Origin of the sequence: Microbacterium hominis NBRC 15708, assembly GCF_001592125.1 — a bacterium.
GTDB lineage: Bacteria > Actinomycetota > Actinomycetes > Actinomycetales > Microbacteriaceae > Microbacterium > Microbacterium hominis.
In genome coordinates, this window is sequence record NZ_BCWI01000008.1 from 55,728 (window position 1) to 113,398 (window position 57,671).

At 71.6% G+C, this 57,671-nt stretch carries 51 protein-coding genes (2 of these 51 cut by a window edge); 44 read left to right on the plus strand and 7 right to left on the minus strand.

Going from position 1 to position 57,671, the window contains the following annotated elements; genetic code table 11:
* From dapA to dapF, 14 genes are all read left to right on the plus strand, one after another.
* Positions 1-581: the 3' portion of a 4-hydroxy-tetrahydrodipicolinate synthase gene (dapA, locus tag MHO01S_RS08195; RefSeq protein WP_060959476.1), read on the plus strand. 397 nt of this gene lie to the left of the window's left edge; the window shows 581 of its 978 coding nt (coding positions 398-978); its start codon lies off the left edge, out of view; it ends in the stop codon at positions 579-581.
* Positions 582-628: 47 nt separating this feature from the next.
* Complete coding sequence (locus MHO01S_RS08200; RefSeq protein ID WP_060959477.1) at positions 629-2,305, plus strand: ribonuclease J; 1,677 nt, start codon at positions 629-631, stop codon at positions 2,303-2,305.
* A 31-nt stretch (positions 2,306-2,336) separates the two neighbouring features.
* The gene (locus MHO01S_RS08205; RefSeq protein ID WP_060959478.1) at positions 2,337-2,831 is read left to right on the plus strand and encodes a GNAT family N-acetyltransferase; all 495 of its coding nucleotides are present in this window, start codon (positions 2,337-2,339) and stop codon (positions 2,829-2,831) included.
* Between the two features lie 108 nt (positions 2,832-2,939).
* Entirely contained in the window at positions 2,940-5,624 is a 2,685-nt protein-coding gene (locus tag MHO01S_RS08210) for an FtsK/SpoIIIE family DNA translocase (protein WP_061782134.1), read from the plus strand.
* A gap of 38 nt (positions 5,625-5,662) precedes the next feature.
* Positions 5,663-6,253, plus strand: coding sequence for a CDP-diacylglycerol--glycerol-3-phosphate 3-phosphatidyltransferase (pgsA, locus tag MHO01S_RS08215; protein ID WP_060959480.1), 591 nt, complete (start codon positions 5,663-5,665; stop codon positions 6,251-6,253).
* Positions 6,250-6,807: a CinA family protein gene (locus tag MHO01S_RS08220; protein WP_060959481.1), complete on the plus strand. Its 558-nt coding sequence runs from the start codon at positions 6,250-6,252 to the stop codon at positions 6,805-6,807. Before pgsA ends, MHO01S_RS08220 begins: the two co-directional genes overlap by 4 nt.
* Before the next feature lie 182 nt (positions 6,808-6,989).
* Entirely contained in the window at positions 6,990-7,310 is a 321-nt protein-coding gene (locus tag MHO01S_RS08225; RefSeq protein ID WP_060959482.1) for a helix-turn-helix domain-containing protein, read from the plus strand.
* Position 7,311: 1 nt separating this feature from the next.
* A complete protein-coding gene (locus tag MHO01S_RS08230) occupies positions 7,312-7,536 on the plus strand; it encodes a DUF3046 domain-containing protein (RefSeq protein WP_060959483.1) in 225 nt (74 codons plus the stop codon).
* Between the two features lie 269 nt (positions 7,537-7,805).
* Positions 7,806-8,861 carry a recombinase RecA gene (recA, locus tag MHO01S_RS08235; RefSeq protein WP_060959484.1) on the plus strand — a complete coding sequence of 352 codons (1,056 nt, stop codon included), beginning with the start codon at positions 7,806-7,808 and terminating at the stop codon, positions 8,859-8,861.
* Complete coding sequence (locus MHO01S_RS08240; protein WP_061782135.1) at positions 8,861-9,610, plus strand: regulatory protein RecX; 750 nt, start codon at positions 8,861-8,863, stop codon at positions 9,608-9,610. Before recA ends, MHO01S_RS08240 begins: the two co-directional genes overlap by 1 nt.
* 74 nt (positions 9,611-9,684) lie before the next feature.
* Positions 9,685-11,235, plus strand: coding sequence for a tRNA (N6-isopentenyl adenosine(37)-C2)-methylthiotransferase MiaB (gene miaB, locus MHO01S_RS08245; RefSeq protein ID WP_060959486.1), 1,551 nt, complete (start codon positions 9,685-9,687; stop codon positions 11,233-11,235).
* The gene (gene miaA / locus MHO01S_RS08250; protein ID WP_060959487.1) at positions 11,232-12,146 is read left to right on the plus strand and encodes a tRNA (adenosine(37)-N6)-dimethylallyltransferase MiaA; all 915 of its coding nucleotides are present in this window, start codon (positions 11,232-11,234) and stop codon (positions 12,144-12,146) included. Before miaB ends, miaA begins: the two co-directional genes overlap by 4 nt.
* Positions 12,143-12,568 (plus strand): GNAT family acetyltransferase, encoded by a 426-nt coding sequence (locus tag MHO01S_RS08255; protein WP_060959488.1) that lies wholly within the window; start codon positions 12,143-12,145, stop codon positions 12,566-12,568. Before miaA ends, MHO01S_RS08255 begins: the two co-directional genes overlap by 4 nt.
* Before the next feature lie 56 nt (positions 12,569-12,624).
* On the plus strand, positions 12,625-13,488 hold the full coding sequence (gene dapF, locus MHO01S_RS08260) for a diaminopimelate epimerase (RefSeq protein ID WP_060959489.1): 864 nt from the start codon (positions 12,625-12,627) through the stop codon (positions 13,486-13,488).
* Positions 13,489-13,524: 36 nt separating this feature from the next.
* Here the strand turns inward: dapF and MHO01S_RS08265 are convergent, their stop codons facing one another.
* Positions 13,525-14,166, minus strand: a complete 642-nt coding sequence (locus MHO01S_RS08265) for a class I SAM-dependent methyltransferase (protein WP_060959490.1) — start codon at positions 14,164-14,166, stop codon at positions 13,525-13,527.
* Positions 14,167-14,235: 69 nt separating this feature from the next.
* Here MHO01S_RS08265 and hflX point away from each other — a divergent pair, with 69 nt between their 5' ends.
* The gene (hflX, locus tag MHO01S_RS08270) at positions 14,236-15,759 is read left to right on the plus strand and encodes a GTPase HflX (RefSeq protein WP_060959491.1); all 1,524 of its coding nucleotides are present in this window, start codon (positions 14,236-14,238) and stop codon (positions 15,757-15,759) included.
* Positions 15,760-15,961: 202 nt separating this feature from the next.
* Here hflX and MHO01S_RS08275 read toward each other — a convergent pair whose 3' ends face one another.
* A complete protein-coding gene (locus tag MHO01S_RS08275; RefSeq protein WP_061782136.1) occupies positions 15,962-17,872 on the minus strand; it encodes a S9 family peptidase in 1,911 nt (636 codons plus the stop codon).
* Positions 17,873-18,185: 313 nt separating this feature from the next.
* On the opposite strand from MHO01S_RS08275, the gene MHO01S_RS08280 reads away from it, so the two are divergent.
* Positions 18,186-19,106 (plus strand): methylenetetrahydrofolate reductase, encoded by a 921-nt coding sequence (locus tag MHO01S_RS08280; RefSeq protein WP_255266075.1) that lies wholly within the window; start codon positions 18,186-18,188, stop codon positions 19,104-19,106.
* Positions 19,103-21,424 carry a 5-methyltetrahydropteroyltriglutamate--homocysteine S-methyltransferase gene (gene metE / locus MHO01S_RS08285; protein WP_061782137.1) on the plus strand — a complete coding sequence of 774 codons (2,322 nt, stop codon included), beginning with the start codon at positions 19,103-19,105 and terminating at the stop codon, positions 21,422-21,424. The genes MHO01S_RS08280 and metE overlap by 4 nt, the downstream gene beginning before the upstream one ends.
* Positions 21,425-21,467: 43 nt before the next feature.
* On the opposite strand, the gene MHO01S_RS08290 is transcribed toward metE, so the two are convergent.
* Together MHO01S_RS08290 and MHO01S_RS08295 are read right to left on the minus strand one after the other, a co-directional pair.
* Positions 21,468-24,368 (minus strand): TIM-barrel domain-containing protein, encoded by a 2,901-nt coding sequence (locus MHO01S_RS08290; protein WP_082734138.1) that lies wholly within the window; start codon positions 24,366-24,368, stop codon positions 21,468-21,470.
* A 22-nt stretch (positions 24,369-24,390) separates the two neighbouring features.
* Entirely contained in the window at positions 24,391-27,726 is a 3,336-nt protein-coding gene (locus MHO01S_RS08295) for a TIM-barrel domain-containing protein (RefSeq protein ID WP_060959493.1), read from the minus strand.
* 181 nt (positions 27,727-27,907) lie between these two features.
* Here MHO01S_RS08295 and MHO01S_RS08300 point away from each other — a divergent pair, with 181 nt between their 5' ends.
* From MHO01S_RS08300 to MHO01S_RS08325, 6 genes are all read left to right on the plus strand, one after another.
* The gene (locus MHO01S_RS08300; RefSeq protein WP_061782138.1) at positions 27,908-29,137 is read left to right on the plus strand and encodes an ROK family transcriptional regulator; all 1,230 of its coding nucleotides are present in this window, start codon (positions 27,908-27,910) and stop codon (positions 29,135-29,137) included.
* A complete protein-coding gene (locus tag MHO01S_RS08305; RefSeq protein WP_082734139.1) occupies positions 29,134-30,081 on the plus strand; it encodes a carbohydrate ABC transporter permease in 948 nt (315 codons plus the stop codon). Before MHO01S_RS08300 ends, MHO01S_RS08305 begins: the two co-directional genes overlap by 4 nt.
* Positions 30,074-30,889: a carbohydrate ABC transporter permease gene (locus MHO01S_RS08310; RefSeq protein ID WP_060959495.1), complete on the plus strand. Its 816-nt coding sequence runs from the start codon at positions 30,074-30,076 to the stop codon at positions 30,887-30,889. The genes MHO01S_RS08305 and MHO01S_RS08310 overlap by 8 nt, the downstream gene beginning before the upstream one ends.
* Before the next feature lie 47 nt (positions 30,890-30,936).
* The gene (locus MHO01S_RS08315; RefSeq protein ID WP_060959496.1) at positions 30,937-32,181 is read left to right on the plus strand and encodes an ABC transporter substrate-binding protein; all 1,245 of its coding nucleotides are present in this window, start codon (positions 30,937-30,939) and stop codon (positions 32,179-32,181) included.
* A gap of 63 nt (positions 32,182-32,244) precedes the next feature.
* A complete protein-coding gene (locus MHO01S_RS08320; protein ID WP_061782139.1) occupies positions 32,245-33,369 on the plus strand; it encodes a glycoside hydrolase family 15 protein in 1,125 nt (374 codons plus the stop codon).
* Positions 33,366-35,630: a glycoside hydrolase family 31 protein gene (locus tag MHO01S_RS08325; protein ID WP_061782140.1), complete on the plus strand. Its 2,265-nt coding sequence runs from the start codon at positions 33,366-33,368 to the stop codon at positions 35,628-35,630. The genes MHO01S_RS08320 and MHO01S_RS08325 overlap by 4 nt, the downstream gene beginning before the upstream one ends.
* A gap of 9 nt (positions 35,631-35,639) precedes the next feature.
* On the opposite strand, the gene MHO01S_RS08330 is transcribed toward MHO01S_RS08325, so the two are convergent.
* Positions 35,640-36,656: a hypothetical protein gene (locus MHO01S_RS08330; RefSeq protein WP_061782141.1), complete on the minus strand. Its 1,017-nt coding sequence runs from the start codon at positions 36,654-36,656 to the stop codon at positions 35,640-35,642.
* A gap of 2 nt (positions 36,657-36,658) precedes the next feature.
* A complete protein-coding gene (lexA, locus tag MHO01S_RS08335; protein ID WP_060959500.1) occupies positions 36,659-37,324 on the minus strand; it encodes a transcriptional repressor LexA in 666 nt (221 codons plus the stop codon).
* A 276-nt stretch (positions 37,325-37,600) separates the two neighbouring features.
* Between lexA and MHO01S_RS08340 the strand changes: the two genes are divergently transcribed.
* From MHO01S_RS08340 to MHO01S_RS08365, 6 genes are all read left to right on the plus strand, one after another.
* Entirely contained in the window at positions 37,601-38,008 is a 408-nt protein-coding gene (locus tag MHO01S_RS08340; protein WP_082734141.1) for a LysM peptidoglycan-binding domain-containing protein, read from the plus strand.
* 57 nt (positions 38,009-38,065) lie between these two features.
* On the plus strand, positions 38,066-39,172 hold the full coding sequence (locus tag MHO01S_RS08345) for a histidinol-phosphate transaminase (protein WP_060959501.1): 1,107 nt from the start codon (positions 38,066-38,068) through the stop codon (positions 39,170-39,172).
* 54 nt (positions 39,173-39,226) lie between these two features.
* Positions 39,227-39,838: an imidazoleglycerol-phosphate dehydratase HisB gene (gene hisB, locus MHO01S_RS08350; RefSeq protein ID WP_060959502.1), complete on the plus strand. Its 612-nt coding sequence runs from the start codon at positions 39,227-39,229 to the stop codon at positions 39,836-39,838.
* Positions 39,835-40,503 (plus strand): imidazole glycerol phosphate synthase subunit HisH, encoded by a 669-nt coding sequence (hisH, locus tag MHO01S_RS08355; RefSeq protein ID WP_060959503.1) that lies wholly within the window; start codon positions 39,835-39,837, stop codon positions 40,501-40,503. Before hisB ends, hisH begins: the two co-directional genes overlap by 4 nt.
* Positions 40,504-40,564: 61 nt before the next feature.
* Positions 40,565-41,311: a bifunctional 1-(5-phosphoribosyl)-5-((5-phosphoribosylamino)methylideneamino)imidazole-4-carboxamide isomerase/phosphoribosylanthranilate isomerase PriA gene (priA, locus tag MHO01S_RS08360; RefSeq protein WP_060959504.1), complete on the plus strand. Its 747-nt coding sequence runs from the start codon at positions 40,565-40,567 to the stop codon at positions 41,309-41,311.
* The gene (locus MHO01S_RS08365; RefSeq protein WP_060959505.1) at positions 41,295-42,092 is read left to right on the plus strand and encodes an SseB family protein; all 798 of its coding nucleotides are present in this window, start codon (positions 41,295-41,297) and stop codon (positions 42,090-42,092) included. The genes priA and MHO01S_RS08365 overlap by 17 nt, the downstream gene beginning before the upstream one ends.
* A gap of 12 nt (positions 42,093-42,104) precedes the next feature.
* On the opposite strand, the gene MHO01S_RS08370 is transcribed toward MHO01S_RS08365, so the two are convergent.
* Complete coding sequence (locus MHO01S_RS08370) at positions 42,105-42,503, minus strand: DUF1844 domain-containing protein (protein ID WP_060959506.1); 399 nt, start codon at positions 42,501-42,503, stop codon at positions 42,105-42,107.
* Between the two features lie 233 nt (positions 42,504-42,736).
* Here MHO01S_RS08370 and infC point away from each other — a divergent pair, with 233 nt between their 5' ends.
* The 15 genes from infC to argJ form a co-directional block, all read left to right on the plus strand.
* The gene (gene infC / locus MHO01S_RS08375) at positions 42,737-43,402 is read left to right on the plus strand and encodes a translation initiation factor IF-3 (protein WP_082734142.1); all 666 of its coding nucleotides are present in this window, start codon (positions 42,737-42,739) and stop codon (positions 43,400-43,402) included.
* 76 nt (positions 43,403-43,478) lie between these two features.
* Positions 43,479-43,673, plus strand: coding sequence for a 50S ribosomal protein L35 (gene rpmI / locus MHO01S_RS08380; protein WP_005048908.1), 195 nt, complete (start codon positions 43,479-43,481; stop codon positions 43,671-43,673).
* A gap of 30 nt (positions 43,674-43,703) precedes the next feature.
* Positions 43,704-44,084 carry a 50S ribosomal protein L20 gene (gene rplT, locus MHO01S_RS08385; protein WP_060959507.1) on the plus strand — a complete coding sequence of 127 codons (381 nt, stop codon included), beginning with the start codon at positions 43,704-43,706 and terminating at the stop codon, positions 44,082-44,084.
* A gap of 74 nt (positions 44,085-44,158) precedes the next feature.
* Positions 44,159-44,959 (plus strand): TrmH family RNA methyltransferase, encoded by an 801-nt coding sequence (locus tag MHO01S_RS08390; protein WP_061782142.1) that lies wholly within the window; start codon positions 44,159-44,161, stop codon positions 44,957-44,959.
* Between the two features lie 88 nt (positions 44,960-45,047).
* Positions 45,048-45,836: an amino acid ABC transporter ATP-binding protein gene (locus tag MHO01S_RS08395; RefSeq protein WP_060959509.1), complete on the plus strand. Its 789-nt coding sequence runs from the start codon at positions 45,048-45,050 to the stop codon at positions 45,834-45,836.
* A gap of 64 nt (positions 45,837-45,900) precedes the next feature.
* A complete protein-coding gene (locus MHO01S_RS08400) occupies positions 45,901-46,815 on the plus strand; it encodes a glutamate ABC transporter substrate-binding protein (RefSeq protein ID WP_060959510.1) in 915 nt (304 codons plus the stop codon).
* Between the two features lie 72 nt (positions 46,816-46,887).
* Entirely contained in the window at positions 46,888-47,535 is a 648-nt protein-coding gene (locus tag MHO01S_RS08405; RefSeq protein ID WP_060959511.1) for an amino acid ABC transporter permease, read from the plus strand.
* Complete coding sequence (locus MHO01S_RS08410) at positions 47,532-48,461, plus strand: amino acid ABC transporter permease (RefSeq protein ID WP_061782143.1); 930 nt, start codon at positions 47,532-47,534, stop codon at positions 48,459-48,461. Before MHO01S_RS08405 ends, MHO01S_RS08410 begins: the two co-directional genes overlap by 4 nt.
* 63 nt (positions 48,462-48,524) lie before the next feature.
* On the plus strand, positions 48,525-49,577 hold the full coding sequence (gene pheS / locus MHO01S_RS08415; protein WP_060959513.1) for a phenylalanine--tRNA ligase subunit alpha: 1,053 nt from the start codon (positions 48,525-48,527) through the stop codon (positions 49,575-49,577).
* Positions 49,577-52,141 carry a phenylalanine--tRNA ligase subunit beta gene (pheT, locus tag MHO01S_RS08420; protein WP_061782144.1) on the plus strand — a complete coding sequence of 855 codons (2,565 nt, stop codon included), beginning with the start codon at positions 49,577-49,579 and terminating at the stop codon, positions 52,139-52,141. The genes pheS and pheT overlap by 1 nt, the downstream gene beginning before the upstream one ends.
* Before the next feature lie 224 nt (positions 52,142-52,365).
* Positions 52,366-53,136, plus strand: a complete 771-nt coding sequence (locus MHO01S_RS08425) for an ABC transporter ATP-binding protein (protein WP_060959514.1) — start codon at positions 52,366-52,368, stop codon at positions 53,134-53,136.
* Entirely contained in the window at positions 53,118-54,701 is a 1,584-nt protein-coding gene (locus MHO01S_RS08430) for a hypothetical protein (protein WP_061782145.1), read from the plus strand. The genes MHO01S_RS08425 and MHO01S_RS08430 overlap by 19 nt, the downstream gene beginning before the upstream one ends.
* Complete coding sequence (locus tag MHO01S_RS08435; RefSeq protein ID WP_061782146.1) at positions 54,698-55,681, plus strand: NAD-dependent epimerase/dehydratase family protein; 984 nt, start codon at positions 54,698-54,700, stop codon at positions 55,679-55,681. Before MHO01S_RS08430 ends, MHO01S_RS08435 begins: the two co-directional genes overlap by 4 nt.
* A 217-nt stretch (positions 55,682-55,898) precedes the next feature.
* On the plus strand, positions 55,899-56,954 hold the full coding sequence (gene argC, locus MHO01S_RS08440) for an N-acetyl-gamma-glutamyl-phosphate reductase (RefSeq protein WP_060959517.1): 1,056 nt from the start codon (positions 55,899-55,901) through the stop codon (positions 56,952-56,954).
* A protein-coding gene (gene argJ / locus MHO01S_RS08445; RefSeq protein WP_060959518.1) for a bifunctional glutamate N-acetyltransferase/amino-acid acetyltransferase ArgJ crosses the window boundary here: on the plus strand, positions 56,951-57,671 show its 5' portion. It continues 437 nt past the right edge of the window; the window shows 721 of its 1,158 coding nt (coding positions 1-721); it begins with the start codon at positions 56,951-56,953; the stop codon falls past the right edge of the window. Before argC ends, argJ begins: the two co-directional genes overlap by 4 nt.

The window sequence follows — 57,671 nt, forward strand, 5'->3', positions numbered from 1 at the left end:
ACCTCCCGGTCATCCTCTACGACATCCCCGGCCGCACCGGGGTGCCGATCAAGTACGAGACCATCCTGCGGCTGGCCAACCATCCGAACATCCTCGCCGTGAAGGACGCCAAGGGCGACTTCAGCGAGGTGAGCCGGGTGCTCAACCAGACCGATCTCATGTACTTCTCCGGCGACGACGCCAATGTGCTCCCGCACCTGTCGATCGGCGCGGCGGGTCTGATCGGCGTGACGGCGAACATCACCGCGACGCCCTACCGCGTCATCGTGGACGCCGTGAACCGCGGCGACCTGGCCACCGCCACGGCCGCCCACCAGCAGCTCGAACCGCTCGTCCGCGCCGTCATGACCCACGTCCCCGGCACGGTGAGCGCGAAGTACATCCTGCACGGCCTGGGCCGCATCTCCAGCCCGCGCGTGCGTCTGCCGCTCGTCGGCCCCGAAGAGTGGGAGGCCGCCCTCATCGAGGACGAGCTCGCGCTCGTCACGGGCGTCGACGGTGCAGACTTCTCCAACTTCCGACCCGACCGCAACGCCGCCGCCGGCGGCGCGCTCCCCAAGGTCCACGGCACCACCCGCTGAGCGACCGCGATACCGGTGGATGCCGCGGCATCCACGAAAGGCAGACGATGCCCACGACGTTCTCCGAGCCCCCCGCGCTCGCCCCTCAGACCCTCCGCGTGATCCCGCTCGGCGGGCTCGGCGAGATCGGTCGCAACATGACGGTCTTCGAGTACGAGGGCAAGCTCCTCGTGGTCGACTGCGGGGTGCTCTTCCCCGAGGAGCACCAGCCCGGGGTCGACCTCATCCTCCCCGACTTCGAGCCCATCAAGGACCGGCTCGACGACGTCGTGGGCGTCGTGCTCACGCACGGCCACGAGGACCACATCGGCGCGGTGCCCTACCTGCTGCGCCTGAAGAGCGACATCCCCCTCATCGGCTCGAAGCTGACCCTCGCGCTCGTGGAGGCGAAGCTCAAGGAGCATCGCATCAAGGCGTACACCCTCACGGTCGAGGAGGGGCAGGAGGAGCAGGTCGGCCCGTTCGATCTCGAGTTCGTCGCGGTCAACCACTCGATCCCCGACGCGCTCGCCGTCGCGATCCACACGGATGCCGGCACGGTGCTCGCCACGGGCGACTTCAAGATGGACCAGCTGCCGCTGGACGGCCGCCTCACCGACCTCCGCGCCTTCGCCAGCCTCGGCGAGGACGGCGTGGACCTGTTCCTCGTCGACTCGACCAACGCCGACGTCCCCGGCTTCACGCCGCTCGAGCGCGACATCGGCCCGGTGCTCGACCAGGTCATCGCCAAGGCTCCCCGTCGCGTCATCGTCGCGAGCTTCTCCAGTCACGTCCACCGTGTGCAGCAGGTCATCGACGCGGCCGCCGCCAACGGGCGCCGGCTCGCGTTCCTCGGCCGCTCGATGGTGCGCAACATGACCATCGCCGAGGACCTCGGCTATCTGCACGTGCCCGACGGCGTGCTCATCGACTACAAGAAGGCGCAGGACCTGCCGGACGACAAGATCGTCTACATGTCGACGGGGTCGCAGGGCGAGCCGATGGCCGTGCTCAGCCGCATGGCCAACCTCGACCACGCGATCGAGCCCGGTCCGGGCGACACCGTGATCCTCGCCTCGAGCCTCATCCCGGGCAACGAGAACGCCGTGTACCGCGTGATCGACGGCCTCACCAAGCTCGGCGCGAACGTCGTGCACAAGGGCAACGCCAAGGTGCACGTGTCGGGTCACGCCGCCGCCGGCGAGCTGCTCTACTGCTACAACATCCTGCAGCCGCGCAACGTCATGCCGGTGCACGGCGAGTACCGGCACCTCATCGCGAACGCGAAGCTCGCGCAGGACACCGGCATCCCCGCGGAGAACACGATCATCGCGGAGAACGGCACGGTGGTCGACCTCAAGGGCGGCGTCGCCCGCGTCGTCGGCCAGCTCGACCTCGGCTTCGTCTACGTCGACGGCTCGACCGTCGGCGAGATCACGGATGCAGACCTGAAGGACCGCCGCATCCTCGGCGAGGAGGGCTTCATCTCGGTCATCGTCGTCGTGGACGCCGCGACCGGACGGATCATCACGGGCCCCGAGATCCACGCCCGCGGCTTCGCCGAGGACGACAGCGTCTTCGACGACGTCAAGCCGAAGATCGCCGCCGCGCTCACGGAGGCGGCGCAGTCGGGCGTGCGGGACGCCCACGCGCTGTCGCAGGTCGTGCGCCGCACGATCGGCCGCTGGGTCAACCAGCGTCTGCGCCGGCGGCCGATGATCGTGCCGCTCGTCATCGAGGCCTGAGCGGTCGCGGCGGGGCGCTAGCATCGGCTCCATGCCCGTCAGCTTCCGTGTGCGCCCTGCGACGCAGGCCGATGGCGCGTTCCTCGGCGACATGGTCGTCGAGGCGGCGAACTGGCGGCAGGGCGGAGCGCGTCCGCGGCACGAGGTGCTGACGCATCCGGACCACACCCGCTACATCTCGGGCTGGATGCGGCCCGGCGATGCCGGCTTCATCGCCGTCGACGCGCAGGACGATCCGCTCGGAGCGGCCTGGTACCGGATGCTGCCGCGCACCGACCCCGGCTTCGGCTACATCGGCACGGGCGTGCCCGAGCTCATCATCGGCGTGCGTCCGATCTGGCGAGCCCACGGCGTCGGCCGGGCCCTGCTCCAGCGGCTCTGCGAGCACGCCCGGGCGCAGGGCTACGGCCGGATCAGCCTGTCGGTCGAGCGGGGCAACTACGCCCAGTCGCTCTACCGCAGCGAGGGCTTCGCCGTCACGCAGGCCGGCCACGGTCGCGACACGATGGTCAAGCGCCTGCGCTGATCCCCGGCGGGGCCGGCGAGGCCGGCGCGATCCGGAAGGCGGCGCCGGATGCGGGCTCGGGCCGCGTCAATCCGGCGATCCGGGGTCCCCGCGGCCTACCGTGGAGTAATGGCACGATCCACGAGCACGCCCACGAACGCCCGCGCGTCCGCGAAGGGCTCCTCGTCGCGTGCCCGCAAGCCCGCGCCGGCACCCAAGAAGTACGTCGACGAGGAGGAGCACCCGCCCGTCGCCGTGCGCGCGTGGCTCGGCGTCGCCCATGCCGTCGGCGGAATGTTCCGGGCGTTCGGCCAGGAGACGCTCGAGAAGGACCAGCGTCGCGACGGCTTCCCGTTCCTGCTCGTGCTGCTGGCGACGGCCGGTGCCGTGGTCGAGTGGTTCCTCATCGGGACCGACGTCGGCGCGACCATCAGCGCGTTCACCGTCGGCGCGCTCATCGGGCGCGTCGCGTTCATCATGCCCGTGCTGCTGATGCTGCTGGCCGGGTGGCTCTTCCGGCATCCGCCGTCGGTGCACGACAACGGCCGCATCGGCATCGGGTTCGGCCTGTTCGTCCTGGCGATCGCGGGTTTCTGCCACGTCGCCGGGGGGCGTCCGCAGCCGCGCGAGGGACTTCCCGCGCTCAGCACCGCGGGCGGCCTGTTCGGGTGGACCGTGGGCGAGCCGCTCACGCTGCTGACGGAGATCGGCGCCTATCTGGTGCTCGCCGTCGTCACCTTCTTCAGCGTGCTCATCATCACCAAGACTCCGCCGAACCGGATCGGGCGGCGTCTCGGCGACCTGTACGCGTGGATGTTCGGCGCGGAACGGCCGGAGCCGGCACCCGCGGGCGAGACCGCGCCGACCGTCGCCTTCGCCGAGGGCGAGGACGCCGCGCAGAAGGAGCTGCCCTGGTGGCGCCGCAACAAGTCGGGACGTGAGGAGGACGTCGACGGTCATCTGGGCTCCGACGACCTGACGGCCCTTCTGGACACCACCGGCGACGGCGGCTTCGAGCAGGCGGTCGCGGTGCCGCCCGTCCCGCCGCTGCCCCTTGCCGACGCGCCCACCGAGATCATCGACCCCTCGGTGATCGCGAACGCGAAGAAGGCCGCCCGCCGTGCCGACACCGGCATCCGGGAGGACAGCGGCGAGATCATCCTCGACGACGGCACGCTTCCCGGCATCTCCGCCCTCGGCGACGACCACGACGGTCGCCCGCCGCAGGCGCCCTACGTGCTGCCCTCGGTGGCGGCGTTGGCGCAGGGAACGCCGCCGAAGGCGCGTTCCGAGGCGAACGACCGCGTCGTCGCGGCGATCATGGGCGTGTTCGAGCAGTTCGGCGTGGACGCCCGCGTCACGGGCTTCTCGCGCGGACCGACGGTCACCCAGTACGAGATCTCCCTCGGCCCGGGCGTCAAGGTCGAGCGCATCACGGCGCTGACCAACAACATCGCCTACGCCGTCGCCTCCAACGAGGTCCGCATCCTCGCGCCCATCCCGGGCAAGAGCGCGATCGGCGTGGAGATCCCCAACACCGACCGTGAGATCGTCACCCTCGGCGACGTGCTGCGCTCCCCGGCCTCCACGGGCCAGACCCATCCGATGACGATCGGCGTCGGCAAGGACGTCGGCGGCGGGTACGTCGTCGCGAACCTCGCGAAGATGCCCCACCTGCTCGTGGCCGGCTCCACCGGCTCGGGCAAGTCGAGCTTCGTGAACTCGATGATCACGAGCCTCCTCATGCGCGCCAAGCCCTCCGAGGTGCGGATGGTGCTGATCGACCCCAAGCGCGTCGAGCTCACGAGCTACGCCGGGGTGCCGCACCTCATCACGCCCATCATTACGAACCCCAAGAAGGCCGCCGAGGCGCTCCAGTGGGTCGTGAAGGAGATGGACATGCGCTACGACGACCTCGCGTCGTTCGGCTTCCGTCACATCGACGACTTCAACCGGGCCGTGGTCGCGGGCGAGATCAACCTCCCCGTCGGCAGCGAGCGCGTGCTCAAGCCCTACCCCTACCTGCTGGTCGTCGTCGACGAGCTCGCCGACCTCATGATGGTGGCCCCTCGCGACGTCGAGGACTCGATCGTGCGCATCACCCAGCTCGCTCGCGCGAGCGGCATCCACCTCGTGCTCGCCACGCAGCGCCCCTCGGTGGACGTCGTGACCGGTCTCATCAAGGCGAACGTCCCGTCGCGGCTCGCGTTCGCCGTCACGAGCGTCACGGACTCCCGCGTCATCCTCGACCAGCCCGGCGCCGACCGCCTGATCGGCCAGGGCGACGGCCTGTTCCTCCCGATGGGCGCCTCGAAGGCCATCCGCGTGCAGGGGGCGTGGGTCGCCGAGAGCGAGATCGAGAAGGTCGTCACCCACGTCAAGAACCAGGCGCGACCCGACTATCGCGCCGACGTGCAGGCGGTCGCCGAGAAGAAGGAGATCGACGCCGACATCGGGGACGACCTCGACCTGCTGCTGGCGGCCGCCGAGCAGATCATCTCGACGCAGTTCGGGTCGACGTCGATGCTGCAGCGCAAGCTCCGCGTCGGCTTCGCCAAGGCCGGACGACTGATGGACCTCCTGGAGTCCCGCGAGATCGTCGGCCCCTCGGAGGGCTCGAAGGCCCGCGACGTCCTCGTCACACCGGACCAGCTCCCCGAGGTGCTCGCGCGCCTCCGCGGCGACGATCCGCCGGCGGCGGCGTCGGCCGACCCGTACGGTCCGGATGCCGTGACCTCGCAGTTCGAGGGCCTCGAGGTCGTGGACGGCGACGAGGGCTCCGAGGATGCCTGGGGTCTGACCGGCCGCGACTGAGCGCGGCGACGCGACGAGCCCGCGGGTAGGCTCGGCTCGTGGCGATTCCCCGGCAGCTCCCGAACGCGATCACGATCGTGCGCATCCTGTGCGCACCGGTCTTCCTCTGGATGCTCCTCGCCGACCAGGGCGCCGACGGGGCCCTGCGCTGGTGGGCGGGCGCGCTGTTCATCGTGGCCATCGCGACCGACGGCATCGACGGCTACCTCGCCCGCCGGTACGAGATCGTCACCGACCTCGGCAAGCTCCTCGACCCCATCGCCGACAAGGCGCTCACCGGCTGCGCGTTCGTCGGCCTCTCCCTCCTGGGCGAGCTGCCCTGGTGGGTCACGATCCTCGTGCTGGTGCGCGAGGTGGGCATCACGGTGCATCGCCTCGTCGTCGCGAGCGACCACGTCGTGGCCGCCGCGTGGATGGGCAAGCTCAAGACGGTGGCCCAGGCCGTCGCGCTCTCGCTCGCGCTGCTGCCGCTGTGGACCCTCGTCGGGGACGGGATCCACGTCGTCAACACGATCGCCATGGTCATCGCGGTCGTCCTCACCGTCGCGAGCGGTCTCGACTACGTCGTGACCGAGGTGCGCGGCGCGCGCGCGTCGCGGGCGGCCGGATCCGGGGAGCCCCGGCGATGACCGCGTCGCCCACCCCCGCGTCCGGCGAGACCGGCCTCGCCGACGACCTCGAGAGCACCCTCGTCTCGGTCGGTCGCCGCACCGACCCCGAACGCCTCGTGGCCCGGTTGGCGGAGCTGGGCTGGACCATCGCCGCCGCGGAGTCGCTCACGGGCGGTCTCGTCGCCGCCTCCATCGTCTCGGTGTCGGGGGCGTCGCGGGTCTTCCGCGGCGCGGTGGTCGCCTACGCGACCGACGTCAAGGCGAGCCTGCTCGGGGTGGAGCAGCACCTCCTCGACGCGCACGGGCCCGTCCACCCGCGGGTCGCGAGCCAGATGGCCGAGGGGGCCCGCCGCGCCCTCGGACGCGACGGTGTTCCGGCCGATGTCGGCATCGCGACCACCGGCATCGCCGGCCCGGTCTCGTCCGACGGCCAGCCGGTGGGCACCGTGCACATCGCCGTCGCGACGCCCCTGGGCTCGCGGGTGGAGTCGGTGCAGCTCGACGGCGACCGGGACGGCATCCGTGCCGAGACCGCGGCGCGCGCCATCCGACTGGTGCTCGACGCGCTCTGACGCGCCCGCCCGCGCGCGGGCGATGTCGCGGGGAATACCGTTCGTGTCGCGCCGGTTACGTCTGAGCGATTCCCAACCATTACCCAGCACGTGAGGGCTATCGTGGCCAGCAAGTCGGGTACTGTTGTCCACCCGGGTACCGAAACCGGCGAGGGAACACGAGTAGAGGAGGGGGCCCGAACATGATCCTGGTTCGTCAGGAGATCGGCGAAGTCCTGCGCGACTTCCGTCTGCAGAAGGGGCGCACCCTCCGTCAGGTCGCCGGGCGCGCGAGCGTCGCCCTGGGCTACCTCAGCGAGGTCGAGCGCGGTCAGAAGGAGGCGTCGAGCGAGATCCTCGCCGCCGTCGCCGAGGCCCTCGACGTCCCGATCTCGACCATCATGCGCGAGGTGGGCGACCGCCTGTCCGTCCTCGAAGGCCTGCAGGTCTTCCCCGACGTCGTCCCCGACGATCTGGCCGCCCTCGACGGCGGTCTGGTCCAGCCCGAGCTCTCGCTGCGCTGACGTGCGGCGCAGTGAGTTCGCGCGCGCGGTCGCGGACGAATTCGGTCCCCGCGGATCGAGCCTCGTCGCCGATCTCGCCCTGTCCGGCGTCGGTCATCGCACCGCGGCGCAGGCGCTGGCCGACGGGGTGGATCCGCGGGAGATCTGGCTCGCGCTGTGCGTGGAGACCGACGTGCCTCTCGCGCGCCGACACGGCGTGGGCATGATGGAGCCCCGTCGGCGCTGACGGTGTGCGCGGCGCCACGGCGTGTCGCGATCTCGAAACTCTGTTCGAGGAGCGTAGGCTCCTGCACATGAGGTAGAGCGAGATGTTTGTCCACATCCGTGGGCGTGCCCCCGACCGATGTCGGAGGCGCTCCCTAGCGTGGACATCGTCATCACGACACCTCCGCCTTGTCGCAGCGTCCCTCCCGTCGGGTGGGAGCGCGACAGCCTACAGGCGACGGAATCCCCGACGCGGCCGAGCCGCCGACGGCAGAGCACAAGGAGCACGTCATGCCCTCACCCGCCGACCGCGAGAAGGCCCTCGAATCGGCCCTCGCCCAGATCGACCGGCAGTTCGGAAAGGGCTCGGTCATGCGACTGGGCAGCGACGAGCGCGCCCCCGTCGAGGTCATCCCGACCGGATCCATCGCGCTGGACGTCGCCCTCGGCGTCGGGGGTCTGCCGCGCGGCCGCATCATCGAGATCTACGGTCCCGAGTCGTCGGGTAAGACGACCCTGACGCTGCACGCGATCGCCAACGTGCAGCGCGCGGGCGGCATCGCCGCCTTCATCGACGCGGAGCACGCGCTCGACCCCGACTACGCCCAGAAGCTGGGCGTCGACATCGACCAGCTCCTCGTCTCGCAGCCCGACACGGGGGAGCAGGCCCTGGAGATCGCCGACATGCTGGTGCGCTCGGGCGCGATCGACCTCGTCGTGATCGACTCGGTCGCCGCGCTGGTGCCCAAGGCCGAGATCGAGGGCGAGATGGGAGACTCGCACGTGGGTCTGCAGGCGCGACTGATGTCGCAGGCGCTGCGCAAGCTCACCGGTGGGCTCAACCAGACCAACACCACGATGATCTTCATCAACCAGCTGCGCGAGAAGATCGGCGTGTTCTTCGGCTCGCCGGAGACCACCGCCGGTGGTAAGGCGTTGAAGTTCTACGCGTCGGTGCGCCTCGACATCCGTCGTATCGAGACCCTCAAGGACGGAACCGAGGCGGTCGGAAACCGTACGCGCGTGAAGGTCGTCAAGAACAAGATGGCTCCGCCCTTCAAGCAGGCCGAGTTCGACATCCTGTATGGCATCGGCATCTCGCGCGAGGGCTCCCTCATCGACTTCGGTGTGGAGCACGCGCTGGTGAAGAAGTCCGGTGCCTGGTACACCTACGACGGCGAGCAGCTGGGGCAGGGCAAGGAGAACGCGCGCAACTTCCTGCTGAAGAACCCCGACATCGCCGCCGAGATCGAGACCAAGATCAAGCAGAAGCTCGGCATCGGACAGCCGCGCGGCGCCGCCGAGACGGTGCCCGCCGACGATCTGGCTGCGCGCCGCCCGGCCTGATGAGCGGTGCGCGCGACGGGGGCGAGCGCGATGGCCTCGCCCCCGTGATCCCGCTGTTCGGCGGAGCACATCACGCCCGGCGCGACGACGGGGCCGCGGAGGACGCGACTGCGGAGGACAGGACTGTCGGGGACGCGGACCGCGGGGGAGTGACCCCGTTCCGCGACGCCCCGTCGACGACGTGGCACACGACGTGGACGGACGAGCAGGACAGCCCGGAGGCGAACGCCTGGGATGCCGACACGGCGACTCGTGCGGAGGACGCCGAGGCTGCGCTCGTCAAGCGGCTACGGACGCGGTCGCTGTCGGAGCGGGAGGCGAGGGCCTTCCTCCGCGAGCGCGACCTCGCAGACGACGCGATCGAGCACGTGCTGGCGCGGATGCGCGGCCTCGGCTATCTCGACGACGCGGCGCTCGCGGAGCAGCTCGTCCACAGTGGCGTCGAGCGGAAGGGTCAGGGTCGGGTCATGCTCGCGCAGGCGCTGGCCAAGCGCGGCATCCCTCGTGATGTGGTCGACGAGGCCCTCGGGGCGTTGCCGGACGACGAGGCCGAACGCGCGCTCGACTTCGCGCGCCAGAAGGCGCGATCGCTGCGCGACCTCGATCGCGACACGGCGCTGCGGCGACTGTCCGGCCAGCTTGCGCGGCGCGGTTACGGCGCGACGGCGCTGTCGGCCGCCCGGCAGGCGCTCGACGAGCTCGGCCGGCCCGTACGGCGACCGCCCGCGGGTACCGTCCGCTTCGACTGAGCGGGCCCGCCGCCCGCCGCGCCCGCAGTCGCACCGGAGTCCGACGCGTCGTCGGATCGTAGAATGAAGGCACCATGACCTCTCCGTCCGCCGCCCCCACGCTGATCGCGCCGTCGCTCGCCGCCGTCGCCGCCGACGGCCGCACCCGCACCTACGAGGTGCGCACCTTCGGCTGCCAGATGAACGTCCACGACTCCGAGCGGCTGTCGGGTTCGCTCGAGAGCGCGGGATACGTGCGTGCGGATGCGGGGACCGAGGCCGACGTCGTCGTCATCAACACGTGCGCCGTGCGCGACAACGCCGCGGGCAAGCTGTACGGCACGCTCGGACACCTCAAGAGTCGTAAAGACCGCCACGAGGGCATGCAGATCGCGGTCGGCGGCTGCATGGCGCAGATGGACAAGGATGCCGTCCTCGAGAAGGCGCCCTGGGTCGACGTCGTCTTCGGCACCCACAACATGGGATCGCTTCCGCGCCTGCTGGAGCGCGCACGGCACAACGGCGACGCCGAGCTCGAGATCCTCGAGGCCCTCGAGGTGTTCCCCTCCACGCTGCCCACCAAGCGCGACGCCGTCCACAGCGGCTGGGTGTCGATCTCCGTGGGCTGCAACAACACGTGCACGTTCTGCATCGTGCCGAGCCTGCGCGGCAAGGAGAAGGACCGCCGCCCCGGCGACATCCTGAACGAGATCCGGCTCCTCGTCGACGACGGCGCGATCGAGGTCACGCTCCTCGGTCAGAACGTGAACAGCTACGGGGTCGAGTTCGGCGACCGCCAGGCGTTCGGCAAGCTGCTGCGCGCCGCCGGTCAGATCCCCGGCCTGGAACGCATCCGTTTCACGAGCCCGCATCCGGCGGCGTTCACCGACGACGTGATCGACGCGATGGCCGAGACGCCGCAGGTGATGCCCCAGCTGCACATGCCGCTGCAGTCCGGCTCCGACCGGATCCTGCGCGCGATGCGGCGCTCTTATCGCAGCGACCGCTTCGTCGGCATCCTGGACCGGGTCCGCGAGCGGATCCCGCACGCGGCGATCTCCACCGACATCATCGTCGGCTTCCCCGGCGAGACCGACGAGGACTTCGAGGACACGATGCGTGTCGTCGAGCAGGCCCGTTTCGCGAGCGCGTTCACGTTCCAGTACTCCGTCCGCGAGGGCACGCCCGCCGCCACGATGCCCGACCAGATCCCCAAGGCCGTCGTCCAGGAGCGCTACGAGCGCCTGGTGGCCCTGCAGGAGCGCATCAGCCTGGAGGAGAACCAGGCCCAGATCGGACGCGAGCTCCAGGTGCTCGTCTCGACGGGCGAAGGGAAGAAGGACGCCGAGACGCGCCGCCTGACCGGCCGCGCGGAGGACAACCACCTCGTGCACTTCGAGCTGCCCGACGGCTCCGCGGTGCCCCGCCCGGGCGACGTCGTCACCGTGACCGTCACCCACGCCGCTCCCTTCCACCTGCTCGCCGACAGCACCGACGGCGCCCCGCTGCAGATCCGCCGCACACGCGCCGGCGATGCGTGGGACCGGACGCAGGCGGAGTCCTGCGGCGTTCCCGCTCCCGCGGGCGTGGAGGGCGGTGCGCCGCGCGCGGTGTCGCTGGGCCTTCCCACGCTGCGCCTCGGGTGACCGGGCGCCTCTGGGCCGTCGTCGGAGCCACCGGCACCGGCAAGACGGACCTGTCGCTGCGCCTCGCCGAGGCGCTGGGCGCCCGCGGACGCGCGGCGGAGATCGTCAACGCCGATGCCATGCAGCTCTACCGCGGGATGGACATCGGGACTGCCAAGCTGCCGGTCGCCGAGCGTCGCGGCATCCCGCACCACCTCTTCGACGTGCTGGAGGTGACCGACGAGGCCGCGGTCGCGGCCTACCAGGATGCCGCGCGCACCGCGATCTCCGACATCTTCTCCCGCGATGCCGACGCCATCCTCGTCGGCGGCTCGGGGCTGTACGTGTCGAGCGTCGTCTACGACTTCCGCTTCCCGCCGCACGACGACGCGGTGCGCGAGCGGCTCGAACAGGACCTCGCCCAGGACGGCCCCGGCGCCCTGCTCGCACGCCTCCGCCTCCTCGATCCGAGGACGGCCGAGCGCATCGACGCCCGCAACGGGCGTCGGATCGTCCGTGCGCTCGAGATCGCTCTGCAGGGCGACCGCGGGCACGGCGCGGCACTGCCCGCGGAACCGGTGCGGTGGCATGAGCCTACGATGCTCGTCGGCGTCGAGCTCGACCGTGCGCAGCTCGTCGCGCGCCTCGACGAGCGCGTGGAGCGCATGTGGCGCGAGGGGATGTTGGCCGAGGTCGAGGCGCTCCGCGCGCGAGGCCTCGAGCGCGGGGTCACGGCGAGCCGTGCCATCGGGTACGCTCAGGCCGTCGACCAGCTCGCCGGACGCATCGACCAGGCGGAGGCGATCGCGCAGACCCAGGCGTTGACGCGGCGCTACGCGCGGCGACAGGTGTCGTGGTTCCGTCGGTACCCCGGCATCCACTGGGTCGCGCCCGACGCGGACGCCGCCGCGCTGGCAGACTCGATGGCGTGACCGCCGTCGAGATCCGCCCCTTCGCCACCGCCGATACGGACGCCGTCGTCGCGCTCTGGCGAGAGGCGGGGCTGACGCGGCCCTGGAACGACCCGTACCGGGACATCGCCCGCAAGCTCACCGTGCAGCCCGAGCTGTTCCTCGTCGCCCACGATCGGGGCGACCTCGTGGGCACCGTCATGGCCGGCTACGACGGGCATCGCGGGTGGCTGTACTACCTGGCGACGGCCGCGGAGCGTCGCGGCGAGGGGATCGCGCGCCGCCTCGTGGAGACGGCGGAGGAGGGCCTGCGCGCCCTCGGATGCCCGAAGGTGGAGCTGATGGTGCGTCCGGAGAACACCGCGGTCCACGACTTCTACGCCCGCCTCGGGTACGAGCCGTTCGATGTCTGGATGACCGGCAAGCGGCTGATCGCCGACTGACGCGTGCCCGCCGTCCACCCCGCCGGTGCACAGCGCGCGGCCCGTAGACTGGCCGGGTGGCAGAGCCGATCGCATTCACCAAGGGTCACGGCACGGGCAACGACTTCGTGATCGTCCCGGACGACGACGGTGCCCTCGACCTGTCGGCCGACCAGATCGCCGCGCTCTGCGACCGCCGCTTCGGCATCGGCGGCGACGGCATCCTGCGCGTCGTCCGCAGCGCCCGCCTCCGCGAGGGTGAGGCGACGGCGGATGCCGAGTGGTTCATGGACTACCGCAACGCCGACGGATCGGCCGCGGAGATGTGCGGCAACGGCACCCGCGTGTTCGCGAAGTACCTCGTCGACACCGGCCGCGCGAACATCGATGACGCGCCGCTGCGCATCGGCACCCGCGCGGGCGTGAAGACCCTCACTCGCAGCGACCTCGGCTTCGAGGTCGACCTCGGCGTGTTCCGGGTCGACGGCGATGTCGTGGTGAAGGCGAGGGGCCTCGACGTCGCCCGGCCCGGACAGGGCGTCGACGTCGGCAACCCGCACGTGGTCGTTGCGCTCTCCAGCTCCGCGGAGCTCGACGGACTCGACCTCACGGTGCAGCCGCAGCTGCACCCCGACCCGGTCGAGGGCGCCAACGTCGAGTTCGTGGTCCCGGCCGATCCGCTCGTGCAGAACGGCGTCGGAACGATCCGGATGCGTGTGTTCGAGCGGGGCGTCGGGGAGACCCTGTCGTGCGGCACCGGTGTCGCCGCCGCCGCGCTGGCGGTCCGGCACTGGGCGGGGGCCGCGGCGCCGGACCGGTGGAGCGTGGAGGTGCCCGGCGGCACGCTCGGTGTACGCATCGTCGCCGAGGCCGACGGAGAGCACGTCCTGCTGTCCGGACCGGCGGCGCTCGTCTACTCGGGCGAGGTCCGTCTCGCCTGAGGCCGGCGCGCCGCCCGCGCCGGCGCCAGGGGCACGTCAGGGAAGCTCGATGGCTCCCGTGCGCACGGCGCCGTGCCGGCGCACCTTCAGCACCCGGAATCCTCGCCCGGTCGCGGCCCGTGTCACGGAGTAGCCGTCGTCGAAGGTGGCCGCGAGCCAGCGCTGCAGAGAATCCGAGCCGAGGTTGCGCTGCACGACGAGCCAGGCGTCGCTGCGCTCGTCGAGCCGCGGAAGCCAGCGCTCCAGAAGGCCGTGCAACTCGTTCTTGCCGACCCGGATCGGGGGATTCGACCGGATGCCGCGGAAGCGGACGTCCTCCGGAACATCGTCTGGGCGTGCGGCGTTGACGTTGTCAAGTCCCCACTCCGCGGCGTTGCGGCGGACGAGATCGAGGGCCCGGTCGTTCACGTCGACCGCCCACACGGTGGCGTGGGGAGACTGGACGGCGAGGCTCAACGCGATCGGCCCCCACCCGCAGCCGAGGTCGAGCAGATGTCCTCCCGGCGGAGGCGGTGGCGTGTTCGCCAGGAGCACGGCCGTCCCGCCATCGACGTGGTCGGGGCTGAACACCCCGCCCGCGGTCGTGACCTCGCCAGAGCGTCCGGCGAGGGACACACGGATGCGGCGGAGGTTCTCGGCGCTGGACGGGGAGGCGCTGAAGTAGTGGTCACTCCCCATCCTGCGAGCGTACCGGAGCCACCCGCCCCCGCGGGAGGCTAGACTGCAAGGCTGACCTGGAAGGAATCCATGACCCACACCACCGAGACCACCGACGCGCACGGCGACGAGACGCCGATCGACCCGGTGGATCGCGTGCTGGCCCACGCCGAGGGGCGTTCGAGCGCGCGCGTCTTCGGGACCGCCCAGGCGCTGCAGGACTCCGCGACCGTCGCCTATGGCGACACCGACGGCGACCAGTGGGACCGTGAGGAACGCGCGGCGCTGCGCCGCGTGCCCGGGCTGTCGACCGAGCTCGAGGACGTCACCGAGGTCGAGTACCGCCAGCTGCGGCTGGAGAACGTCGTGCTCGTGGGCGTGTACCCCCAGGGATCGCACGAGGATGCCGAGAACTCCCTTCGCGAGCTCGCGGCGCTCGCCGAGACCGCGGGAGCCGTCGTGCTCGACGGCGTGCTGCAGCGTCGCCCGCACCCCGACCCCGCCACCTACATCGGCCGCGGCAAGGCCGCGGAGCTGCGCGACCTGGTGGCGGCCGTGGGCGCCGACACCGTCATCGCCGACACCGAGCTGGCCCCCAGCCAGCGCCGTGCGCTGGAGGACGTGGTGAAGGTGAAGGTCATCGACCGCACCACCGTCATCCTCGACATCTTCAGCCAGCACGCGAAGAGCCGCGAGGGCAAGGCCCAGGTCGAGCTCGCCCAGCTCGAGTACCTGCTGCCGCGCCTGCGCGGCTGGGGCGAATCGATGAGCCGTCAGGCCGGTGGCCAGGTGGGCGCCGGTGGCGCCGGCATGGGCTCGCGCGGTCCGGGTGAGACGAAGATCGAGCTCGATCGCCGCCGCATCCGCACCAAGATGGCCCAGCTGCGCAAGCAGCTGCGCGACTTCGCACCCGCCCGCGAGGCCAAGCGCAGCGAGCGCAAGCGCAACACGATCCCCTCGGTGGCCATCGCCGGCTACACCAACGCCGGCAAGTCCAGCCTGCTCAACCGGCTGACCAGCGCCGGCGTGCTCGTGGAGAACGCGCTGTTCGCGACCCTGGATGCCACGGTGCGCCGGGCCGAGGCGGCCGACGGCCGCGTGTACACGCTGACCGACACCGTCGGGTTCGTGCGGAACCTCCCGCACCAGCTCGTCGAGGCGTTCCGCTCGACCCTGGAGGAGGTGGGCGACGCCGACGTGCTCGTGCACGTCGTCGACGGCTCGCACCCCGATCCCGCCGCGCAGCTCGCGACCGTGCGCGACGTGATGGGCGACGTCGGGGCGCGCTCCACGCGCGAGATCGTCGTGTTCAACAAGGCGGACCTCGTCGACGAGGACACCCGGCTCGTGCTGCGAGGTCTCGAGCCGGGCGCGCTGTTCGTGTCGTCGCGGACGGGCGAGGGCATCGACCAGCTCCGTGCCGTCGTCGAGGAGGCGCTGCCGCTTCCGGCCGTCGAGGTGCGTGCGCTCGTGCCGTACGACCGCGGCGACCTGATCAACGCCGTGCACGAGTCGGGGCACATCGTCTCGACGTCGCACGAGGAGGACGGCACGGCCGTGCACGCGCACGTCTCGGAGCGTCTCGCCGCGGAGCTCGCGCCCTACGCCGTCTGACGGTCGGGCGTTTCGACTCGCTGCGCTCGCTCGACGACCGGTGGCGGCGGTGGGGCGTTTCGACTCGCTGCGCTCGCTCAACGACCGGTGGTGACGGTCGGGCGTTTCGACTCGCTGCGCTCGCTCGACGACCGGGCGGGGCGGTGGGGGACGGGCCCGGTCGTTGAGCGACGAGCGCAGCGAGGAGTCGAAACGCCCGCACTCACGCGAGCGTGATCGGCGGCACCCCCGGGGTCTCGAAGCCGAACACCTGCCCGAGGAACGCGAGCTCGCTCTCCAACGCGTGCACGACCGACTCCGCGCGCCGGAAGCCGTGCCCTTCGCCCTCGTACAGGACGTACGCGTGGGGGACCCGCCGCGCGGCGAGGGCATCGCGGATCGCCTCGGCCTGCGACGGCGGCACGACCGCGTCCTCCGCGCCCTGCAGCAGGAGGACGGGTACCGCGAAGCCCGCGATGTGCGTCAGGGGCGACCGTTCGACGTACAGGTCCTCGGCCTCCGGCAGCGGGCCGATGAGGCCGTCGAGATAACGGGACTCGAAGTCGTGGGTGTCCGCCGCGAGGGCGCGCGCGTCGCCGACGCCGTAGCGCGAGATGCCCGCGGCGAAGACGTCGGTGCGGGCGAGCGCGGCCAGTACCGTCCACCCGCCGGCCGACCCGCCCTTGATCGCCAGCCGGTGCGGGTCCGCCGCGCCGGACGCGGCGAGACCGGATGCCGCGGCCGCGACATCCTGCACGTCCACGACGCCCCACTGGCCGCGCAGGCGCTGCCGGTACGCCCCGCCGTAGCCGGTGGAGCCGCCGTAGTTGACCTCGAGCACCCCGATGCCGCGACTCGTGAAGAACAGCGTCTTGCCGTCGGCGACGCCGCCCTCGTGGCCGGTCGGGCCGCCGTGGACGAGCACGAGGTACGGCGGACGCTCACCGGCGGGGCCCGCGGCGTGCGGGTTCGTCGGCGGATGGACGAACGCGTGCACGGGCCCGGTCGGTCCCTCCACCGTGAGCGGCCGCGTCGGCGGCATCCACGAGCCCAGCTCGTCGCCGGGGATCTGCGCCGGCGCCCCGACGACGCGCATCACATGCGCCGCGTCGGGACCGTCGGTGAGGTCGACGAGCCAGATCCCGCTGACTCCCGGGGCCATCCCCGACACGAGCGCCCGACGACCGGCGACGGCCTCGACGGCCAGCGACGCGGTGGCGGGGACGTCGACGGCGGTCGCGGTGCCGGCGGCATCCACCGCCACGAGCTCATCGGCACCCTCGGTCCGCACGGCGAGCAGCCCACCGTCGTCGAGCAGCCCGTACCAGCGGCTGCCGAGAGACCACAGCGGCCCACCCGTGTCGGCGTCCGCGGGGGCGAGTGCGGTACGCGGCAGATCCGCATCGAGCCGCACCCGCCACGGGTTCCAGTGCCCGCTCGCATCGTCGAGGTAGACGAGGTCGTCCTCGTCGGCCCATTCGGGCTGCAGCGCCGCGGAGGCGCCGTCGGTCACGTCCGTCCACTCGACGACGGCGCCGTCGTCGATCCGCCCGACGCGCAGGACCGTGCGGTCCCAGGGCATGTCCGGATGGTTCCAGGCGACCCAGGCGAGGCGATCGCCGCGCGGCGAGAGCACCGGCTGCGCGACGAAGTCGCTGCCGGCGACGAGGTCGCGCGCGCCGGAGCCGTCCCGCTCGATCCGCACGATCGCCCGATCGCGCCCGCCGCGCTCGCGGATGCCGAGGAGCACTCCCGCACTGACGCGCAGACCGCCGTAGCGGACGTCGGGCTCCGCCGTGAGGGGGCGCGGCTCGTGACCGGGCTCGATCACCCAGACCTGCTGATCGCTGCGCTCGACGAAGAACAGACGGCCCTCGTCATCGGCCGCCCATGACCCGCCGCCGTACTCGTGCACGCCCGAGCGCGCGTTCCACGGCGCCGGCAGCACGGTGTGCACCTCGCCCTGCGCGTCGCGGCGGAAGACGGCCGTGCGACCGGCCTCCTCGGGGACGGACTGCCCCCACCACACCTCGTCGCCGACGACGGCGGCGCCGTCGATGCGCGGGGAGGCGGCGGAGGCCCACGCGGCGGTCAGCGGGGAGGGCCAGGATCCGTAGGGGCGTGCGTCGACCATACGTCCCACGCTACGCCGCGGGGCGACGGCATCCTCCCCGCCCGGAGTGAAACGTGTCGTCACACAACACCGGATGCCGCCGTCGTGGCCCTACAGTGGTGCCATCGACGCCCGCGCCAGCGGGCCGCCCGGTTCGCCCGGGCAGGAGCGACAGCCGAGCCCGGCACCCGCCCGCGAGAACCGCACCTTCGTGCGCCCCGCGGCCGACCGGCTGAACGACCCTGACCCGAGAGCGAACCGAGCCATGATGTCTCACGAGCCCCGCGCCACCGCGCCGATCGTCGACGACGTGTCCCCGAGGTCCGCTCGGACGGTGCCCTTCTCCTTCGAGATCTATCCGCCCCGGACGGCCGAGGGGCTCCCGGCCCTCCACGAGACGATCCGTGTGCTCGCCGCCACCGGGCCGCGCTTCATCTCCGTCACGTTCGGGGCCGGCGGATCGACCACCGACCGCTCGCTCGCCGTCCTCACCCACATCCTCCGCGAGACGCCCGTGCCCCCGGTGGCCCACCTCACGTGCGTCGGCAGCAGCTACGCGGAGGCCGCCACCGTGATCCGGGAGTTCCTCGACGCCGGCATCACCCGCTTCCTGGCCCTGCGCGGCGACCCTCCCGCGGGGGTCGCGGAGGACGAGGTCGCGCTCGGCGACCTCGAGTCGGCGGCGCAGCTCGTGCAGCTGATCGACCGGGTGCAGGCGGAGCGCTCGCCGTATCGCGAGCAGGAGATCCCCGGCGTTCCCGGGGCCGCGCAGGTCGCCGCCGGGGAGCGGGTCGAGATCGCCGTCGCGGCCTTCCCGAACGGCCACCCGCGCTCGCGCCACCGCTTCGAGGACATCGATGCGCTCCTGGCCAAGCAGGCGGCGGGAGCGACCTCGGCGATCACGCAGCTCTTCTTCCGCTCCGCCGACTACCTCGACTTCGTCTCGCGCGCCCGCGCCGCCGGCGTCGTCATCCCGATCCTGCCCGGCATCATGCCGATCACCTCGCCCGCACGCCTGCGCCGCGTCCTGGAGCTCACCGGCGACCCCCGGCCCGACGACCTCGCGGTCGCCCTGGAGGCCGCGACGGATGCCGCCGCGCAGCGCGCGGTGGGCATCGCCCACGCCGCGGACCTCGCCCGCGCCGTGCTCGACGGCGGAGCGCCCGGCATCCACCTCTACGCCTTCAACAACCACGACACCGTCCTGGCCGTGCTCCGCGCCGCCGGGCTCATCCCTGAGGAGACGACCCCATGACCACGTCCTTCCCCGCCGGCACGATCCTCGGTTACCCGCGCATCGGCCGCCGCCGCGAGCTCAAGCGCGCCGTCGAGCGCCACTGGGCCGGTGTGCTCGACGAGGCCGGCCTCGAGACCGAGGCGGCGGCCCTCCGCCGCGCGACGCGCGCGCGGCTCCTCGACCTCGGCCTCGGCCGCGACGACTCGTCCATCCCCGAGACCTTCTCCTACTACGACCAGGTGCTCGACGCGGCGACCGCCGTCGGCGCCCTCCCGGCGCGCTTCGACGCGCTCCGGGGCGAGGACGGCGCCGTGCCGCTCGCGGCCTACTTCGCCGCCGCGCGCGGCGACGGTCATCGTCAGCCGCTCGAGATGACGAAGTGGTTCGACACGAACTACCACTACCTCGTTCCCGAGATCGCTCCCGAGACCCGCTTCGCGCTCTCGCACGACCGGTTCGCCCGGCAGGTCGCGGAGGCCGCCGCGGACGGCGTGACCGTGCGCCCCGTGGTGGTCGGTCCGGTGACCCTCCTCGCCCTGGCGAAGCCCGCCGACGGCGCGCCCGCGGGCTTCTCCCCGCTCGACCGCCTCGAGGATCTCCTTCCGGTCTACGCGTCGCTGCTGCAGTCGCTGCGGGAGGCCGGCGCGTCGTGGGTGCAGCTGGATGAGCCGGCGCTCGTCAGCGAGAGTCTGGGAATCGACGCCGACCGGCTCGCCGCCGCGGCGGAGCGCGCGTACGCGGTGCTGGGAGCCGTCGCGGACCGTCCGGCGATCCTCGTGGCGGCGCCCTACGGGCCGCTGACGGCCGACGCGTGGAGCGTGCTGGCCGCGGCGCCCGTCGAGGCCCTCGCGATCGATCTGCACCGCGCCGCCGAGGCGCCCGCCTCGCATCCCGGCCTCGCCGGCAAGACGATCGTGGGCGGTGTCGTCGACGGTCGCAACGTGTGGCGCGGCGACCTGACCGCCGCCGCGGACCGGCTGGAGCGGCTCCGTGCGGTCGGCGCGGCCGCGGTCGCCGTCGGCACCTCGACGTCGCTGCAGCACGTGCCGCACGACGTCGCCGACGAGCCGGCGCTCGACCCGCGTCTCGCGGCGTGGCTCGCGTTCGCGGATCAGAAGGTCTCCCAGGTCGCGACCCTCGCGCGCGGTCTCGTCGCCGGGCGCGCCGCGATCGCCGACGAGCTCGCGGCGGCCGACGCCGCCCTCGCCGACCGTCGGTCGGCGCCCGGGGTGGCCGACGGCGACGTGCGCGCGCGTCTGGAGGGGCTGGACGCCGCGGCATCCGACCGCGCGCCGTTCGCCCGGCGATCCGCCGCGCAGACGGCGCTCGGTCTGCCCACGCTGCCGACGACGACGATCGGCTCGTTCCCGCAGACCGCGGACATCCGCCGGGCGCGCGCGGCCCACACGCGCGGTGAGCTGTCGGCAGCGGAGTACGAGGAGTTCCTGCGCGCCGAGATCGATCGCGTCATCGACCTGCAGGAGGACCTCGGCCTCGACGTCCTCGTGCACGGGGAGGCCGAGCGCAACGACATGGTGCAGTACTTCGCCGAGCACCTCGACGGCTTCGCGGTCACCCAGAACGGCTGGGTGCAGTCGTACGGCTCGCGCGCCACCCGCCCCTCGATCCTGTGGGGCGACGTGTCGCGTCCCGCGCCCATGACGGTCGGGTGGTCGACGTATGCGCAGTCCCGGTCGGAGAAGTACGTCAAGGGGATGCTGACCGGACCCGTCACGATCCTCGCGTGGTCCTTCGTCCGCGACGACCAGCCGCTCGCCGCGACGGCCGACCAGGTCGCCCTGGCGCTGCGCGACGAGATCGCCGACCTCGAGGCCGCCGGCATCCGCATCATCCAGGTGGACGAACCCGCCCTCCGGGAGCTCCTGCCGCTGCGGCGGGCCGACCAGCCCGCCTACCTCGACTGGTCGGTGCGCTCGTTCCGCCTCGCGACGGCGGGGGCGGCCGACGCCACCCAGATCCACACCCACCTCTGCTACTCCGAGTTCGGTGTCGTGATCGACGCGATCGCCGCGCTGGATGCCGACGTCACCTCGATCGAGGCGGCGCGCAGCCGCGGTGAGGTCATCGACGACATCGCGGCGTCGGGCTTCTCGCACGGCGTCGGGCCGGGCGTGTACGACATCCACTCCCCGCGCGTGCCGAGCGTCGACGAGATCGAGGAACTGCTGCAGCGCGCCGCGGACGAGCTTCCGCTGCACCAGGTCTGGGTCAACCCCGACTGCGGGCTGAAGACGCGCGGCTACGAGGAGACCGTGGCGGCGCTGCAGAACCTCGTCACGGCCACCGCGCGCGTGCGGGAGCGCGTCGGCGCGTAGCCCGCGTCGACCCGGTCCCCGCGCGCGGACCGGGTCCGCACGGCTAGAACGCGCCCGTCGTGATCCCGGCCGATCCCGACGGGGGAGTGTTCAGTACGTTGTTGCCGCCGGGCTCCCACGCGTCGGCCGTGTTCGGATTGCCCGCTTCCTGCCGCTTGATGCACTTCCACTCGATCGCGCTGGACGGCGGGAGGTTCTCGATCACACCGGTCCAGGTCGGGTACGCGCTCGGGTTCAGCTTGATCGCGCTCGCGGGCGACCAGTTGCCCAGCTGCGGGATGTTCCCCACGACGTAGACCGACTGGCCGAACGTCGTCGTCGCGAACTCGCACGCGAAGGTCGCCCACACCGGGTCTTCGCCCAGGGTGAAGGCGAAGGCCTTCGCGGTGCCGACCGCGCTGCTGGCGGCCTTCGCGATGACCGTGTTGCCACCGGCGTTGTACCACCCGCTGGCGGCGGCGTCGAAGGCGGCCTTGTTCGCGTGCTCGGTGAGCGCGCTGCCGTTGAGGGTCACCGAGGCGGCCTGCGTGTCGTCGGTGACGAGCTTGACGATCGTCGGCCGCGTTGACGGGGCGCCGGCGTACGTGCCGGATGCCGCGCCCACGGTGACGGTGGCCACGCCGCCGGACGTCGACTGGCTGATCGGCGTCGTGCGCACCGCACCGCTCTGGTACGCGGTGCTCGTGCCGTCGTCCTCGTACAGGGTGAAGCTGGTCGCGGTGTCGTCGGCGTAGACGGTCGTGATCTGCTCGTCGTGCACGGTCGAGTCCGAGCGCAGGCCCGTGATGTCCTTCGTCTCGGCATCGACGAAGGCCTGCGGGATGATCGCTCCCGCGCGGGCGTAGGCGGGCAGCGTGAACACGCCATTGCGCCACAGGGGCACGTCCGTGATCCACTGACCCGTGCTGGCGATGCGCTCGTTCGTGTGGATGTCGATCCAGTCGCCGGCGGGCAGGTACACGTCGCGCTCGCGCTCGCCCGACCCGGCCACGATGGCGACCATGAGGTCGCGGCCCAGCATCTTCTGGTGGCCCATCTCGCGGACGTTGTCGTCGTTCTGGTAGTAGTACACGAGCGGCGGAGCCACCGGTTCGCCGTACCGGTTCGCGCGGTGGGCGAGCGAGTACGTGTAGGGCGCGTTCTCGTAGCGGCGCACCAGGTTCGCGCGGTTGCTGTCGACGTCGCCGATCGCGTCGGGCGTGGTCTCCAGGCAGTTGCAGAGGTTCTCGGTGTGCGGGCGCAGCGGCGTGTCGAACCAGGCGCTGTCGGCGAACCACTGCGTGTACAGCTCGTCGGCATCCGCGTCGAGCATCTCGCGGCGGAACCCGCCGACATCCGAGCCGTAATAGTCGATGCCCGACATCGACATGTGCAGCTGCGTGTTCTGCTGCGACGCGAGGGCCTTCATCGTGGAACCGATGTCGGCCGACCACATGGCCGTCCCGAAACGCTGGATGCCGCCGGCCGCGGCGCGCGAGAGCAGGAACGGGCGGGCGTCCTCGTCGTTGCGCTCGTAGCCGTCGGCGATGCTCTGCGCCCACAGGAGGTTGTAGGCGTTGTGGTAATCGGCGTGCGCGTGCTTGCCGGGGAGGATCCCGGCCGTCCAGTCGTTCGCGTCGTACATCTCCGGCTCGCCGAGGTCGAGCCAGTGCCCCATCACGCCCTCGTCCACGAGGTGCTGGCGCTGCTCGTCGTGCCACGCGGCACCGGCGGCGGGCTGCGTCCAGTCGATCATCCCGCCCTTGCCCCACCACGGGTTGCCGGTGAGGTAGGCCGGGGAGCAGGTCGAGCATCCGGAGCGCACGAGGTAGCCGTCGGCGGCCATGTCGGCGTGCTCGGGCAGGTTCTTGCCGACGTACGACTCCTCGATCGGGATGATGCCGACGCCGTCGGCCTTCAGCGCGGCGATCTTCGACGCCGGGTTCGGGAAGCTCGACGTGTCCCAGTCGAGGGTGCCCATGCGGGTGTCGTCGGAGTCGGCGGTCACGCCCCCGAACCACTGCACGTCGAGCATGGCGCCGTCCACGGGGAAGTCGGCGGCACGGAGCCCGGAGATGGTGTCGTCGAGCTCGGACCAGTCGTCGTAGCCGAACTCCGAGACCCACAGTCCGAACGCCTTCTTCGGGGGCACGGGCGGGGTGCCGGTGAGCTGCATGTAGTCCTCGCGAAGGTCGGGCAGGTCCGGCCCCGCCATGAGATACCACCGCAGCTGGTCGCCCCACGTGCGCATCGTCCACGGGTCGCCGGTCAGGTTCCACTCCTGCTTGTACAGCTGGTCGACGAACAGGCCGTAGTTGGCGTTGGCGTCGCCCACGGCGAACAGCACCGGGATCTGCGTGTTGCCGACCGGGCCGTTCTCCGCGTCGTAGACCATCGCGTTGCCGTAGGTGCCGCCGGGGGAGCGGACGCGCCCCACCCAGTCGCCGTCGGCGCTGGCTCCCGTGAAGAACTGCTGCCCGAGGCCGTAGGCGTTCTCCATCGACGACTTCGTGATGTTCAGGCCCTTCCACGCCTGCGTGAGATCGACCGGGCAGGTCGTCTGGAGGACGAGCTCCGGCGTCCGGGTGATGTCGGTCGCCGTCACGCACAGCGTCGACGTGTCGACGTCGAGTCGCAGCCCCGCGGTCTGGATCGTGCCGCCGCTGCGCGTGTAGGTCTCCGGGCCGGGGTAGTCGGTCTTCGCGATCTGCGGCGTCGTGAACAGCGCCGTCGACGTCCCGGGCGACGTGCCGCCGCCGGCGACCTCGAAGTGCACGAGGTCGTCGTCGAGCACCTCGACCACGAGGTAGCTCGATCCGGAGGTGAACTCGGCCCGCTGCACGCCGAGCGGTGCAGCCTGGGCGGGCGCGGCATCCGCCCAGCCCCCGAGGGCGGTCAGGGAGGCCGCCGCGATCGACGCGATGGCGAGGGTGGCGACGCGGCGCCGCAGGGTCAGAGCGATCATGGTTCTCTCCGCGGGATCCGGCTCAGCGTGCGAGCACGAGGTTGTCGAGGTTGATGCCGCCGGCGCTGCCGCTGTCGTACTCGATGCGCACGGTGTGGCGGCCGGGAGTGAGACTCGCGCCGATCGAGGCGATGCCCCAGCTGTCCCAGGAGCCGGTCGAGGGCAGGGTCAGCGTGCCGACGGACGTTCCGTCGACGCGGACGGTGCGCACGGCCGAGGTCGCCGCGCCGTTGCCGTAGCGCACGCGCAGCTGGTGGGTCGCGTTCGCGTCGGCCCACACGTCGAACTGCACGGCGTCGCCGCTCGTGGCGAACCCGTCCACGAAGCCCGTGCCGGTGTAGCCGGGGTGATCCGTGTTCGTGCCCACGCCCGTCTGCGCGGCGAACTCGGCCTCGTACGCGGCTTTGTCGACGCCGGCCAGCGCGATCGTGCGCGCGGACGTGCTCGCTGCGACCTTGATGGAGGTCAGCTGCTGCACGGCATCCCAGAACCAGCCGGTGCTCGCGGCGGCCAGCGCCGCCACCGACCCGACCTCGGTGAGCGCCGACCCGCCGACCGCCACCGCGGTGGGCTTCGTGCCCGACACCTGGTAGGTCGCGGCGGTGGTCAGCGCCGGAGCCGAGATCGACACGGTGCGCGCCACGCGGTCGGAGGTGACCGCGATGGCGCGGTGGGCGTCCGCCGCGTCCTCGAAGTAGTCGTACGTGCTGGAGGCCGACGGGTAGATCCGGAACACCAGGTTGTCGTACGCCTCGACGTCGTTTCCGATCGTGCCGCCCAGCTCGAAGGCGTCGTTGAGGTTGAGGGGGATGACCGCGCCGGCCCGTGCGTACACCGGGATGCTGTCGGTGGCGGCGTAGTACGGCTTCACGCCGTCGCCGAGCGCGCGGCCGCCGTTCCAGAAGTCGTACCACTCGCCGGCGGGCAGGTAGACGTCCTTCACGGTCTGGCCCTGCGTCGTGATCGGGGCGACGAGCAGCTGCGAGCCGAACAGATACTGCTGGTCGTAGGTCGCGGCGGTCGCGTCGCCCGGGAAGGCGAGACTCATGGCCCGCATCATCGGCACGCCCGTCGAGGCGCTGTCGTCGGCCTCGGTGTACAGGTAGGGGACGAGGTTCATGCGGACGTTCGCGAACTTCGCGAAGGTGGGGACCACACTCGTGTCGCCGGTGCGCGCCTGTACGTTCCAGGGAGTGCGGGCCTCGGACGGCGTGGGGTCGGACTTCTCGGAGTGGTACTGCATGATCGGCGAGAAGGTGGCCTGCGACGTCGAGCGCAGGTAGAGCTCGGCGCTCGGGAACGAGCCGGTGAAGCCCGCGAGGTCCCACGCCCAGAACGGGACGCCCGACTGCCCGGCGCTCTGTCCCGCCCGCACCGCCTCCTGGAAGGCGCCGAAGGTGGAGGACTGGTCGCCCGCCCAGAAGATCGACTGGCTCTGGGCGCCGGAGGTGCCCGCGCGGCTGAAGAGCGTGCCGTCGCCCCCGGTCTTCTGCTGCACGACGTCGTTGTAGGCGCGGGTGTACTCGTTCGGGTACGCGTTGTGCATCTCGTCGCCCCGGCGTCCGTCGGCCACCTGGAGGTCGCGGCCGAACAGCGCCTCGCTGCCGTCGGTCTTGAAGCCGTCCACGCCCAGGTCGTCGAACAGATAGGCGCGCTTGCTCATCCACCAGTCGGTGGCGGCGGTGCTCGTGAAGTCGGGCACCGTGCTGTCGCCGAACCACTGGCCGGTCGGGATGCGGTAGGGCTGACCGGCGCCGTCCTTCACGAGGAAGTCCTGCGCGGCGGCGTAGGCCTTGTCGTTGAGGTGCTGCTGCGGAGCGGTGGAGGGGTTGGAGGTGAAGTTCTCCTTGAGCACCGGGATCTGCCAGAGGATGACCTTGATGTTCTGGTCGTGGGCATCCTGGATCATCTGCTTCGGGTCGCTCCACGCCCCGCCGGAGGGGAAGGTGAGGTCGGCGTAGTCGAGGCTGCCGCTTCCCGCAGTCGGCGTGTACTGGGCGTCCTTCCAGAGGTAGAAGGTGGCCTCGTCGCTCCACTGCTCCAGAACGAGGGCACTGTGCGGGATGCCGGAGGAGTCCACCTGGTTCAGCCACGTGTCGACCTCGGCCTGCGTGTTCCACTCGTTCGCCGATCCCCAGAGGCCGAAGGCCCACTTGGGCGGCAGGAGCGGACGGCCGGTCTCGGCGGTGAAGTCGTCGAGCATCTCGGTCTGGTCGCCGGTGAAGAACTGGTACGTGAGAGTCGAGTTCACCGCGCCGCCCGTGTCGACGGTGAACCCGGCCATGTCGGAGCGGTAGGTCGCCAGGTTGAAGATCGCGTACCGGGTGCTGGGGACGTGCACGCCGTAGCCGGCGGAGTTCGCGAAGTAGGGCACGGAGTAGTACGTGCGGCGGGTCGCGCCCTGGTCCTGGTACTGGTTGTAGACGTAGTTGTGCACGTCGGTTCCGCGATGGTCGAGTCGGTCGTAGCGCTCGCCGAAGCCCTCGAACCGCTCGCCCGCGGGGCTGAGGAAGTGGTCCTCGATCTTGGTCACGGTGGAGTTGCCGTCGCTGGCCCAGCCGATGTTGCGGAACTGCGCCGGGTCGTACTGGCGTGTGATGAGCGTCGTGCCGTCTCCCTTGTAGACCGAGAGGCGGTAGGGGCTCTTGTCGATCTTGAGGACGAGCTGGCTCGTGGCGATGGTCACCTGCGACGCGCCGTTGGTGAGGGTGTAGTCCGTCAGCCCGCTCAGGTTCAGGCCCGATCCGCTCGGCGCGATCTGCACGTCGTAGCCGTCGAGGCGGGGGAAGGCGAAACGCACCTTCGGAGTGAAGTCGCCGGCGCTGTCGCCCGTCACGATGTCGACCGAGGTGCCGTTGTCGATCACGTTCGTGACGTCGGTGACGGTGCTCCACGAGGTGGTCGCGAACGAGAACGGTCCGATGTCGCGCTGGCCGGCGCCGTTCACGTCGGCGTGCACGGTGTACTGCACGTCGTCGCCGCGGGCGAAGGATCCCAGATCGATCTTCCAGTACGTGTTGTTGCCGGAGTTGTAGTCCCAGCTCGCGCCGCGCGGGGTCTGGGAGACGCCGTTGACGCTCCAGGTGACCCACACCGACTGGCCCGAGGCGATCGGCCACGTCGTGGCGCGGACCGTGACGTCCTCGCCCGCCATCGGGTCGCGCGGCGATCGTTCCGTCGGTTGCGCGGCATACAGCTCGTCGTCGCCGTACGGGTCGTGCCACACCCCGTCCAGCGTGCTCGCCTGTGCCGGGGTCGCCGCGAGGAGGGCGATGACGAGAGCCGTCACCAGACCCGCGGCGAGCACGATCGCGCGCCGGGGGCCGACGAGGGGAACAGTCCGTGCAGCAGAAGACATGGGAACCTCTTTGTTCAGGTCTGAATTTAGTGGAGAGTATGGACCACCTGTGCGTCGGATATCAACCCTTCGTTCTCATCCAGCAGTCGCGCGCCGGGCTGATCGGGGCGAAGGGGAATCGAGTTGACGTTCGCGCGCGTCGTGTCCTAATGTTCTTTCAGGCCTAAACAAAGGGGTTCCCGTGCCGTCTTCATCCGCCCGAGCCGATGTCACTCGATCGGCCGTGCTCGCCTTCATCGGCGGCAGCGGTCCCACCTCGCGGGCCGACCTGGCGCGCGAGCTCGACGTCTCGCCCGCGCTCATCACCCAGCACACACGTCAGCTGATCGCCGACGGGCTGCTCGTCGAGCTCGACCACAGCCCCTCCAGCGGCGGACGCCCGGCGCGGCTCCTCGGACTCGTGGCCGACGCGGGTCGCGCGATCGGCGTCAAGGTCGTCGCGGACCACATCACCGTCGTGGAGGTCGGGATCGACGGCACCGTCGTCCGGTCCGCGACCGAGCCCTTCGATGCGGCCTCGGGCACCGCGACGACACGCCTGGCCGAGAAGCTGCGCGCGTTCATCGCCGGGGGCGACGGCGCCCCGCTCCTCGGTCTCGGGGTGGGCGTGCCCGGCAACGTCGAGGAGCAGGCGGTCGGCACCGTCGACTCCACGCAGCTCGGCTGGCAGCGCGTGCCCCTCGGCGAAGCGCTGCGTCGCGAGCTCGACCTCCCGGTCCTCGTCGAGAACAACGTCAACGCCCTCGCGATCGCCGAGGCGCTGCACGGCCAGGCGCGGGGGCACGAGAACGTCCTCGTCCTCACGATCGGCACCGGCGTCGGTGCGGGGCTCGTGGCCGACGGCCGCGTGCTGCGGGGCCGGAGCGGCGGGGCGGGCGAGATCGGGCACGTCCCCGTGGAGGAGGACGGTCCGCTCTGCCAGTGCGGCGGCCGCGGCTGTCTCGAAGCCATCGTCGGCCAGGACGCCCTCGTGCGCCGCGCCCGCGAGCAGGGGATCATCGGCCGTGATGCCGGCATCGGCGCGCTGCGCTCCGCGGCGGACGCGGGCGACGCGGGCGCCCAGCAGCTCTTCTCGCACGCCGGACATCTGCTCGGTCGGGTCCTCGCGGGCGTGGTCAACGTGGTCGACCCCGAGATCGTGATCCTCCTCGGTGAGGGCGTCGAGTCGTGGCGACACTGGTCGTTCGGATTCGAGCCGGCGTTTCGCGCCGGCCTCATCCCGCGCAACCGGGCCGTGCCGGTGGCGGTCGAGACGTGGCAGGACGACCGCTGGGCGCAGGGCGCGGCCTCGCTCGTGCTCTCGACCCCGTTCGACGACCAGGGGCGCTCGGGGGAGCAGGGACGTCTCGTGCGCGAGCGGCTCGCCGTGGCGCGTGCGGTCGAGCCCGGAGAAGGCGGCGGCGCGAGATGACCCTCACGGCCCGGCCTCTCCCGGCCACGACGGGACGCGCGGCGATCCGGACCCGGCCCGTGCGGCGGCCCCGGCGACGACTGCGCTACGCGCTCACGGTGCTCGCGTTCCTGCTGCCGAGCGCCATCCCGCTCGCCCTCTTCACGATCTACCCGATGTTCGGCGCGCTGTGGACGAGCCTGCACGAATGGAACCTGCTCGCCCCCATGAAGTGGGTCGGGCTCGACAACTACGTCCACCTCGTGCAGGATCCGGCGACGCAGCGGGCGTTCTTCAACACGCTCTACTACCTCGTCGGCTACCTGCCGCTCGTCTACATCGGCGGTCTCGCCCTCGCCCTCGCCCTCAACGTGCCGCTGCGTGGTCGCAACATCCTGCGCGGTGTGTACTTCCTTCCCGTCGTGACGAGCTGGATCGTGGTCGCCCTGGTGTGGCGCTGGCTCCTCAACCCGTCCGTCGGCATCGTCAACGCGACCCTCGCGGTGTTCGGCATCGACGGGCCGGGCTGGTGGACCGACCCGGCGTGGTCGATGCCCTCGATCATCCTGGCCTCGGCGTGGAAGGACCTCGGGTTCGTCATGATCATCCTGCTCGCCGGGCTCCAGGCCATCCCGCAGGAGATGTACGAGGCCGCGAAGGTGGACGGCGCGGGCCCGTGGCGGCGCCTGTTCAACGTGACCCTGCCGTTGCTGTCGCCCTCAACGTTCTTCGTCGTCGTGATCTCGCTGATCAACGGCTTCCAGGTCTTCGACCAGGTCTACGCGATGACCGGCGGCGGTCCGGCCGGCTCGAGCACCGTCGTCGTGCAGCAGATCTACGACCTGACATTCCGCTACGGCGCCGCCGGTGAGGCCTCGGCCCTCTCGTGGATGCTGTTCATCCTCGTGCTCGGCGTCACCGTCGTGCAGATCGTCGGCCAGAAGAAGTGGGTGACCTATGCGTGAGAAGACCCAGCGCGCCCTCCTGGCCGCGGTGCTGATCGCCGGCGCGGTCGTGATGTTCTTCCCGTTCCTGTGGACGCTGTCGACGTCGTTCTCGCCGGGCGCCGGCCTGGACGCGACGCCCCGCCTCATCCCGGAGGAGCCGTCGTTCTCCGCGTATCAGACGCTGTTCGCGGAACTGCCGTTCGCCCGCATCATCGCCAACTCCCTCGGTCTGGCCGTCGCCACCGCGCTGCTCCAGCTGATCACCAGCTCGCTCGCGGCCTACGCCTTCAGTCGTCTGCCCTTCCGTGGGCGCTCCGTGGTGTTCGCGGTGTACCTCGCGACGATGATGATCCCCATCCAGGTGCTCATCGTGCCACTGTTCGTGCAGATGCGAGACCTCGGCCTCGTCGACACCTATCTCGGTGTGCTGCTGCCGGGCGTCGCGAGCGCATTCGGCGTGTTCCTGCTCCGGCAGGCGATGAACGCCGTGCCGCGCGAGCTGGACGAGGCCGCGACCCTCGACGGCGCGGGCCACTTCCGCATCTTCGGCACGGTCGTGCTGCCGCTGGTGGGGCCGACGCTCGCGACGCTGGCCGTGTTCTCGTTCATGAACAGCTGGAACGGCTTCCTGTGGCCGCTCATCATCCTGCGCTCGGCCGAGCTCAAGACCCTGCCGCTGGCGCTCGCCGGGCTGCAGGGCCAGTACACGACCCAGTGGGACGTGATGATGGCGGGCTCGGTCGTCAGCATCCTCCCGATGCTGGCCATCTATCTGTTCGCTCAGCGCTACGTCATCCAGGGCGTCGCCTCCAGCGGCATCAAGTAAGACCCGCACGACCTCACCTCGCACACCCGTATCGAAGGAGATATCGCATGAACCGCACAGCACCCATCGCCGGGATCGGCGTCCTCGCCGTCGCCGGCCTCGCCCTCGCCGGATGCTCCGGCTCCGGCTCGCCCGCCGCGGGGGGAGACGTGACCATCACGTACTCGAACTTCATCTCGGCCGGCGGCAACGAGAAGAACCTCCAGGCGATCGTCGACGCCTTCGAGAAGGAGAACCCCGGCATCACCGTCGAGGTGAAGACGCTGCCCTACACCGACTACTTCACGGCGCTGCAGACCGACCTGGCCGGCGGCACGGCGGCGGACGTGTTCGACATCGAGTTCGCGAACTACGCCGCGTATCAGAAGAGCGGCGTCCTCGCCGCGCTGGACGGCGTGGACACGAGCGTCTACCAGGCCTCGCTCGTCGACGCCTACGCCACCGACGGCACCTCGTACGCGCTGCCGAGCTCCTTCTCCAACGTCGTGCTGTTCTACAACGCCGACCTGTTCGATGCCGCGGGTCTCGCGTACCCGACCGCCGACTGGACGTGGGCGGACGAGAAGGCCGCCGCCGAGAAGCTCACCGACGCGGGCGCCGGGGTGTGGGGCGACTACCAGCCCATCTCGTACCACGAGTTCTACAAGGCCGTCGCCCAGGCGGGCGGGCAGTTCCTCACCGCCGACGGCAAGGTCGGCTTCAACAGCCCGGAGGGCATCGCCGCCGCCACCTGGCTCGTCGGCAAGAGCGGCACGACCATGCCGACGGCCGAGCAGGGTGCGGGCACCCCCGACTTCGACAGCAAGCTGTTCGCGGACGGGAAGCTGGCGATGTGGCACAGCGGCATCTGGATGTTCGGGGGCCTGGCCGACGCCGGCATCTCCTGGGACATCGCCGTCGAGCCGGGTGACACGCAGCACGCGAGCGCGCTGTTCTCCAACGCCGTGGGCGTGTCTGCGGGCACGAAGAACAAGGAGGCGGCCACGAAGTTCGCCGAGTTCCTCACGAGCTCGAAGACGACCGTCGACACGCGTCTGACGGCCGGCTGGGAGCTCCCGCCGATCGCCGACCAGACGGCGCTGTCCGCCTACCTCGACATCACCCCGCCGGCCAACCGCCAGGCCGTGTTCGACTCGCTCGAGGAGGTCGCGCTCGCGCCGTCGATCGGCGACGGCCAGGCCGAGATGCAGGACATCGTCACCGAGGAGCTGACCGAGGCCGCCGCCGGCCGCAAGACGGTCGAAGCGGCCCTCGCCGACGCCGAGAAGCGCATCACGCCCCTCCTCGGCTGACATCCCCTCAGGTCGGGGCGGGTCCGCCCGCCCCGACCACCGCGACTCCCACGGAACGGACCCATGACCACCACACCCCGCGTCGCGCTCGACGCCCTCCTCGACCGCTCCCGCACCGTCATCACCTCGTTGCAGGAGCCCAACGGCGCCTACCCGGCGTCGCCGTCGTTCTCGGCGTACCGCGGGTACTGCTGGTTCCGCGACGGCTCGTTCATCGCCGACGGCGCCTCCGCCGCGGGCGAGGCGGCCTCCGCCTCGGCGTTCCATGACTGGTGCGCGATGGTCGTCGCCCGCTACGCCGACCGCATCCGCGACATCGTCGAAGCGGCGGATGCGGGCACCCCGCTGCCCGACGAAGAGATGCTGCCCGCCCGTTTCACCTTCGACGGCGGACTGGGCTCGGACGACTGGTGGGACTTCCAGCTCGACGGCTACGGCACCTGGCTCTGGGCCGCGGCCACTCACTGCGACCGACACGGCATCGACCCCACGCGGTGGGCGGATGCCGCCGCGCTCACCGTCGACTACCTTCTGAGCTCGTGGGCGCGCCCCTGCTACGACTGGTGGGAGGAGCACGACGAGGCCGTGCACGCCTCGACGCTCGGGTGCATCGCCGCGGGCCTGCGTGCGGCGGCCGACGCCGGACTGGTCACGGGCGAGCGCGCCGCGCGGGCCCGCGCGGGAGCGGCGGAGGTCACCGCCCGTCTCACGCGGGACGCCGTGGTCGACGGGCACCTCGTGAAGTGGATCGGCTCGGATGCCGTGGACGGCAGCCTCAGTGCGCTCCTCGCACCGCTGGGTGTGATCGATGCGCATTCCGCACTGGGGGCGGGGACCCTCCGCGCGGTGTCGGAGCAGCTGGAGGTCGAGGGCGGGGTATACCGCTTCCGCGCCGACACGTTCTTCGGCGGCGGACGGTGGCCGCTCCTGTCGTGCTTCCTCGGTCTCGCCTACGCGGCGGCGGGCGAGCGCGACGAGGCCCTGCGCCTCCTGGAATGGGCCGCGTCGACCGCCACCGCGGAGGGGATGCTGCCCGAGCAGGTCGACGGGCATCTGCTCGCGCCCGGGTACCGCCAGGAGTGGCTCGAGCGATGGGGGCCGGTCGCGACCCCGCTGCTGTGGAGTCATGCGATGGTGCTGCGCCTGGCCGTCGAGCTGGGTGTCGACCGGGGGGAGCTCGCGGCATGATCCGTCATCGTCCCTCCGGGTCCGGGCATCCCTACTCCGACGACACCGAGCAGCGCAGTCCGGTGCAGCCGGTGGCGGGCGAGCCGGTGCGCCTCGGCGTGCGCACGTCGGGAGACATCGACGCGGTCACGGTCGAGCTGCGGGTGGACGGCGCCGACGCGGTGATCCTCCCGCTCGCGCGCGTCGCCCGGTCGTCGCGCGGACAGGCCGTCGACGGCGGGCACCTCGCCTCGGCCCAGGCGCGCACCGCGCGGGCCGCGGGCGGATGGCAGGTGGAGCTTCAGGCTCCGCCGGCCGGCAGCGTGCTGCGCTACCGGTTCGCCGCCGCCGGCACCGACCGCGGCGGCTCCACCCGCTGGTTCGAGACCCGGGTCGCGGCGTGGCGCGACGCGGATGCCGCGGCGCTCGCGGTCGAGGGGACCGCCGTGGACGTCGTGCCGGGCACGCTCCAGGTGCTCGACGACGGCGAGCGGATCCACCGCCTGCGCTTCGCCCTCCCGCTCGCGCCGGGGGAGCACGTCACCGGATTCGGTGAACGCTACGACGCGCTCGATCACCGCGGGGCGCAGTTGGACGCCGTCGTGTTCGAGCAGTACAAGAGCCAGGGGGCGCACCGGCGCACCTACCTGCCCATGCCGTTCGCGCACGTCGTGGGCGGCGCCGGTTGGGGGCTGCACGTGCGCACGTCGCGTCGCGTGTGGTTCGACATCGGAGAGCAGGTCTCCGATCGCCTGGTGATCGAGGCCGACGTGGATGCCGCCTCCGGCGCGCCGGCCGCACTCTCGCTCGCCCTGTACACGGGCGATCCCACGACCGTGCTCGACGCCTTCCTCGCGGAGACCGGACGCCCCCGCGTCCTTCCGGACTGGGTGTTCGGGCTGTGGGCCAGTGGCAACGAGTGGAACACGCAGGCCGAGGTGGAGCGCCAGATGGCGCTCCACCGTGAGCACGACATCCCCGTGCGCAACGTGGTGATCGAGGCATGGAGCGACGAGAAGAGCTTCACGATCTTCCGCGACGCGCAGTACGCGGTGCGCGAGGACGGCGGCCCGATGCGCTTGGCCGACTTCACCTTCCCCGCCGACGGCGCCTGGCCCGACCCGAAGGGCATGGTCGACGCGCTGCATGCGCACGACGTGCGTGTGCACCTGTGGCAGATCCCGCTGCTCAAGCTCCGCCCGCATCCCACCGGCCAGGCGGCCGCGGACGCGCGCGCCGCGCTCGCTGAGGGCGTCGTCATCCGGGAGAGCGCTCCGGACGGGACGCTGCGGCCGTACCGCAACCGCGGGTGGTGGTTCCCGCTCTCGCTCATGCCCGACCTCACCGACGAGCGTGCCGCCGCGTGGTGGACCGAGAAGCGCCGCTACCTCGTGGAGGAGGTCGGCATCGACGGCTTCAAGACCGACGGCGGCGAGCACGCGTGGGGCGAGGATCTCGTCTACCTCGACGGCTCCTCCGGCGACGTCGCCAACAACCGCTTCCCCGTGGCCTACGCCGCCGCGTACGGTCGGCTGCTGGAGTCGGCGGGCAAGGCTCCCGTCACCTTCAGTCGCGCCGGCTTCACCGGCTCACCCGCGCACGGGGCGTACTGGGCGGGAGACGAGAACTCCACGTGGGAGGCGTTCCGCTGGTCGATGTTCGCGGGGCTCTCCGCGGCATCCTGCGGGATCGTCTACTGGGGCTGGGACATCGCGGGCTTTTCCGGTCCCATCCCCGACGCGGAACTGTACGTGCGGGCGATGGCGGCGAGCGTGTTCGTGCCGATCATGCAGTACCACTCCGAGTTCAACCACCACCGGCTGCCCTCCAACGACCGCACGCCGTGGAACATCGCCGAGCGGACGGGCGACGAGGCGGTGATCCCCGAGGTGCGCGCGCTCGTCCGGCTGCGCGAGCGCCTCGTGCCGTACCTCGCCGAGGCGGCGGCGCGCGCCGTCTCCTCGTCGGTGCCGATGATGCGCCCCCTGTACTTCGACCACCCGACCGATGCGGCCGTGTGGCGGCATCCGCTGCAGTGGATGCTGGGCAGCGACCTGCTCGTCGCCCCCGTGCTCGAGCCCGGGGCACGGGAGTGGCCGGTGTACCTGCCGTCCGGATCGTGGGTCGAGGCGCGCACCGGCGCGGCGCTGACCGGCGGACGCGTGGTCACCGTCGACGTGTCGGCGCGGGACGCCGTCCCGGTGTTCGTCCGCGCCGAGGCGTGGGTCGCCTTGGCGCCGGTCCTCGCACCGGAGCGGGAGCCGCACCGCGACGAGGACTGAGGCCGTCTCTCACGCGGTGGGCTCGTCGGCGGCTGCCTCGTCTGTCCGGTGAGCCCACCGGTGGGCCACGCGGCGGCGCAGCGCCACGGCGCGCTGCGAGGCGCCGGCGAGCCAGCCCGCTCCGACGAGGACGAGGGCCACGATGAGCACCACCACGGCCGTGCCCACGGCGCCGGCGAGGAGCCGGTCGTAGATCGCGAGCGCCGCGGCGGAGGAGAAGTCCGCCTGCGTCGCGGAGGACGCCACCCACGGGCGGCCGACCCCCGCGGCGATCAGCAGGATCGCCGACCCGATCCCCGCGGCGATGCCCGCCCGGGCGAGAGCGGCGGCGCGGCGTCGCGCGAGCACGACCCCGCCGATGAACAGCACGGCCGTGACCACCGGCATCCACCCGCCGAGAGCGACGCCGACGGCGTAGCCCGTCCGGATCGCCGAAAGGGTGTCACCCGAACCGATGATCACGACGTGGTCGACTTCGGGGATGAACGGAGCCAGCGGAGCGCCCTGCGCGACGAGGCGCTCTTCGACGGCCGCGACGATCGCGCCGATCTGGATGCCGAGGCCGTCGGCCGTCTGCACGACGACGCCGCCGCCGTCGGAGGTCGCCGCGACGGTCAGCGCCCGATGGGAGCGGCGGACGACCTGCTCCCAGACGGTGCTGAACGCGTCCGAGCGCACGGCGTCGGCCACGGCGACGTGCACGAGCTGCTGCAGCGCCGTCGCCGCCGGGCCTTCCAGGCGCCGCAGCGCCTGCGCCGCGCGGTCGCCCATGCCGAGGTCGATCAGGCCGTCGATGACCGTGCCGGTCAGCGCCGCCGTGTCGAGCCGCTCATCGATCGCCGTGGTCGATGCCGCGATCACGGCGTCCTGGACCTCGACGGCCTGCGACAGCGGCGCGAGGGTGGCCGCGAACGCGTCCTCGTCGACGAGCTGCGTGCGCGCCCATCCGCTGACGATCGACAGGGGCAGCAGGACCGCCGCGACGACGATCACCGCCGTCGACGCCACCCCGCGCGCGGTGGCCATCCTCAGACGGCGCGCAGAACTGCGACGACGCGGCCGAGCACCACGGCGTCGTCGCCGAGGATCGGTTCGAACGCGGAGTTGCGGGGGAGCAGCCACGTGTGGCCGTCGCGCTGGCGGAAGGTCTTGACGGTGGCCTCGCCGTCGAGCATCGCCGCCACGATCTCGCCGTTGTCCGCCGTCGGCTGCGAGCGCACCACGACCCAGTCGCCGTCGCAGATGGCGGCGTCGATCATCGACTCGCCGCTGACCTTGAGCATGAACAGGTCGCCCTTGCCCACGAGCTGTCGCGGCAGCGGGAAGATCTCCTCGACCTGCTGGTCGGCGGTGATCGGCACGCCGGCGGCGATGCGGCCCACGAGCGGCACGAGGGCGGCATCGCCGAGGGCGGGCGCGAGGTCGGCGGGGTTCTCCGCGGCCGCGCCGGGCAGGTCGATGAGCACCTCCATCGCGCGGGTCTTGCCCGCGTCGCGGCGCAGGTAGCCGCTGAGCTCCAGCTGGTTGAGCTGATGGGTCACGCTCGACAGCGACTTCAGTCCGACGGCATCGCCGATCTCGCGCATGCTCGGCGGGTAGCCGTGGCGGGCGATGGAGGTCTGGATCACCTCGAGGATCTTCAGCTGCTTGTCGCTGAGGCTCTTCCGCCTGCGTGTCTGAGGCTTCTCGGCCATGTCGCGCGCTCCTTCGATCGCGTCCCCCCGAAGGCGTCGCCTTCGAATGTCGGAGGTAGGTGATGGGGTCGTCTTGTCGAAACCGTATCCGGTTTTCGCAGCCTCGACCGGCACGCGCCCGCGTGTCGCCTTCGATTCATCTGCGAGAACCGTGTGCTTGACACCCGAACACCATCGAAGATACATTCGGAAGAGAGATTCGCATCCGGCCCTCCCGGCCGAGGATCGGATGCGAATCTCTCGACACCCGGAGACACCCGTCCTGAGGAGGAACCCATGACCACGATCGACATCCTCGGCGCCTCGCCCCGTGGCCGTCTCGTCGCGGCGACCCCGATGACGACTGTCCGCACGACGAACACCCCGACGCGACTGCGTCTCACGGCACGGGGTCGGCGGGTCCTCGCGCTGCTCGCCTCCGTGCCCGCGGTGATCGCCCTCAGCATCGCGATCCTGTCCGGTGGCGGCGCGCTCGCCTCGAACGAGAACGGCTCCGGGGTCTCCTTCGCCCACGTCACGGTGCAGCCCGGTGACACGCTCTGGTCGATCGCGCACGCCGTCGCGCCCGATGCCGATCCGCGCGACGTGGTCGACGCGATCATGCGGCTGAACGCGCTGCCGTCGGGAAGCCTCGACATCGGCCAGAGCGTCGCGATCCCGGCGGAGTACAGCGCCGGGCGCTGATGCTCCCGGCGCCGGGAGCCCTCTCGGGGCGCCGCGCCGTGCAGTGCGCCGTCTACGATGTTCAGGGTGAGCGTCCGACTCGATGACCTTCCCCTCCGCGACGATCTGCGCGGGCTGACACCCTACGGGGCGCCCCAGGCGCCGCTGCCGGTGGCGCTGAACGTCAACGAGAACACCCACCCGGTGCCGGAGGACGTCGCCGACGACATCCTCGACAGCGTCGCGCGCGCGCTGCGCGAGGTGAACCGGTACCCCGACCGGGAGTTCACGGCTCTGCGCGAGGGATTCGCGGAGTATCTGGGTCACGGCCTGTCGGCGGCTCAGATCTGGGCCGCCAACGGGTCGAACGAGGTCCTCCAGCACCTGCTGCAGGCCTTCGGAGGTCCGGGACGCACCGCCTTCGGCTTCGCTCCCACCTACTCGATGTACCCGCTGCTGACGCGGGCGACGGGGGCGACCTACGCGCACGGCACCCGGGGCGTCGACTACACCCTCGCCCCGGAGGACGCCGCCGCCCAGATCGAGCGCGCCCAGCCGGACATCGTCTTCCTCTGCGCGCCGAACAACCCGACCGGCACCCCGCTCGGCCTCGACGTCATCGAGGCGGTGTACGACGCGGCGCCCGGCATCGTGATCGTCGACGAGGCGTACCAGGAGTTCGCGCCGCGCGATTCGCGCTCGGCGCTCACGCTCCTGCCCGATCGTCCGCGTCTGGTGGTGTCGCGCACGATGAGCAAGGCCTTCGCGTTCGCGGGTGCCCGTGTCGGCTATCTCGCCGCCGACCCCGCCGTGATCGACGCCCTGCGCCTGGTGCGCCTCCCGTACCACCTCAGCGCGCTCACCCAGGCCGCCGCGACCGCGGCGCTGCGGCACGCGCCCGCGATGCTCGCGATGGTCGACGACATCGTCGGTCAGCGCGACCGCATCTCGGCGACCCTCGACGCGCTCGGCTACCGCCCGTTCGAGAGCTGGACGAATTTCGTCCTCTTCGCGGGCGTGGAAGACCCGGCCGCCACGTGGCAGGCCCTCTACGACCGGGGCGTCCTCATCCGCGACGTCGGCATCCCGCACAGCCTGCGGGTGACGGCCGGCACCGAGGAGGAGTCGACCGCGTTCCTCGACGCGCTCGCCTCGCTGGGCCCGGGCGGAGCCACCGCGCGGTAGCACGCGCCGGTAATACGCGGAAGCGGTCGTGCGGGCGCTCGGTAGACTCGGCGCATGAGTACTTCTGCCCCCCGCACCGCCTCGCTCCGGCGCGCGACGAGCGAGTCCACGATCGAGCTCGAGCTCGATCTCGACGGGTCGGGGCAGAGCCGCATCGACACGACGGTCCCGTTCTTCGATCACCTGCTCACCGCGTTCGCGAAGCACTCGCTCACCGATCTGACGGTGCGCGCCTCCGGCGACACCCACATCGACGCCCACCACACCGTCGAGGACACGGCGATCGTGCTCGGCCAGGCGATCCGGCAGGCACTGGGCGACAAGAGCGGCATCTCGCGCTACGGCGACGCGCTCGTGCCGCTCGACGAGGCGCTCGCGCAGGCCGTCGTGGACATCAGCGGACGGCCCTACCTCGTGCACACGGGGGAGCCCGTCGGCTTCGAGCACCACCTCATCGGCGGCCACTTCACCGGCTCGCTCGTGCGCCACACCTTCGAGGCGCTGGCGTTCAACGCCGGGCTCACGGTGCACGTGACGGTCCTCGGCGGGCGGGACCCCCACCACATCGCCGAGGCGGAGTACAAGGCGTTCGCCCGGGCGTTCCGCCAGGCGAAGGCGCAGGATCCGCTCGTGCACGGCATCCCCAGTACGAAGGGAGCCCTGTGACGGACGGCGACGCGCAGGTCGGCACGCGACCGCTGGTCGCGGTGCTGGACTACGGATCCGGCAACGTCCATTCCGCCGTCAAGGCGCTCGTCGCCGCCGGGGCGGACGCGCGGCTGACGGCGGATCGCGGGCTGATCCAGGATGCCGCGGGCCTCGTGGTGCCCGGAGTCGGCGCCTTCCGTGCCGTGATGGATGCGCTGCGCGCGACCCGCGGCGACGAGATCATCGAGCGGCGCCTCGCCGGCGGCCTGCCCGTGCTGGGGATCTGCGTCGGCATGCAGGTGCTGTTCGAGCACGGGGTGGAGCGCGGCGAGGAGACCGAGGGGCTCGGCGAGTGGCCGGGCGCGGTCACCGAACTCGACGCCCCGGTGCTGCCGCACATGGGGTGGAACACGGTGCGCGCGGGGGAGGGGACGACGCTGTTCCGCGGCATCGAGCACGAGCGGTTCTACTTCGTGCACTCCTATGCGGCGCAGCACTGGACGCTGGAGGTCACGCGGCCGTTCCGCGAGCCGGCGCTCACCTGGTGCGACTACGGCTCGCCGTTCCTCGCGGCGGTCGAGAACGGTCCGCTGTCGGCGACCCAGTTCCACCCCGAGAAGAGCGGCGAAGCCGGCATCCGTCTGCTCGGCAACTGGATCTCGGCGTTGCCGTCGGCCCGGTAGTCTCTCTGCTTGTGTGTCACCGTGTCCGCAGTGCGCGGTCACTGAACCCCTTCCTGGAGCCATGAACGATTTCGCGTCGACCCCTGAACTGATCCTGCTTCCCGCCGTGGACGTCGCCGACGGCAAGGCCGTGCGCCTCACGCAGGGTGAGGCCGGCACCGAGACCAGCTACGGCGATCCCGTCGAGGCGGCCCTCACCTGGGCCCGCGACGGTGCGCAGTGGATCCACCTCGTCGACCTCGACGCCGCCTTCGGCCGTGGCAGCAACGCAGCCGTGCTCCGCAAGGTCATCAAGCAGCTCAAGGGTGTGCAGGTCGAGCTGTCCGGCGGCATCCGCGACGACGCCACGCTCGAGGCGGCGCTGGACTCCGGTGCGGCGCGCATCAACCTCGGCACGGCGGCGCTGGAGAACCCCGAATGGGCGGCCGACGTCATCGGTCGCTACGGCGACGCGATCGCGGTCGGCCTCGACGTGCGCGGGACCACCCTCGCGGCGCGCGGCTGGACGCGCGACGGCGGCGACCTCTGGCAGGTGCTCGAGCGCCTCGAGGACGCCGGCTGCAGCCGCTACGTCGTCACCGACGTCACCAAGGACGGCACGCTCAAGGGACCGAACCTGGAGCTGCTGCGCGAGGTCACGGCGCGCACGGTCAAGCCGGTGGTCGCATCCGGCGGCATCTCCAACCTCGACGACATCGCCGCGCTGCGCGAGCTCGTGCCGCTCGGCGTCGAGGGCGCCATCGTGGGCAAGGCCCTGTACGCGGGCGCGTTCACGCTCGCCGAGGCTCTGGATGTCGCCGCAGGCTGAACGGCCCGGGGACGGCGCGGAAGGCCACTCCTGCGCCGCCGACTCGGCGGGCGTGCCCTGGGAGGGGCGCTCGTTCGAGGCGAACCCGCACGCCGGTGATGACGGATCGGCCGATCCCGCGCTGCTGGCGGCACTGACCGCGTTCCGCGACGGCAGCGGCGACGCGGTCGCTGTCGTCGACGCCTACCGCTCGGCTCGGCTGCTCATCCCCCTGGTCGCCGAGGCGGGGGAGGTCGGCGTCGCACCGTCGGGCCACCTCGTCGACAAGACGCAGGAGCTCTCGATCGTGACCGTCGCGGGACCGGACGGGCGCACGGTGCTGCCGGTGTTCACGTCCGTCGCGACGATGGCCGCGTGGGACCCGAAGGCGCGGCCGGTGCCGGCCGACGGCATCCGCACCGCCCTGTCGGCCGCGGCCGACGACACCGACCTGATCGTGATCGACCCGGCATCCGCGACCGAGTTCGTGCTGCGCCGACCCGCCGTGTGGGCGATCGGTCAGGCGCTGCCGTGGGAGCCCGCCCACCTGTCACCCGAGGTCATGGCCGGTCTGCACGCGTCGATCGGCGCCGAGCTCGGCGTGCTCGACCTCTCGGTGGCCAGCGGCGACCCGGAGGCGCGCCTGCGCGGACCGGAGCTGATCGTGCGCCTGCACCTCGTCGACGGTCTGGACCAGACGCAGCTCGACGCGATCCTGCAGCGCCTCGCCGCCCGCTGGGCGGCGGACGATCGCATCGCCGTGCTCGTCGACTCCCTGACGGTCAAGCTCGTCCGCGGCTGACCGTGCCGCCGGTCAGGTGACCGGGCCCGTCCACTTCTCGCCCGGTCCCTTGCCGATCGGATCGGGGATGACGGATGCCTCACGGAAGGCGAGCTGCAGGGAGCGCAGCCCGTCGCGCAGCGACCGCGCATGCATGTCGCTGATCTCCGGAGCGCCGGCGGTGATGAGACCCGCCAGGGCGTTGATGAGCTTGCGGGCCTCATCCAGGTCGAGCTGCGTGGCCGGGTCGTCGGCCAGTCCCGTCTTGACGGCCGCAGCGCTCATGAGATGCACGGCCGCCGTCGTGATCACCTCGACGGCCGGGACGTCGGCGATATCGCGGCTCGCCGCCGCGGCGGCGCGCTCGCGCTCCTCCCATCGGGCGAGCCGTTCGGCCTCGTGGGGGTCGGGGGAGGAGGGAATCGTGTCCACGTGCTGCTCTCTGCTAGACTGTGCGGGCGCCGGAGTGTTCTGCTCCGGATCGAAAGAGGATCACATCCCACCCGCGCTTGCCGCTCCAGGCTACCGGGTCACGCACTCCGCCCCGTCCGACGGGGCCGCCACGACGGGATCCGTTGCGGGTGAGGGTGCAGGAACGAAGCCGACGTGCGCGTCGTGCGGGGTGGACGTGACGATCTTCCGCCCGAGACACATCCCTGTGTCCGGTGGCACCCACCCGTACGACTAAGGAGTTCCGCATCAGCGATCCCCGCACCAATGACCGCATCCGCGTTCCCGAGGTCCGCCTCGTCGGACCCGCGGGTGAGCAGGTCGGCGTCGTCCGCATCGAGGTCGCGCTGCGCCTCGCTCAGGAAGCAGATCTCGACCTCGTCGAGGTCGCCCCCAACTCGAAGCCGCCCGTGGTCAAGATCATGGACTACGGCAAGTTCAAGTACGAGGCCGCCCAGAAGGCCAAGGAAGCGCGTCGCAATCAGGCCAACACGGTCCTCAAGGAGGTCCGTTTCCGTCTGAAGATCGAGGCTCACGACTACACGACCAAGCTCAAGCGCGCCGAGGGCTTCCTGCAGTCGGGTGACAAGGTCAAGGCCATGATCCTCTTCCGCGGTCGCGAGCAGTCGCGTCCCGAGCAGGGTGTGCGTCTGCTGCGCAAGTTCGCCGAGGACGTCGCCGAGTACGGCACGGTCGAGTCGAACCCGACGATCGACGGTCGCAACATGGTCATGGTCATCGCCCCGCACAAGAACAAGTCCGAGGTCAAGACCGAGCAGAACGCCCAGCGTGCTGCCAACAAGGAGGCGGCACGCCAGGCGCGCACGACCCCGGGCGCCGAGCCCGAGTCCGCCCCCGCCGAGACCGCTCCCGCGGAGTAGGTCGCCCGGCCCGCGGCCCCGCCGCGTCGGCCCCACGAGCTCCCGCCCCGCGGGAACCACAACGAAGGATAGAGACATGCCGAAGCAGAAGACCCACTCGGGTGCCAAGAAGCGCTTCAAGGTCACCGGTAGCGGGAAGATCAAGAAGCAGCAGGCGAACCTCCGCCACAACTTCGAGGGCAAGCCCACCAAGCGCACGCGCCGCCTGTCGGCCGACAAGATCCTGGCTCCCGGCGACGCGAAGGTCGCCAAGAAGCTCCTCGGCATCTGAGCGCTGACGCAGACGAGAAAGTAGAAGAAAATGGCTAGAGTCAAGCGGGCCGTCAACGCCCACAAGAAGCGTCGCGTCATCCTCGAGCGCGCCTCCGGTTACCGCGGTCAGCGTTCGCGCCTGTACCGCAAGGCCAAGGAGCAGGTCACCCACTCCCTGGTCTACGCGTACCGCGATCGTCGCAAGCGCAAGGGCGACTTCCGCCGCCTGTGGATCCAGCGCATCAACGCCGCGAGCCGTGCGAACGGCCTCACCTACAACCGCTTCATCCAGGGCCTGGGCCTGGCCGGCGTGCAGGTCGACCGTCGCATGCTCGCCGAGCTGGCCGTCAACGAGCCGAAGACCTTCGCGTCGCTCGTCGAGACCGCCAAGAAGGCGCTGCCGGCGGACGTGAACGCGCCCAAGGCGTAATCACCGCAACACAGCACACAGAAGGGGTGTCCTCCGAACGGGGGACACCCCTTCTTCTTCTCTAGGATGAGAGCGTGCTCGAAAACCCTCGCTCTCCGCGCGTGCGCGCCGTCGCCAAACTGACCAAGCGCAGTGCACGTCAGGAGACCGGGCTGTTCCTGCTCGAAGGGCCGCAGGCCGCCCGCGAGGCGCTGGCCTTCCGCCCCGACACCCTCGTCGAGCTCTTCGCGACGCCCACGGCGATGGAGAGGCACCAGGACATCCGCGACGCCGCGCGCGACGCGGGGCTGGAGATCGTCTTCACGACGGAGGCGGTGCTCGACGCGATGGCCGACACCGTCACGCCGCAGGGCATCGTCGCGGTCGCGCGCCAGTCGCCGACGTCGCTGAAGGACGTGTTCGCGGCATCCCCGACGCTCATCGCGATCTGCGAAGAGGTGCGCGATCCCGGGAACCTGGGCACCATCATCCGCGCCGCCGACGCGGCGGGCGCGGATGCCGTCGTGCTGACCGGGCGCACCGTCGATCCCTACAATCCCAAGGTCGTGCGGGCCACCACCGGGTCGCTCTTCCACCTGCCGGTCGCGGTCGGCGCCGAGCTGTCCGCGACCGTCGAGCGTGCTCACGCCGCGGGGATGCGGGTGGTCGCCGCCGACGTCGGGGGCGACGACTTCCTCGCGCGCCGCGAGGTGCTCGCCGAGCCCACCGCCTGGCTGTTCGGCAACGAGGCGCGCGGCCTCGAAGACGCCGCGCTGGGCCTCGCGGACCTCTCGCTCCGCCTGCCGATCTACGGGCGCGCCGAGTCCCTGAATCTCGCCACCGCGGCCAGCGTCTGCCTGTACGAGACCGCCTTCGCGCAGCGCGGAGGGCGCTGACGCGCATTGTCGCGGGTCGGTCACGACTCGGTCAAGATCCTGTGCATAAGTTGTGCCACGTCGAGGTGATCTGCCTAGGCTGGCCCGCATGTCGACTCCCCACCCGGCTCCGGCGACGTCCAACATCACGGTCCGTCGAGGCGATCCCCTGGTCGTGATCGATGCGGTCGAGAAGCACTACGGCGACTTCCACGCCCTGAAGAACATCGACCTGACGGTGAACCGCGGCGAAGTGGTGGTGGTCATCGGGCCGTCCGGTTCCGGCAAATCGACGCTGTGCCGCACGATCAACCGGCTGGAGACGATCACCAGCGGCACGATCTCGATCGACGGCACCGAGCTGCCGAAGGAGGGCAAGGCCCTCGCCGCGCTCCGCGCCGACGTCGGCATGGTCTTCCAGTCGTTCAACCTGTTCTCGCATCTGACGATCCTCGAGAACGTCACTCTCGGGCCGATCAAGGTCAAGAGGATGAAGAAGGCGGATGCCGAGGCGGAGGCGAAGGTCCTCCTCGAGCGCGTCGGCGTCGGCCACCAGGCGGCGAAGCTGCCGGCTCAGCTGTCCGGAGGTCAGCAGCAGCGCGTCGCGATCGCGCGGGCGCTGGCGATGAAGCCGAAGGTGATGCTCTTCGACGAGCCCACCAGCGCGCTGGACCCGGAGATGATCAACGAGGTGCTCGACGTCATGGTCGGCCTCGCCCAGGACGGCATGACGATGATCGTCGTCACCCACGAGATGGGGTTCGCCCGCAAGGCCGCCGACCGCGTCGTGTTCATGGCCGACGGGCAGATCGTCGAGCAGGCCCGGCCCGAGGAGTTCTTCACCGCACCGAAGAGCGACCGCGCGAAGGACTTCCTCTCCAAGCTGATCACGCACTGATGAAGACGTCCGCGCCCGGCACCGGCGCGGTCAACGAGAGATGGATACGAAACAGGAGGATCACATGCTGAAGAAGAATCGCATCGCCGGCGCTTTCGCCGGTCTGGCCGTCGCGGCCCTCGCCCTCACGGCGTGCAACAGCGGCACCCCGGGTGCAGAGCCCGGTGCGACGGAGGGCGCCGGCGGCGCCGCCGAGACCCCGTGGACGGTCGCCACGGATGTGACGCTCGAGGGCAGCCCCACGTTCGACAAGATCACGAGCGCCGGCGTCGTCAAGGTCGGCGTCAAGGAGGACCAGCCCGGTCTCGGCTACCTCGACCCGGTCACGAACACGCGCAGCGGCTTCGACGTCGACATCGCGCGGTGGATCGCGGCGTCGCTCGGCTACGACGAGGACAAGATCGAGTTCCAGGCGATCGCCTCCGCCAACCGCGAGCAGGCGCTCGTGAACGGCGACATCGACTACTACGTCGGCACCTACTCGATCACCGACAAGCGCAAGCAGCAGATCTCCTTCGCCGGTCCCTACTTCATCACCGGTCAGGGCCTGCTCGTCGCCGCCGACAACGACAAGATCACGGGTAAAGACGCGCTGACCGCGGACGACACCGTCTGCTCGGCCACGGGCTCGACCTCGATCCAGCGCATCAAGGAGGAGACGCAGGCCAAGACGAAGGAGTACGACACCTACTCCGCGTGCGTCGAAGATCTCAAGAACGGCCAGGTCGACGCCGTCACCACCGACGAGGCGATCCTCATCGGATACGCCGCGCAGGCGCCCGACCAGCTGAAGGTCGTCGGAGAGCCCTTCAGCGAGGAGCGCTACGGCGTCGGCATCGCGCAGGGCGACACCGCCTTCCAGACGTTCATCAACACGATGTTCACCGACGGCGGATCGACGTGGCAGGCGATCTTCGACAAGAACCTCGGCGCCTCGGGCGTGAAGGCGACCCAGCCGCAGGTCGACGCGGCGGACTGATCCGCCCCGGCGGCGGCGCTGCGGCGCCGCCGCCGGAACCCGACCATGACGACAACGACGGAAGGCGGAGCGGTGGAGGTCATCACCGACAACCTGGACCTGTGGGGAGAGGCCCTCACCGGCACGCTGGTGCTGTTCTTCGGCGGCGGCGTCCTCGCGCTCGTGCTCGGCTTCGTCGTCGGCGCGATGCGCGTCTCGCCGATTCCGGCGGCGCGCGCGGTGGGCGCCGTCTACGTCAACTGGATCCGCAACACCCCGCTGACGCTGGTCATGTTCTTCTTCGCGTTCTGCCTGCCGATCCTGCTGCGGGAGCGCATCGACGCGATCCTGCTCGCGACGCTCGCCCTCGGCGTGTACACGGCGACCTACGTGGCCGAGACGCTGCGCTCCGGGATCAACACCGTGCCGGTCGGTCAGGCCGAAGCCGCCCGCGCGCTGGGTCTCACCTTCGGTCAGGTGATGACGCTCGTGGTGCTGCCGCAGGCCACCCGCTCGGTCATCCCGCCGATGATGAGCGTGCTCATCGCGCTGTTGAAGAACACCACCGTGGCCGCCGGCTTCTCCGTCCTCAACCTGGGGTCGGTCCGCAGCAACCTCAGCGAGCGCGGCGAGAACCAGCTCGTCACCCTCCTGTGGGTCATGGTCATCTTCGTCGCCCTGGTGCTGCTGCTCGCGTGGCTGCAGCGAGCGATGGAACGCCGATGGAAGGTCGCACGATGAGCTCCGTCCTCTACGACGTCCCGGGTCCCCGCGCCGTCGCCCGCAACCGGGTGCTGGGGCTCGCCACGATCCTGCTCGTCCTCGCGATCGCCGGGTGGGTGATCTGGCGCTTCGCCGCGACCGGGCAGTTCTCCGCCGACAAGTGGGAGATCTTCACGTACGCGACGATCTGGCAGCGGCTGCTCGACGGCGCGCTCGCGACGCTCGCGGCCTTCGCCGCGGCGGCGGCCGGTGCGCTCGTGCTCGGCTTCGTCCTCGCGATCGGGCGCTTGTCCGCGCACGCGTGGATCCGGGTGCCCGTCGGCTGGATCACCGAGATCCTGCGCGCCGTCCCCGTCCTCGTCTTCATGATGCTGCTCTACTACGGTCTGCCCGTGGTGGGCATCCGGATGGAGCCGTACTGGGCCGTCGTCATCGCCCTCGTCGCCTACAACGGGTCGGTCCTGGCGGAGGTGATCCGTGCGGGCGTCGAGTCGCTGCCGCGCGGCCAGAGCGAGGCGGGCTACGCGATCGGTCTGCGTAAGGCCGGCGTGCTGCGCCTCATCCTGCTGCCGCAGGCGATCCGCGCCATGATGCCGGTCATCGTCGCCCAGCTCGTCGTCACCCTGAAGGACACGGCGCTCGGCTTCATCATCACCTACCCCGAGCTGCTCTACGTCATCAAGCTGTTGGGCTCGAACGCGGTGTACAGCTCGCCTCTCATCCAGACCGCGATCGTCGGCGGCTCGATCTACGTGGCGATGTGCCTGGCCCTCAGCTATGTGGCGTACCGCATCGAACAGCGGTCCCAGCGGCGTCAGCAGCAGCAGGCGGCCGAGGGGGGCGCGCCCCATCATCCGATGGGAACCGGTGGCACCGACACCGAGCTCATCGCCCTGCAGGCGCGGGCGGGCAAGCTCGATCCGGGGAACACGTCGCAGATGTGATCCGCGGGGCGGTCGCCGGCGCTGTCCCGGCAGCCCGCGCCGCCGCCGGTAGACTCCTCTCTTGTGTCTGACGCACCCGAGATCACTCCCGCGATCACCGCCGAGAACGTGGATGCCGCCGTCGCCGACGCCCTGACGGCGATCGCCGCGGCCGGTTCCACGGCCGAGCTCAAGGCGGCGCGCGCGGCCCACGCCGGCGAGGGGTCGCCCCTCGCGCAGCTGAACGCGCAGCTGCGTCACGTGCCGAACGACCAGAAGGCCGCGTTCGGCAAGCTCGTCGGCCAGGCGCGCGGGCGCGTCACGCAGGCGCTCGTCGCCCGGGAGGAGGAGCTCGCGGCCGCGGAGAACGCGGCGAAGCTCGAGGCCGAGCGGGTCGACATCACGGCGATCGCGCCGCGGGGACGCGTCGGCGCCCGGCATCCGATCTCTCTCCTGCAGGAGGAGATCGCCGACCTCTTCGTCGGCATGGGATGGGAGATCGCCGAAGGACCCGAGCTCGAGCACGAGTGGTACAACTTCGACGCGCTCAACTTCGACATCGACCACCCGGCGCGCCAGATGCAGGACACGTTCTTCGTGGATCCCGTCGAGCGCCACTTGGTGCTGCGCACGCAGACCAGTCCCGTCCAGATGCGCTCGATGCTCGAGCGTGAGCTGCCGATCTACGTGCTGTCGCCCGGACGGGTGTACCGGACCGACGAGTTCGACGCCACGCACCTGCCCGCCTTCCACCAGTTCGAGGGCCTCGTCGTCGACAAGGGCATCACGATGGCGAACCTCAAGGGCACCCTCGACCACGCCGCGAAGGTCCTGTTCGGCGCCGAGGCGAAGACGCGTTTCCGCACCAACTTCTTCCCCTTCACCGAGCCGTCCGCCGAGCTCGACCTGTGGCACCCGACCTTCAAGGGCGGCGCGCGCTGGATCGAGTGGGGCGGCTGCGGCATGGTCAACCCGAACGTGCTGCGCGCGGCCGGGATCGACCCGGAGGTCTACTCCGGGTTCGCCTTCGGAATGGGCATCGAGCGCACGCTCATGTTCCGCTCCGACGTGCAGGACATGCGGGACATGGCCGAGGGCGATGTCCGCTTCAGCGAGCAGTTCGGAATGGTGGTCTGATGCGCGTCCCTCTGTCGTGGCTGCGTGAGTACGTCGAGCTTCCCGAGGACGCCACGACCGACGACGTCTTCGCGGCGCTCGTGTCGGTGGGCTTCGAGGAGGAAGAGGCGATCGGCTTCGAGATCACCGGTCCGGTCGTGGTCGGCCAGGTGCTCTCCTTCGAGGCGGAGCCCCAGTCCAACGGCAAGACCATCCGGTGGTGCCAGGTCGACGTGGGCGCGGCCAACGGCGACGTCCGCGGCATCGTCTGCGGCGCCTCCAACTTCGTCGCCGGCGACAAGGTCGTCGTGTCGCTGCCCGGCGCCGTCCTGCCCGGCCCGTTCCCGATCTCGGCGCGCAAGACCTACGGCCACGTCTCCGACGGCATGATCGCCTCGGCGCGCGAGCTCGGCCTCGGTGAGGAGCACAACGGCATCCTGCGTCTGGTCGAGCTCGGACTGGACCCGGAGGTGGGCGCCGACGCGATCGCCCTGCTGGGCCTCGACGACGTCGCGGTCGACGTGAACGTCACGCCCGACCGCGGCTACGCCCTGTCGCTGCGCGGGATCGCGCGCGAGTACTCGCACGCCACCGGAGCCGCCTTCCGCGACCCCGCCGACCACGAGTGGGCGGACGTCGCGCCCGGCAGCGGATTCCCGATCGTCGTCGACGACCGGGCACCGCTGCGGGGCCGCGTCGGAGCGAGCGAGTTCGTCGCCCGCGTCGTGCGCGGGGTCGATCCGACCCGCCCCACGCCGCCCTGGATGGTGGCGCGGCTGACCCTCGCGGGCATCCGCTCCCTCGGCATCCTGATCGACATCACCAACTACGTCATGCTCGAGCTCGGCAACCCGATCCACGGGTACGACCTCGACCGGCTGCAGGGCGGCATCACCGTCCGGCGCGCCGGCGAGGGGGAGAAGCTCACGACCCTCGACGGCAAGGAGCGGACGCTCAGCGCCGAGGACCTCCTCATCACCGACGAGTCGGGCCCGATCGGCCTCGCCGGCGTGATGGGCGGCGGGACGACCGAGATGACGGATGCCACGCGCAACGTGCTCATCGAAGCGGCGACCTTCGACCCGATCACGATCGCGCGCACGGCCCGTCGCCACAAGCTGCCGTCCGAGGCCTCGCGCCGTTTCGAGCGCGGCGTCGACCCGCTGCTGCCTTTCGTCGCCGCCCGCCGCGTCGCCGACCTCATGGTCGACCTCGCCGGCGGAACTCTCGACACCGAGCTGGGCGGCGCGCTGTTCGGCGAGGTGTTCGTGGAGGGCATCGACCTGCCGCGCGCGTTCGTGCCGACCCTCATCGGCGTCGACTACACGGATGCCGAGATCACGGACGCCCTCGAGATGATCGGCTGCGAGGTGACGGATGTCGATGAAGCGTTCGTCGACGGGGTCGTGTTCGACGAGGCCGTGCCCGCCGACATCCCCGGCGGCGGATGGATCGTCATCCCGCCGACGTGGCGCCCCGACCTCACCGACAAGTGGACGCTGGCCGAGGAGGTCGCGCGCATCCACGGGCTCGACCGCATCCCGTCGATCCTGCCGACGCCCCCGTCGGGTCGCGGCCTGACCGCGCTGCAGAAGGGGCGTCGTCGGGTCGCCAACGCCCTGGCGGCCGCCGGCTACGTCGAGACGCCGTCGTTCCCGTTCTCGACCGCCGAGGCGAACGCGCTGCACGGCTCGGCCTCCGGCGAGCCCGTGGCCTCGGTGCGGCTCGCGAACCCGCTGGACGGACAGGCGCCGTATCTGCGCCGCTCGCTCATCCCCGGGCTGCTGGCCGTGGCGCACCGCAACCAGGCCCGCGGGTTCACCGACCTGGCCCTGTTCGAGACGGGACTCGTCTTCACCCCCGAAGACGGCGTCGTCTACGGCACGGCGACCGTGCCGCCGCTCGCCGTGCGCCCCGATGACGAGACCCTCGCGGCCCTCAACGCCTCGCTGCCGCCGCAGCCGCGCCACGCGGCCGTCCTCCTCGGCGGCGACATCGTCGCCAAGCAGCCGGGTCAGCCGGCCGTCGCGGCGGAGCTGTCGGACGCGCTCTTCGCGGTGCAGACGATCGCCGCCGCCGCGGGCGTGCGCATCGACGTGGCCCAGGGCCGGCGCGCCGCGCTGCACCCGGGACGCACCGGGATCCTCTCCGTCGACGGCGTCGAGGTCGGCTACGTCGGCGAGGTGCTGCCGCAGGTCGCCGCCGACGCCGACCTGCACGGGCGGGTCTACGTCGCCGAGCTCGATCTCGATCGCATCCTCGCCCTCGCGGGCGCTCCCGCGGTCGCGCCGTCGCTGTCGGGCTACCCGGCCGCGACGCAGGACGTCTCGCTCGTCGTGGGCGCGGACGTCGTCGCCGGCGACGTCGAGGCGGCGCTCGTCGACGGCGCGGGCCCGCTGCTGGAGACCGTGCGTCTCGTCGACGACTATCGCGGAACGGGACTCGCCGACGGCACGAAGAGCCTGACGTTCGCGCTGCGGTTCCGGGCGCCCGATCGCACGCTCACCGCGGCCGAGGCCACGGAGGCCAAGCTCGCCGGTGTCGCCGTCGCGACCCAGCGCTACGCGGCGACGATCCGGGAGTAGCGCCCGCTCGGGGCCGTCGCGTGGCCCTCGTGACGGATCTGCAAGCCCTCTTGCGCGACACGCCGGAGGCGAGCGTCGAGCGTCCCGCGTGTCGCGTCGGGGCCCTTGCAGTTCGGGCTTCGGCGATGCGGCCATCGTGCCGGCGCGCTCCGACACCGGCGGATGCCGCGGCGTCGGCGACGGGGCTGTGACCGCGCGCGCCGGTCGGGCTAGGCTCGGTGGGGATGACTGACACCCAGCTGGTCCCCGCCCTGCAGCTCGCGGGCCTCGTCAAGCGCTTCGGCGACAAGACCGCGGTCGCCGGTGTCGACCTCCTCGTCCCGCCGGGCTCGTTCTACGGACTCGTCGGTCCCAACGGCGCCGGGAAGACGACGACCCTGTCGATGGCGACGGGACTGCTGCGCCCCGATGCCGGGACGGCGTGGGTGCACGGCGTCGATGTGTGGGCCGATCCGGTGCGCGCCAAGGCGATGATCGGGAACCTCGCCGACGGCGTGCGTCTGTTCGACCGCCTGACGGGGGAGCAGCTGCTCACGTACACCGCGATGATGTTCTCGGTGCCCCGGGAGCAGATCGCCGGGCGCGTGTCCGACCTGATCGCGCTCATGGATCTCGGTGAGGCCGCCGGCACGATCGTCGCCGACTACTCGGCCGGCATGACCAAGAAGGTGGCGCTGGCCTGCGCGCTCGTGCACGCCCCGCGCCTGCTCGTGCTGGACGAGCCGTTCGAGTCGGTCGACCCGGTGTCGGCCGCCAACATCGAGGACGTCCTGCGCTCGTACACGTCCTCGGGCGGCACGATCATCGTCTCGAGCCACTCGATGGACCTCGTGCAGCGCATGTGCGACCACGTCGCGATCATCGCGACCGGGCGCGTCCTCGCCGCCGGCACGGTCGACGAGGTGCGCGCGGGCGAGAGCCTGCAGGACCGCTTCCTGTCGCTGGTCGGCGGCCGCCACACCTCGGAGGGCCCGCAGTGGTTGCGACAGTCCTGAGGCTGCGCTACCGCATCCTCGGCAACACGCTCGCCCGCCGGCCGTGGCAGCTCGTCGGCTTCTGCTTCGGCATCCTCTGGGCGCTCGGCATCCTGGGGTCGGTGATCACGGGCCTCGTCGCGATCGCGGTCTTCCAGAGCCTCGACGTCGCCCGCGCGGTGGCCGTGACCGGCGGCTCCGCGCTGCTGTTGGGCTGGGTGCTCGGCCCGGTGCTGGTCACCGGCATGGACACGACGGTGGATGCCGACAAGCTCGCCCCCTTCCCGCTCACCACCCGCCAGGTCATGCTCGCCCTCGCGGCCACCGGGCTCACCGGCATCCCGGGCATCGCGACCTCCATCGCCGCGCTCGCGACGGTCGCGCTCTGGGTGCGCTGGCCCGTCGCGGCCCTCGTCGCGGTGCCGTGCCTCGCGCTCGCCGTGCTGACGTGCGTCGTGGCCTCGCGCCTCGTCTCCGCGCTGTCGACCGGGCTCGGCGGCAACCGGCGCGGCCGCGAGCTCGTCGGCACCGTCGTGCTGGTGCTGCTGATCATGTCCGGGCCGATCATCACGGGGACGCTGGCGCTGCTGGGCTCGGCGCGCGACCTCGGCGAGCAGGTATGGCAGATCGCCGGCGTGCTCTCGTGGACCCCGATCGGGGCCACCTGGGCGGTCCCCGGCGACGTGGCGGCCGGTGCGTGGGGGAGCGCGGCGCTGAAGCTGCTGATCGCCCTCGCGACGCTCGGAGTGCTCTGGATGCTGTGGGCGCGTGCGCTGCACGGCGCGACGACGGCGCCGCGACAGCGCGCCGCCAAGGTCGCCCGCTCCGGTGCTCTGGGCCTGTTCGGTCGGATGCCGACCGGTGGCGTCGGCGCGACCTGGGCCCGCTCCCTCACGGCGTGGCTGCGCGATCCCCGCTACCTGCGGCAGCTGCTGGTGGTGCCGCTGTTCCCGCTGCTGTTCGCCTTCACCGGCGGCATCGACGGCTTCATGTTCTCGTCGTCGGCGATCCTCGTCGCCTTCGTGCTCTGCCTCGCCGGGTACACCGACGTGTCCTACGACGGCACCGCGTTCGCCTCGGTGCTCGCGACCGGCATCCGCGGCCGCGACGACCGGCTCGGCCGGGCGCTCGGTGCGGCGAGCATCGGCATCCCGCTGGTGGTCCTCGTCGCGGTCGTCACCACCGCGGTCGGCGGTCGCTCGGCGGAGCTCCCCGCGATCCTCGGCGCCGCGCTCGGGCTGCTCCTCGGCGGGTACGGCGTCAGCGCGGTCTCGTCGGCGCTGATCGTCAGCCCCGTCGCCGCGCCCGGAGACAGCCCCTTCAAGAGCGTGCCGGGGCAGACCTTCCTCACGGGCCTGCTCGTCTTCGTCGTGATGGGGGCGTGCCTCGTGCTCGGTGCCCCGGCGATCGCGTTCGCCATCGCGGGCCTCGTCACGGGTGCACCGCTGTGGGGCTGGGTGGCGCTCGCCGTCGGCATCGGCGTCGGTGGGGGAGCGGCGGCGCTGGGCGTGTGGCTCGGCGGCCGCGCGCTCGATCGCAGCGGACCGGATCTGCTGCAGCGCATCAAGGCGTTCCCGACGACATGACCGAGATCCTCGTCCTCGGCGGCACCGGGTGGCTGTCGGGCCGGATCGCTCGGCGGTGGCGGGATGCCGGCGCCGCCGTGACCTGTCTCGCGCGCGGAGGCCGCCCCGTGCCGGACGGCACGCGGCTGGTCGTCGGCGACCGCGACTCCGCCTCCGCCTACGAGGGCCTCGCGGACCGCGAGTGGGACGAGGTCGTCGACATCTCCTCCACCGCCGCCCACGTGCGCGCGGCCGTCGACGCCCTGGGCGGTCGCGCCCGGCACTGGACCTACGTGTCGAGCGTGTCGGCGTACGCGGACGACGACGTGGTGGGCGCCGACGAGACCGCGCCGCTGGCGCCGCCCGCCGGACCGGGCGAGGAAGGCGACTACCGGCGGGAGAAGTCGGCCGCCGAGGCCGCGGTCCGCGCCGCGTGCGGTCACCGCGCCGCCGTGGTACGCCCCGGGCTCATCGTCGGACCGGGCGATCCGACCGACCGCTTCGGCTACTGGGTCGCGCGATTCGCGGCCGCGGGAGCCGAGCCGGTGCTCGTGCCCGACGTGCCGGCGGCCCCGGTGCAGGTGATCGACGTCGACGACCTCGCGAGCTTCGTCGTCGCCCTGGGCGGTGCGCGGTTCACGGGCGCCGTCAACGCCGTCGGCGACGCCCTGCCGCTGGACACAGTGCTGGCGGCCGCCCGCGCGACGGCGGGACACACGGGGGAGGTGGTCGCGGCATCCCCCGACTGGCTGGTCGCCCAGGGGGTGGCCCACTGGGCGGGGGAGCGCTCGCTGCCGCTGTGGCTGCCGGAGGGCATGCCCGGGTTCGCGACGCGATCGAACGCGGTCTTCCGTCTGCTCGGCGGGCGGCTCACGCCGCTCGGCGCGACGCTGGAGCGTGTGCTCGCCGACGAGCGCGCCCGCGGACTCGATCGCCCGCGCCGGGCCGGCCTCACCCGCGCCGACGAGCGCGCGCTGCTCGCCGCCCGCGCGGGCGGCTGAGGCCGATTTGCGACGCACCCCGTCCGCGCGATACGGTCGCCGCATGCATCCGGCCGCTCCTCTCACCGTCACCACGGTGCGACGCGCGCGCCGACGCCAGGCCGGCCGCCGACTCTAGGCGACCCCGCGAGCTCCCTGTCGCCGTGACGGGTCGAGCCGCCGGTGTCGCCGTTTCGAGCCCACCGTCTGCAGACCACAGTCACAATAAGGTTGAACAATGACCCTTTCGGTCGCCGTCTCCGGCGCTTCCGGCTATGCGGGCGGCGAGATCCTGCGCCTGCTCGCCGCTCATCCCGACATCCGCATCACGACCGTCACCGCGCACAGCAACGCGGGCGACGCGCTCGTCCAGCACCAGCCGCACCTGCGCTCCCTCGCGCACCTGACGCTCCAGCCGACCACGCCCGACGTGCTCGCCGGCCATGACGTCGTCTTCCTCGCGCTCCCGCACGGCCAGTCCGGCCAGTACACCGACGCGCTCGCCGACACGCCCCTCGTGATCGATGCCGGCGCGGACCACCGGTTGACCTCCCCGGCGGCCTGGGACGCGTTCTACGGCGGCGCCTTCCACGAGCCGTGGACCTACGGCGTGCCCGAGCTCCTCGTCGGGGCGGGCGGCGCCAAGCAGCGCGACGCTCTCGTCGGCGCCTCGCGCATCGCGGCCCCCGGCTGCAACGCCTCGACCGTCGCCCTCAGCCTCGCCCCCGGTGTCGCCGCGGGCGTCATCGACCCGTCGGACATCGTCAGCGTCCTCGCCGTCGGCCCGTCCGGGGCCGGCAAGAGCCTGAAGACCACCCTGCTCGCGTCCGAGATCCTCGGCTCCGCCAACCCGTATGCCGTCGGCGGCACGCACCGCCACATCCCGGAGATCCAGCAGGCGCTCGCCGCTGCGGCGCCCGCCGCCGCCGACGTGCGCATCTCATTCACGCCGGTGCTGGTGCCGATGGCCCGCGGCATCCTGGCGACCTCCACGGCGCCGATCGTCGACGGGGCGACGGATGCCGAGATCCGCGCCGCGTGGGAGGACGCCTACGGGTCGGAGACGTTCGTGCAGCTCCTTCCCGAGGGACAGTTCCCCCGGACGGCGGACGTCCTCGGCGCCAACACGGCGCTCGTCGGACTCGCGATCGACCGCCCCGCCGGCCGCGTCGTCGTCGTGACAGCGGTCGACAACCTCGTCAAGGGCACCGCGGGTGCCGCCATCCAGTCGATGAACATCGCCCTCGGCCTTCCCGAGGCCACGGGCCTGACCGTGAACGGAGTGGCACCGTGAGCGTCACCGCCCCCGCAGGATTCGCCGCCGCCGGCGTCGTCGCCGGCCTCAAATCGACCGGCAAGCCCGACGTCGCCGTCGTCGTCAACCGCGGCCCGCTCAAGGTCGGTGCCGCCGTGTTCACCAGCAACCGCGCCAAGGCGAACCCGATCCTGTGGTCGCAGCAGGCCATCCAGGACGCGACGGTCGAGGCCGTCGTGCTGAACTCCGGCGGTGCCAACTGCTTCACCGGCGCGTTCGGCTTCCAGACGACGCACCAGACGGCCGAGAAGGCCGCAGAGCTGCTGGACGTGAGCCCCGGCGATGTGCTCGTCTGCTCCACCGGGCTGATCGGCACCGGCGACGAGGTCTTCCGCGCGAAGGTGCTCGCCGGCACCGAGGCGGCGATCGCGGCGCTGTCGGACGACGGCGGCGACGACGCGGCGCGCGCGATCATGACCACCGACACCGTGCCCAAGACCAGCGTGTTCGAGGGGGAGGGGTGGAGCATCGGCGCGATGGCGAAGGGCGCGGGCATGCTCGCCCCGGGCCTGGCGACGATGCTCGTCGTCCTCACGACCGATGCGGTGCTCGCCGCCGGCGACGCCGACGCGCACCTGCGTGCGGCGACGCGCGTGAGCTTCGACCGGCTCGACTCGGACGGCTGCATGTCCACCAACGACCAGGTCACCCTCCTGGCCAGCGGCGCCAGCGGCGTGACGCCCGATGCCGCCGCCT

Bases quoted from the DNA above. Each gene is read 5' to 3' on its own strand.
- MHO01S_RS08200 (WP_060959477.1), top strand. From the start codon at position 629: ATGCCCACGACGTTCTCCGAGCCCCCCGCGCTCGCCCCTCAGACCCTC.
- MHO01S_RS08205 (WP_060959478.1), top strand. From the start codon at position 2,337: ATGCCCGTCAGCTTCCGTGTGCGCCCTGCGACGCAGGCCGATGGCGCG.
- MHO01S_RS08210 (WP_061782134.1), top strand. From the start codon at position 2,940: ATGGCACGATCCACGAGCACGCCCACGAACGCCCGCGCGTCCGCGAAG.
- MHO01S_RS08220 (WP_060959481.1), top strand. From the start codon at position 6,250: ATGACCGCGTCGCCCACCCCCGCGTCCGGCGAGACCGGCCTCGCCGAC.
- MHO01S_RS08225 (WP_060959482.1), top strand. From the start codon at position 6,990: ATGATCCTGGTTCGTCAGGAGATCGGCGAAGTCCTGCGCGACTTCCGT.
- recA (WP_060959484.1), top strand. From the start codon at position 7,806: ATGCCCTCACCCGCCGACCGCGAGAAGGCCCTCGAATCGGCCCTCGCC.
- MHO01S_RS08240 (WP_061782135.1), top strand. From the start codon at position 8,861: ATGAGCGGTGCGCGCGACGGGGGCGAGCGCGATGGCCTCGCCCCCGTG.
- miaB (WP_060959486.1), top strand. From the start codon at position 9,685: ATGACCTCTCCGTCCGCCGCCCCCACGCTGATCGCGCCGTCGCTCGCC.
- MHO01S_RS08265 (WP_060959490.1), bottom strand. From the start codon at position 14,166: ATGGGGAGTGACCACTACTTCAGCGCCTCCCCGTCCAGCGCCGAGAAC.
- hflX (WP_060959491.1), top strand. From the start codon at position 14,236: ATGACCCACACCACCGAGACCACCGACGCGCACGGCGACGAGACGCCG.
- MHO01S_RS08275 (WP_061782136.1), bottom strand. From the start codon at position 17,872: ATGGTCGACGCACGCCCCTACGGATCCTGGCCCTCCCCGCTGACCGCC.
- metE (WP_061782137.1), top strand. From the start codon at position 19,103: ATGACCACGTCCTTCCCCGCCGGCACGATCCTCGGTTACCCGCGCATC.
- MHO01S_RS08290 (WP_082734138.1), bottom strand. From the start codon at position 24,368: ATGATCGCTCTGACCCTGCGGCGCCGCGTCGCCACCCTCGCCATCGCG.
- MHO01S_RS08295 (WP_060959493.1), bottom strand. From the start codon at position 27,726: ATGTCTTCTGCTGCACGGACTGTTCCCCTCGTCGGCCCCCGGCGCGCG.
- MHO01S_RS08305 (WP_082734139.1), top strand. From the start codon at position 29,134: ATGACCCTCACGGCCCGGCCTCTCCCGGCCACGACGGGACGCGCGGCG.
- MHO01S_RS08310 (WP_060959495.1), top strand. From the start codon at position 30,074: ATGCGTGAGAAGACCCAGCGCGCCCTCCTGGCCGCGGTGCTGATCGCC.
- MHO01S_RS08315 (WP_060959496.1), top strand. From the start codon at position 30,937: ATGAACCGCACAGCACCCATCGCCGGGATCGGCGTCCTCGCCGTCGCC.
- MHO01S_RS08320 (WP_061782139.1), top strand. From the start codon at position 32,245: ATGACCACCACACCCCGCGTCGCGCTCGACGCCCTCCTCGACCGCTCC.
- MHO01S_RS08325 (WP_061782140.1), top strand. From the start codon at position 33,366: ATGATCCGTCATCGTCCCTCCGGGTCCGGGCATCCCTACTCCGACGAC.
- MHO01S_RS08330 (WP_061782141.1), bottom strand. From the start codon at position 36,656: ATGGCCACCGCGCGCGGGGTGGCGTCGACGGCGGTGATCGTCGTCGCG.
- lexA (WP_060959500.1), bottom strand. From the start codon at position 37,324: ATGGCCGAGAAGCCTCAGACACGCAGGCGGAAGAGCCTCAGCGACAAG.
- MHO01S_RS08340 (WP_082734141.1), top strand. From the start codon at position 37,601: ATGACCACGATCGACATCCTCGGCGCCTCGCCCCGTGGCCGTCTCGTC.
- MHO01S_RS08345 (WP_060959501.1), top strand. From the start codon at position 38,066: ATGTTCAGGGTGAGCGTCCGACTCGATGACCTTCCCCTCCGCGACGAT.
- hisB (WP_060959502.1), top strand. From the start codon at position 39,227: ATGAGTACTTCTGCCCCCCGCACCGCCTCGCTCCGGCGCGCGACGAGC.
- priA (WP_060959504.1), top strand. From the start codon at position 40,565: ATGAACGATTTCGCGTCGACCCCTGAACTGATCCTGCTTCCCGCCGTG.
- MHO01S_RS08365 (WP_060959505.1), top strand. From the start codon at position 41,295: ATGTCGCCGCAGGCTGAACGGCCCGGGGACGGCGCGGAAGGCCACTCC.
- rpmI (WP_005048908.1), top strand. From the start codon at position 43,479: ATGCCGAAGCAGAAGACCCACTCGGGTGCCAAGAAGCGCTTCAAGGTC.
- rplT (WP_060959507.1), top strand. From the start codon at position 43,704: ATGGCTAGAGTCAAGCGGGCCGTCAACGCCCACAAGAAGCGTCGCGTC.
- MHO01S_RS08395 (WP_060959509.1), top strand. From the start codon at position 45,048: ATGTCGACTCCCCACCCGGCTCCGGCGACGTCCAACATCACGGTCCGT.
- MHO01S_RS08400 (WP_060959510.1), top strand. From the start codon at position 45,901: ATGCTGAAGAAGAATCGCATCGCCGGCGCTTTCGCCGGTCTGGCCGTC.
- MHO01S_RS08410 (WP_061782143.1), top strand. From the start codon at position 47,532: ATGAGCTCCGTCCTCTACGACGTCCCGGGTCCCCGCGCCGTCGCCCGC.
- pheT (WP_061782144.1), top strand. From the start codon at position 49,577: ATGCGCGTCCCTCTGTCGTGGCTGCGTGAGTACGTCGAGCTTCCCGAG.
- MHO01S_RS08425 (WP_060959514.1), top strand. From the start codon at position 52,366: ATGACTGACACCCAGCTGGTCCCCGCCCTGCAGCTCGCGGGCCTCGTC.
- MHO01S_RS08435 (WP_061782146.1), top strand. From the start codon at position 54,698: ATGACCGAGATCCTCGTCCTCGGCGGCACCGGGTGGCTGTCGGGCCGG.
- argC (WP_060959517.1), top strand. From the start codon at position 55,899: ATGACCCTTTCGGTCGCCGTCTCCGGCGCTTCCGGCTATGCGGGCGGC.